This window comes from Leclercia adecarboxylata, assembly GCF_035787115.1.
Taxonomy (GTDB): domain Bacteria; phylum Pseudomonadota; class Gammaproteobacteria; order Enterobacterales; family Enterobacteriaceae; genus Enterobacter; species Enterobacter adecarboxylatus_E.
The window spans coordinates 57,672-114,178 of sequence record NZ_JALKTL010000007.1; the positions used below are offsets into that span (position 1 = coordinate 57,672).

Annotated in this window: 58 protein-coding genes (2 of these 58 cut by a window edge); 34 read left to right on the forward strand and 24 right to left on the reverse strand. The window is 54.8% G+C overall.

Annotation, left to right across the window (positions count from 1 at the left end):
• The 4 genes from selA to MXM41_RS19080 all read right to left on the reverse strand — a co-directional run.
• Nucleotides 1-503: the beginning of an L-seryl-tRNA(Sec) selenium transferase gene (selA, locus tag MXM41_RS19065; protein WP_325933710.1), read on the reverse strand. Its footprint begins 883 nt before the window's first position; the window shows 503 of its 1,386 coding nt (coding positions 1-503); it begins with the start codon at nt 501-503; its stop codon lies beyond the left edge, outside the window.
• Nucleotides 504-607: 104 nt separating this feature from the next.
• The gene (locus MXM41_RS19070) at nt 608-1,216 is read right to left on the reverse strand and encodes a glutathione S-transferase (protein WP_325933711.1); all 609 of its coding nucleotides are present in this window, start codon (nt 1,214-1,216) and stop codon (nt 608-610) included.
• Nucleotides 1,217-1,309: 93 nt separating this feature from the next.
• On the reverse strand, nt 1,310-2,446 hold the full coding sequence (locus tag MXM41_RS19075; RefSeq protein ID WP_325933712.1) for an HlyD family secretion protein: 1,137 nt from the start codon (nt 2,444-2,446) through the stop codon (nt 1,310-1,312).
• Nucleotides 2,447-2,448: 2 nt separating this feature from the next.
• Nucleotides 2,449-2,805 (reverse strand): DUF3302 domain-containing protein, encoded by a 357-nt coding sequence (locus MXM41_RS19080; RefSeq protein WP_325933713.1) that lies wholly within the window; start codon nt 2,803-2,805, stop codon nt 2,449-2,451.
• Between the two features lie 654 nt (nt 2,806-3,459).
• Here MXM41_RS19080 and MXM41_RS19085 point away from each other — a divergent pair.
• The 14 genes from MXM41_RS19085 (at nt 3,460) to trmL (ending at nt 17,471) form a co-directional block, all read left to right on the forward strand.
• Nucleotides 3,460-5,367, forward strand: a complete 1,908-nt coding sequence (locus MXM41_RS19085) for a PTS mannitol transporter subunit IICBA (protein ID WP_325933714.1) — start codon at nt 3,460-3,462, stop codon at nt 5,365-5,367.
• A 105-nt stretch (nt 5,368-5,472) separates the two neighbouring features.
• A complete protein-coding gene (gene mtlD, locus MXM41_RS19090; RefSeq protein WP_325933715.1) occupies nt 5,473-6,621 on the forward strand; it encodes a mannitol-1-phosphate 5-dehydrogenase in 1,149 nt (382 codons plus the stop codon).
• Nucleotides 6,618-7,208 (forward strand): mannitol operon repressor MtlR, encoded by a 591-nt coding sequence (gene mtlR / locus MXM41_RS19095; RefSeq protein ID WP_325933716.1) that lies wholly within the window; start codon nt 6,618-6,620, stop codon nt 7,206-7,208. Before mtlD ends, mtlR begins: the two co-directional genes overlap by 4 nt.
• 59 nt (nt 7,209-7,267) lie before the next feature.
• A complete protein-coding gene (locus tag MXM41_RS19100; protein WP_325933717.1) occupies nt 7,268-7,630 on the forward strand; it encodes a YibL family ribosome-associated protein in 363 nt (120 codons plus the stop codon).
• A gap of 488 nt (nt 7,631-8,118) precedes the next feature.
• Nucleotides 8,119-9,807, forward strand: a complete 1,689-nt coding sequence (locus MXM41_RS19105; RefSeq protein ID WP_325933718.1) for a DUF2235 domain-containing protein — start codon at nt 8,119-8,121, stop codon at nt 9,805-9,807.
• A gap of 10 nt (nt 9,808-9,817) precedes the next feature.
• Complete coding sequence (locus MXM41_RS19110; RefSeq protein WP_325933720.1) at nt 9,818-10,504, forward strand: DUF2931 family protein; 687 nt, start codon at nt 9,818-9,820, stop codon at nt 10,502-10,504.
• A 103-nt stretch (nt 10,505-10,607) separates the two neighbouring features.
• Complete coding sequence (locus tag MXM41_RS19115; RefSeq protein WP_325933721.1) at nt 10,608-11,294, forward strand: DUF2931 family protein; 687 nt, start codon at nt 10,608-10,610, stop codon at nt 11,292-11,294.
• Between the two features lie 103 nt (nt 11,295-11,397).
• The gene (locus MXM41_RS19120) at nt 11,398-12,099 is read left to right on the forward strand and encodes a DUF2931 family protein (RefSeq protein WP_325933724.1); all 702 of its coding nucleotides are present in this window, start codon (nt 11,398-11,400) and stop codon (nt 12,097-12,099) included.
• Entirely contained in the window at nt 12,086-12,259 is a 174-nt protein-coding gene (locus tag MXM41_RS19125; protein WP_325933727.1) for a hypothetical protein, read from the forward strand. The genes MXM41_RS19120 and MXM41_RS19125 overlap by 14 nt, the downstream gene beginning before the upstream one ends.
• A 10-nt stretch (nt 12,260-12,269) precedes the next feature.
• Nucleotides 12,270-12,956 carry a DUF2931 family protein gene (locus MXM41_RS19130; RefSeq protein WP_325933728.1) on the forward strand — a complete coding sequence of 229 codons (687 nt, stop codon included), beginning with the start codon at nt 12,270-12,272 and terminating at the stop codon, nt 12,954-12,956.
• 346 nt (nt 12,957-13,302) lie between these two features.
• Nucleotides 13,303-14,958, forward strand: coding sequence for an L-lactate permease (lldP, locus tag MXM41_RS19135; protein ID WP_325933730.1), 1,656 nt, complete (start codon nt 13,303-13,305; stop codon nt 14,956-14,958).
• Nucleotides 14,955-15,728, forward strand: coding sequence for a transcriptional regulator LldR (gene lldR / locus MXM41_RS19140; protein WP_325933732.1), 774 nt, complete (start codon nt 14,955-14,957; stop codon nt 15,726-15,728). Before lldP ends, lldR begins: the two co-directional genes overlap by 4 nt.
• Nucleotides 15,725-16,912, forward strand: coding sequence for an FMN-dependent L-lactate dehydrogenase LldD (gene lldD, locus MXM41_RS19145; protein ID WP_325933734.1), 1,188 nt, complete (start codon nt 15,725-15,727; stop codon nt 16,910-16,912). The genes lldR and lldD overlap by 4 nt, the downstream gene beginning before the upstream one ends.
• Before the next feature lie 85 nt (nt 16,913-16,997).
• On the forward strand, nt 16,998-17,471 hold the full coding sequence (gene trmL, locus MXM41_RS19150) for a tRNA (uridine(34)/cytosine(34)/5-carboxymethylaminomethyluridine(34)-2'-O)-methyltransferase TrmL (protein WP_325933736.1): 474 nt from the start codon (nt 16,998-17,000) through the stop codon (nt 17,469-17,471).
• Here trmL and cysE read toward each other — a convergent pair.
• The 5 genes from cysE to MXM41_RS19175 form a co-directional block, all read right to left on the reverse strand.
• Nucleotides 17,468-18,289, reverse strand: coding sequence for a serine O-acetyltransferase (gene cysE / locus MXM41_RS19155; RefSeq protein ID WP_039030144.1), 822 nt, complete (start codon nt 18,287-18,289; stop codon nt 17,468-17,470). The genes trmL and cysE overlap by 4 nt on opposite strands.
• Nucleotides 18,290-18,367: 78 nt before the next feature.
• Complete coding sequence (gene gpsA, locus MXM41_RS19160) at nt 18,368-19,387, reverse strand: NAD(P)H-dependent glycerol-3-phosphate dehydrogenase (RefSeq protein WP_325933737.1); 1,020 nt, start codon at nt 19,385-19,387, stop codon at nt 18,368-18,370.
• The gene (secB, locus tag MXM41_RS19165; protein WP_039030146.1) at nt 19,387-19,854 is read right to left on the reverse strand and encodes a protein-export chaperone SecB; all 468 of its coding nucleotides are present in this window, start codon (nt 19,852-19,854) and stop codon (nt 19,387-19,389) included. Before secB ends, gpsA begins: the two co-directional genes overlap by 1 nt.
• 32 nt (nt 19,855-19,886) lie before the next feature.
• Complete coding sequence (grxC, locus tag MXM41_RS19170) at nt 19,887-20,138, reverse strand: glutaredoxin 3 (protein ID WP_103177738.1); 252 nt, start codon at nt 20,136-20,138, stop codon at nt 19,887-19,889.
• Between the two features lie 14 nt (nt 20,139-20,152).
• Nucleotides 20,153-20,584: a rhodanese-like domain-containing protein gene (locus MXM41_RS19175; RefSeq protein WP_325933738.1), complete on the reverse strand. Its 432-nt coding sequence runs from the start codon at nt 20,582-20,584 to the stop codon at nt 20,153-20,155.
• Between the two features lie 248 nt (nt 20,585-20,832).
• On the opposite strand from MXM41_RS19175, the gene gpmM reads away from it, so the two are divergent.
• The 3 genes from gpmM to MXM41_RS19190 are packed head-to-tail and all read left to right on the forward strand — an operon-like array spanning nt 20,833 to nt 24,621.
• Nucleotides 20,833-22,380: a 2,3-bisphosphoglycerate-independent phosphoglycerate mutase gene (gene gpmM / locus MXM41_RS19180; protein ID WP_325933739.1), complete on the forward strand. Its 1,548-nt coding sequence runs from the start codon at nt 20,833-20,835 to the stop codon at nt 22,378-22,380.
• Between the two features lie 33 nt (nt 22,381-22,413).
• Nucleotides 22,414-23,673, forward strand: a complete 1,260-nt coding sequence (envC, locus tag MXM41_RS19185) for a murein hydrolase activator EnvC (RefSeq protein ID WP_325933918.1) — start codon at nt 22,414-22,416, stop codon at nt 23,671-23,673.
• A gap of 3 nt (nt 23,674-23,676) precedes the next feature.
• Nucleotides 23,677-24,621: a divergent polysaccharide deacetylase family protein gene (locus tag MXM41_RS19190; protein WP_325933741.1), complete on the forward strand. Its 945-nt coding sequence runs from the start codon at nt 23,677-23,679 to the stop codon at nt 24,619-24,621.
• Between the two features lie 23 nt (nt 24,622-24,644).
• Here MXM41_RS19190 and MXM41_RS19195 read toward each other — a convergent pair whose 3' ends face one another.
• The 3 genes from MXM41_RS19195 to kbl all read right to left on the reverse strand — a co-directional run bounded on the left by MXM41_RS19195 (nt 24,645) and on the right by kbl (nt 27,818).
• Nucleotides 24,645-25,448: a glycosyltransferase family 2 protein gene (locus MXM41_RS19195; protein ID WP_325933742.1), complete on the reverse strand. Its 804-nt coding sequence runs from the start codon at nt 25,446-25,448 to the stop codon at nt 24,645-24,647.
• Between the two features lie 138 nt (nt 25,449-25,586).
• Complete coding sequence (tdh, locus tag MXM41_RS19200) at nt 25,587-26,612, reverse strand: L-threonine 3-dehydrogenase (RefSeq protein ID WP_325933743.1); 1,026 nt, start codon at nt 26,610-26,612, stop codon at nt 25,587-25,589.
• Between the two features lie 9 nt (nt 26,613-26,621).
• A complete protein-coding gene (gene kbl / locus MXM41_RS19205) occupies nt 26,622-27,818 on the reverse strand; it encodes a glycine C-acetyltransferase (RefSeq protein WP_325933744.1) in 1,197 nt (398 codons plus the stop codon).
• A 215-nt stretch (nt 27,819-28,033) separates the two neighbouring features.
• Here kbl and rfaD point away from each other — a divergent pair, with 215 nt between their 5' ends.
• The 5 genes from rfaD (at nt 28,034) to MXM41_RS19230 (ending at nt 33,329) form a co-directional block, all read left to right on the forward strand.
• Entirely contained in the window at nt 28,034-29,014 is a 981-nt protein-coding gene (rfaD, locus tag MXM41_RS19210; protein ID WP_325933745.1) for an ADP-glyceromanno-heptose 6-epimerase, read from the forward strand.
• A 79-nt stretch (nt 29,015-29,093) separates the two neighbouring features.
• Nucleotides 29,094-30,140 carry an ADP-heptose--LPS heptosyltransferase RfaF gene (rfaF, locus tag MXM41_RS19215; RefSeq protein WP_325933747.1) on the forward strand — a complete coding sequence of 349 codons (1,047 nt, stop codon included), beginning with the start codon at nt 29,094-29,096 and terminating at the stop codon, nt 30,138-30,140.
• Between the two features lie 3 nt (nt 30,141-30,143).
• Nucleotides 30,144-31,127 (forward strand): lipopolysaccharide heptosyltransferase RfaC, encoded by a 984-nt coding sequence (gene rfaC, locus MXM41_RS19220; protein WP_325933749.1) that lies wholly within the window; start codon nt 30,144-30,146, stop codon nt 31,125-31,127.
• Complete coding sequence (gene rfaQ, locus MXM41_RS19225; RefSeq protein ID WP_325933751.1) at nt 31,120-32,223, forward strand: putative lipopolysaccharide heptosyltransferase III; 1,104 nt, start codon at nt 31,120-31,122, stop codon at nt 32,221-32,223. The genes rfaC and rfaQ overlap by 8 nt, the downstream gene beginning before the upstream one ends.
• Entirely contained in the window at nt 32,220-33,329 is a 1,110-nt protein-coding gene (locus tag MXM41_RS19230; RefSeq protein WP_325933752.1) for a glycosyltransferase family 4 protein, read from the forward strand. Before rfaQ ends, MXM41_RS19230 begins: the two co-directional genes overlap by 4 nt.
• Here the strand turns inward: MXM41_RS19230 and MXM41_RS19235 are convergent.
• Nucleotides 33,308-34,411 carry a glycosyltransferase family 4 protein gene (locus MXM41_RS19235; RefSeq protein ID WP_325933753.1) on the reverse strand — a complete coding sequence of 368 codons (1,104 nt, stop codon included), beginning with the start codon at nt 34,409-34,411 and terminating at the stop codon, nt 33,308-33,310. The two genes, MXM41_RS19230 and MXM41_RS19235, sit on opposite strands and share 22 nt — an antisense overlap.
• Before the next feature lie 255 nt (nt 34,412-34,666).
• On the opposite strand from MXM41_RS19235, the gene MXM41_RS19240 reads away from it, so the two are divergent.
• The 7 genes from MXM41_RS19240 to coaD all read left to right on the forward strand — a co-directional run bounded on the left by MXM41_RS19240 (nt 34,667) and on the right by coaD (nt 42,462).
• Entirely contained in the window at nt 34,667-36,037 is a 1,371-nt protein-coding gene (locus MXM41_RS19240; RefSeq protein ID WP_325933754.1) for an O-antigen ligase family protein, read from the forward strand.
• Nucleotides 36,038-36,163: 126 nt separating this feature from the next.
• Nucleotides 36,164-37,147, forward strand: coding sequence for a glycosyltransferase (locus MXM41_RS19245; RefSeq protein ID WP_325933755.1), 984 nt, complete (start codon nt 36,164-36,166; stop codon nt 37,145-37,147).
• A gap of 8 nt (nt 37,148-37,155) precedes the next feature.
• Nucleotides 37,156-38,127, forward strand: a complete 972-nt coding sequence (locus MXM41_RS19250; protein WP_325933756.1) for a glycosyltransferase family 1 protein — start codon at nt 37,156-37,158, stop codon at nt 38,125-38,127.
• Between the two features lie 18 nt (nt 38,128-38,145).
• Nucleotides 38,146-39,780 (forward strand): sulfatase-like hydrolase/transferase, encoded by a 1,635-nt coding sequence (locus MXM41_RS19255; RefSeq protein WP_325933757.1) that lies wholly within the window; start codon nt 38,146-38,148, stop codon nt 39,778-39,780.
• 154 nt (nt 39,781-39,934) lie between these two features.
• Nucleotides 39,935-41,209 carry a lipid IV(A) 3-deoxy-D-manno-octulosonic acid transferase gene (gene waaA, locus MXM41_RS19260; RefSeq protein WP_325933758.1) on the forward strand — a complete coding sequence of 425 codons (1,275 nt, stop codon included), beginning with the start codon at nt 39,935-39,937 and terminating at the stop codon, nt 41,207-41,209.
• Nucleotides 41,209-41,979 carry a glycosyltransferase family 2 protein gene (locus MXM41_RS19265; protein WP_325933759.1) on the forward strand — a complete coding sequence of 257 codons (771 nt, stop codon included), beginning with the start codon at nt 41,209-41,211 and terminating at the stop codon, nt 41,977-41,979. Before waaA ends, MXM41_RS19265 begins: the two co-directional genes overlap by 1 nt.
• A 3-nt stretch (nt 41,980-41,982) precedes the next feature.
• Entirely contained in the window at nt 41,983-42,462 is a 480-nt protein-coding gene (gene coaD, locus MXM41_RS19270) for a pantetheine-phosphate adenylyltransferase (RefSeq protein WP_325933760.1), read from the forward strand.
• 46 nt (nt 42,463-42,508) lie between these two features.
• Here coaD and mutM read toward each other — a convergent pair whose 3' ends face one another.
• The 4 genes from mutM to radC form a co-directional block, all read right to left on the reverse strand.
• Entirely contained in the window at nt 42,509-43,318 is an 810-nt protein-coding gene (gene mutM, locus MXM41_RS19275; protein ID WP_325933761.1) for a bifunctional DNA-formamidopyrimidine glycosylase/DNA-(apurinic or apyrimidinic site) lyase, read from the reverse strand.
• A 72-nt stretch (nt 43,319-43,390) separates the two neighbouring features.
• Nucleotides 43,391-43,558 carry a 50S ribosomal protein L33 gene (rpmG, locus tag MXM41_RS19280; RefSeq protein WP_013094893.1) on the reverse strand — a complete coding sequence of 56 codons (168 nt, stop codon included), beginning with the start codon at nt 43,556-43,558 and terminating at the stop codon, nt 43,391-43,393.
• 22 nt (nt 43,559-43,580) lie between these two features.
• Nucleotides 43,581-43,817 carry a 50S ribosomal protein L28 gene (gene rpmB / locus MXM41_RS19285; RefSeq protein ID WP_002436699.1) on the reverse strand — a complete coding sequence of 79 codons (237 nt, stop codon included), beginning with the start codon at nt 43,815-43,817 and terminating at the stop codon, nt 43,581-43,583.
• A gap of 218 nt (nt 43,818-44,035) precedes the next feature.
• Complete coding sequence (radC, locus tag MXM41_RS19290) at nt 44,036-44,701, reverse strand: RadC family protein (RefSeq protein ID WP_325933763.1); 666 nt, start codon at nt 44,699-44,701, stop codon at nt 44,036-44,038.
• A 174-nt stretch (nt 44,702-44,875) separates the two neighbouring features.
• On the opposite strand from radC, the gene coaBC reads away from it, so the two are divergent.
• From coaBC to slmA, 3 genes are all read left to right on the forward strand, one after another.
• Nucleotides 44,876-46,087 carry a bifunctional phosphopantothenoylcysteine decarboxylase/phosphopantothenate--cysteine ligase CoaBC gene (coaBC, locus tag MXM41_RS19295; protein WP_325933919.1) on the forward strand — a complete coding sequence of 404 codons (1,212 nt, stop codon included), beginning with the start codon at nt 44,876-44,878 and terminating at the stop codon, nt 46,085-46,087.
• Nucleotides 46,065-46,523 (forward strand): dUTP diphosphatase, encoded by a 459-nt coding sequence (dut, locus tag MXM41_RS19300; protein ID WP_325933764.1) that lies wholly within the window; start codon nt 46,065-46,067, stop codon nt 46,521-46,523. The genes coaBC and dut overlap by 23 nt, the downstream gene beginning before the upstream one ends.
• A gap of 116 nt (nt 46,524-46,639) precedes the next feature.
• The gene (slmA, locus tag MXM41_RS19305; protein ID WP_325933765.1) at nt 46,640-47,236 is read left to right on the forward strand and encodes a nucleoid occlusion factor SlmA; all 597 of its coding nucleotides are present in this window, start codon (nt 46,640-46,642) and stop codon (nt 47,234-47,236) included.
• Between the two features lie 50 nt (nt 47,237-47,286).
• Here the strand turns inward: slmA and pyrE are convergent, their stop codons facing one another.
• The 6 genes from pyrE to MXM41_RS19335 all read right to left on the reverse strand — a co-directional run bounded on the left by pyrE (nt 47,287) and on the right by MXM41_RS19335 (nt 53,604).
• The gene (gene pyrE / locus MXM41_RS19310; protein WP_325933766.1) at nt 47,287-47,928 is read right to left on the reverse strand and encodes an orotate phosphoribosyltransferase; all 642 of its coding nucleotides are present in this window, start codon (nt 47,926-47,928) and stop codon (nt 47,287-47,289) included.
• A 71-nt stretch (nt 47,929-47,999) separates the two neighbouring features.
• Nucleotides 48,000-48,716, reverse strand: coding sequence for a ribonuclease PH (rph, locus tag MXM41_RS19315; protein WP_325933767.1), 717 nt, complete (start codon nt 48,714-48,716; stop codon nt 48,000-48,002).
• 95 nt (nt 48,717-48,811) lie between these two features.
• Nucleotides 48,812-49,951, reverse strand: a complete 1,140-nt coding sequence (locus tag MXM41_RS19320) for an ABC transporter permease (protein ID WP_325933768.1) — start codon at nt 49,949-49,951, stop codon at nt 48,812-48,814.
• On the reverse strand, nt 49,938-50,855 hold the full coding sequence (locus MXM41_RS19325) for an ABC transporter ATP-binding protein (RefSeq protein WP_325933770.1): 918 nt from the start codon (nt 50,853-50,855) through the stop codon (nt 49,938-49,940). The genes MXM41_RS19320 and MXM41_RS19325 overlap by 14 nt, the downstream gene beginning before the upstream one ends.
• On the reverse strand, nt 50,848-51,813 hold the full coding sequence (locus MXM41_RS19330) for an HlyD family secretion protein (RefSeq protein WP_325933771.1): 966 nt from the start codon (nt 51,811-51,813) through the stop codon (nt 50,848-50,850). Before MXM41_RS19330 ends, MXM41_RS19325 begins: the two co-directional genes overlap by 8 nt.
• Before the next feature lie 90 nt (nt 51,814-51,903).
• Nucleotides 51,904-53,604, reverse strand: coding sequence for a lysophospholipid acyltransferase family protein (locus MXM41_RS19335; protein ID WP_325933772.1), 1,701 nt, complete (start codon nt 53,602-53,604; stop codon nt 51,904-51,906).
• 510 nt (nt 53,605-54,114) lie between these two features.
• On the opposite strand from MXM41_RS19335, the gene MXM41_RS19340 reads away from it, so the two are divergent.
• Together MXM41_RS19340 and MXM41_RS19345 are read left to right on the forward strand one after the other, a co-directional pair.
• Nucleotides 54,115-54,978, forward strand: a complete 864-nt coding sequence (locus MXM41_RS19340) for a YicC/YloC family endoribonuclease (RefSeq protein ID WP_325933774.1) — start codon at nt 54,115-54,117, stop codon at nt 54,976-54,978.
• A gap of 200 nt (nt 54,979-55,178) precedes the next feature.
• The gene (locus MXM41_RS19345) at nt 55,179-55,796 is read left to right on the forward strand and encodes a trimeric intracellular cation channel family protein (protein WP_325933775.1); all 618 of its coding nucleotides are present in this window, start codon (nt 55,179-55,181) and stop codon (nt 55,794-55,796) included.
• Here the strand turns inward: MXM41_RS19345 and ligB are convergent.
• Nucleotides 55,793-56,507, reverse strand: the final stretch of a protein-coding gene (gene ligB, locus MXM41_RS19350) for an NAD-dependent DNA ligase LigB (protein ID WP_325933776.1). Its footprint extends 956 nt past the window's final position; the window shows 715 of its 1,671 coding nt (coding positions 957-1,671); the start codon falls outside the window, past its right edge; it ends in the stop codon at nt 55,793-55,795. The genes MXM41_RS19345 and ligB overlap by 4 nt on opposite strands.

A 56,507-nucleotide genomic window follows, 5' to 3' on the forward strand; every position in this document is an offset into this window, starting at 1 on the left:
TCTTTGCCGCTCGCCGTTGCGGCCAGCATCAGCAGCACCGCCGCGGCGTTGTTATTTACAATACAGGCGTCTTCCGCCCCGGTAAGCTGGCAGAGCAATGCCGCCAGCGCCCGGTCGCGATGACCACGTCCGGCGCCGTCGAGATCGTACTCCAGAGTCACCGGCACCTGCATCGCCTGGGTGACGGCGGCAACCGCCTCCTCGGCCAGCAGCGCGCGCCCCAGATTAGTATGCAGCACCGTGCCCGTCAGGTTCAGTACCTGCCGCAGCCCCTGAGCTTCATCCTGCGCCAGCCGCTTTTCAGTCTCCTGCGCCCAGTCGTCACACCACGCCGGCAGGCGATTGTCGGCGCGGATCCCGGCGCGGGCTTCGTCCTGTAACAGGCGTAAGGTATCCACGGTTCGGCTGTGACCAAACCGGGCAATAACGGGGGTAAGACGGGCATCGCGAAGCAGACGATCGGTCGCGGGAAGTTGGCTGTAGAGAGCGTGCTGAGTAGTCATGAATGCGCCTGACGGTTAGGTATCTTCCCCCCTCCCGACGGGAGAGGGAGTCAATGTCAGGCGCGATTGTACCGCGTCCGGCAAGGAAGTGTTACCGGGCTGCATCAAGCCTTTGGCGGTTCGGTACGGGCAAAACTTTCACGCTGAAAGAGGGTTTCCGCCAGCTTAACCAGCAGCGGGCGATCGACACACCAGCCCGGCGATACGCGGCGGAAATTGAGGTAGCCGATGGCGCAGGCAATGGCGATGGTCGCCAGGTTGACGCTGTCGGTGGCGATTTTTCCCTCGCGGATCATCTGCTCACAATGATCGAGACTGCGAACGATTTTCTCGCGCTGGCGCAGCAGCTCCGTCTCAGACTGCTGCGCCGCCGGGCGGGCCTGTTCACGCACGGAGGCCAGCGCCGCATCCATGATCCCGTCTGCCAGCGCCTCGATTTGCCGGATAGCCAGCGCGGCTTTGGGGTCACGGGGGAGCATCGCCGGGGCAATATCCAGCAGTTCGATATAGCTGGCAATGACAGGGGAGTCGAACCAGTGCTCACCGTCATCGGTTACCAGCGCCGGGACTTTACCCAGGGGGTTGTACTGCGCGACACCGCTTTCGGCCTGATAGGGCTGTTCATTAATAAATTCAAAAGTGATGCCTTTCTCCAGCAGGAGAATGGAGATTTTACGCACGAAGGGACTGGTATAACTGCCGATGAGTTTCATTGCCTGCTCCTTTTCCGCCAACAAAAGGATAAGTATGGCTCAGGCAAAGAAAAAAAGGCAGATACGCGGATCGCATACCTGCCTTTAAAGGGATTAATGGTCGAGATAGAGATAGTGCATCCAGCTGGTCATCCGCAGCAGGACCTTACGCATCACGGAGACGTGCGAGAAGTGATCGGAGTACACCGCCACCTGGGCGTAGATGCCGTCAGGCAGGGCGTCCACATCAGCGTTCGGCTCCAGTTCGATGGTGCCAATCACGCCATCGGTACCGGGAACCACCGTCAGTGCCTGCAGCACCCCCTGCGCCTGGTAAGAGCCGCCCGGCACCACCGGCAGAATGCTGGTGAGCTTGCCGGAGAAGACCTGCCCCGGCAGGGCATTGAACACCACTTCGGCTTCGTCGCCTGGCTTCAGGCGCAGTAACGAGTTCTGGCGAAACTGCGCCACAATCTGCCGTTTCTGCTCAGGGATAAACACCATCACCGGACGCAGCGGCAGAGATGCGGCATAAGTACCTGGACGAATCAGCACCTGGGTGATGTAACCGTTGCTCGGCGCCCGGATTATGGTCTGGTCCAGGTTGTAGGTGGCTTCGGCCAGCTGGGCACGCAGGGAGGCAATCTGCGACTGTTCGCCGTTAGACATGCTCTCTAACTGGCTCTGGATCTGCACTTGTTCCGCCACCGACGCTTTCACCATGGCGTCCTGCGCCAGGTAGTTTTGCCGCGCGTTGTCGATATCGCTTTCAGAGAACGGATTCACCTTCGCCCGGCTGCCTTTCACATACCGCTGATAGTCTTTCAACAGACGATCGCGTTCGGCGGAGACGCGGGTGGTATTTGATTCGGCTTCCGAAAGCTGGGCTTTCAGTACTTCAATATTGTGTGTTGCCGTTACCAGGTCTGCCTGCAGACGATCGACGCGCGCTTTATACCTGCCCGGATCGATTTTAAATAACACTTCGCCTTTTTTAATGAGCTGGTTATTTTTATCCGTGACTTCCGTTACCACGCCCGTTACCTGGGGCGTAATCGGAATAGAGATAACCGCTTTCTGCGCCGTAAACGTATAAGGGTGGTTGTAGTTCATTAATAAAATGAGTCCGGCAACAATAAACACGCCACCCAGGGTCGCGGTCGCCAGCGTCCACTGATTTACCGGGATACGGAATATTTTAAAAATGGCCCATGCAAACGCAACATAGGTCAAGATGATCAACAGATCCATAATTAGTGCTCCGGCGTATTCTTATCAGCAGTGGGCGGCACTGCGGCCAGTTTTTGTTCCAGCTCGGCTACGCGCTTCGCCAGCGCATCCACGTCGGGATTGCATTCTGACGGCTGAATGTGGTTCTGCATCCCCCAGCCACGCTCTGGCTGATAAAGCGTTGCCCAAATCCACAGAAACGGCCAGATGGCATGAAGCGTAAACAGGCTAATCCACCCCGCCGTATGGATCGCATCGGCATGAGGATGGTTGCGCTTTTTGGCTATATTATAAGGAATGTCATGGATGGCGATGATTCCATAAAAAAGAACCAGGAAGACAAAAATCAACACACCCAGTGCAAAATAGTTAAGAAACATATTTGCCTCATTAAAAACGTAAACTCATTAAAACAATTAAATGGTAAGCAACCAAATTAATTCTTTGTTAAGTACATGGGCTGTACTTATTATTAAGAGTTGGGGAGTATGATTTTTTAATATATCTCCGTGCAAGTTTAGAAGCGTGACAAAATATATCCTGAATAATAATAGACTTAAGTTTACAGTATCAGCTAACTCTAGCTTAGAACTTTTCGCCCTACCACATTCCTGAACCGTTTTTTTAGCTATAAGTGTTGTTGACTTACATCCTGGCGTCGAATGGCACAGCAGATGTTGCATTCGATCACATCCAGAGAATTCCGCATAAAAATATTTTGTGGATTTGATCACACTCCAGAAACAAACCCGCGACCATAAAATGTGATTTATTTCACATTTATGTGCCTGCACTGTCGCTTTTGCGCGCATTGTACTTTTTTTACACGTCAATTTTGTGACCTTGATCACCTCATTTCTTACCACACCCCCTACATTTACGTGATTCAGATCACATAAATTTTGCCTGTCTGGACAGTTAAATCATTAAGTGCCAAATTTCACGTCATCAGAACAGTGCCTGGCTACCTCTGCCGCCGCATTCACAACAAACCTCGGGCCGAAGGCCTGCGTAAACAGAAGAAGGGGTGTTTTATGTCATCCGATTTCAAGATCAAAGTACAAAGCTTTGGTCGTTTCCTGAGTAACATGGTGATGCCAAATATCGGCGCGTTTATCGCGTGGGGTATCATCACTGCGTTATTTATTCCGACAGGGTGGTTGCCTAACGAAACGCTGGCGAAACTTGTTGGCCCAATGATTACCTATCTGCTGCCGCTGCTCATCGGTTATACCGGTGGTCGTCTGGTGGGCGGTGACCGTGGCGGCGTGGTCGGTGCGATCACCACCATGGGCGTTATCGTGGGTGCGGATATGCCGATGTTCCTCGGCGCGATGATTGCAGGTCCACTGGGCGGCTGGGCGATCAAGCGTTTTGACGTCTGGGTTGATGGTAAAATCAAATCCGGCTTCGAAATGCTGGTGAACAACTTCTCCGCCGGCATCATCGGTATGATCCTGGCGATTCTGGCGTTCCTCGGCATTGGCCCGGCAGTTGAAGTGCTCTCCAAACTGCTGGCAGCGGGCGTGAACTTCATGGTTGCCCACGACATGCTGCCGCTGGCGTCTATCTTTGTTGAACCGGCGAAAATCCTGTTCCTGAACAACGCCATCAACCACGGTATCTTCTCACCGCTGGGCATTCAGCAGTCTCACGACCTCGGCAAGTCTATCTTCTTCCTGATTGAAGCGAACCCGGGTCCGGGTATGGGCGTCCTGCTGGCATACATTTTCTTCGGTCGCGGTAGCGCGAAACAGTCTGCGGGCGGTGCGGCAATCATCCACTTCCTGGGCGGTATCCACGAAATTTACTTCCCGTACGTGCTGATGAACCCACGTCTGATCCTCGCCGTTATCCTCGGCGGTATGACTGGCGTATTCACCCTGAGCGTGCTGAACGGTGGTCTGGTCTCTCCTGCCTCTCCGGGTTCTATCCTGGCGGTACTGGCGATGACCCCGAAAGGCGCTTACTTCGCCAACCTCGCGGCAATCTTCGCGGCAATGGCGGTCTCCTTCGTAGTCTCCGCTATCCTGCTGAAAACCAGCAAAGTGAAAGAAGAAGACGATATCGAAGCGGCAACCCGTCGTATGCAGGACATGAAAGCCCAGTCTAAAGGCGCAACTCCGCTGGCTGCGGGCGATGTCTCCAACGATCTGAGCCACGTGCGTAAAATCATCGTTGCCTGCGACGCCGGTATGGGTTCCAGCGCCATGGGTGCAGGGGTTCTGCGTAAGAAAGTGGCGGATGCCGGTCTGTCTCAGATCTCCGTTACCAACAGCGCGATTAACAGCCTGCCGCCGGATGTTGACCTGGTCATCACCCACCGCGACCTGACCGAGCGTGCGATGCGCCAGGTACCGCAGGCGCAGCATATTTCGCTGACTAACTTCCTCGACAGCGGCCTGTACACCAGCCTGACCGAACGTCTGGTGGCGGCGCAACGTCACGAAGATAACGAAGTTAAAGTGCGTTCCAGCCTGCAGGACAGCTTTGACGAGAGCAACAGCCACCTGTTTAAACTGGGCGCGGAGAACATCTTCCTCGGCCGTACCGCGAGCAATAAAGAAGAAGCGATTCGCTTTGCCGGTGAGCAGCTGGTGAAAGGCGGCTACGTTCAGCCGGAATACGTTGATGCGATGCTGGAACGCGAAAAACTGACCCCAACCTACCTGGGCGAATCCATTGCGGTGCCGCACGGTACGGTTGAAGCGAAAGATCGCGTCCTGAAAACCGGCGTGGTGTTCTGTCAGTACCCGGCAGGCGTACGTTTCGGCGAAGAAGAAGATGACATCGCCCGTCTGGTGATTGGTATCGCGGCCCGTAACAACGAGCATATTCAGGTGATTACCAGCCTGACCAATGCTCTGGACGATGAGACGGTTATTGAACGTCTGGCTAACACCACCAGTGTCGAAGAAGTCCTGGCGCTGCTGAACAAGTAAGTTCTCTTCCCTCTCCCCAACGGGGAGAGGGCTAGGGTGAGGGGAAGTTTGCGAGGTTCCTCACCCCAGCCCTCTCGGGTAAAAACATTGATGAAGGTTAATACTATGAAAGCATTACATTTTGGCGCAGGTAACATCGGTCGTGGCTTTATCGGCAAACTGCTGGCTGACGCGGGCATTACGCTGACATTCGCCGATGTAAATCAGACGGTACTTGATGCCCTGAATGCACGTCATAGCTATCAGGTGCATGTGGTGGGTGAAAACGAGCAGGTTGACACCGTGACCGGCGTAAACGCGGTCAGCAGCATTGGCGATGAGGTTATCGATCTGATTGCCAGCGTTGACCTGGTAACGACCGCCGTGGGTCCGGTGGTGCTGGAGCGTATCGCACCGGCAGTGGCGAAAGGTCTGGCGAAACGTAAGGCCCAGGGCAACAATGCCCCGCTTAATATCATCGCCTGTGAAAACATGGTGCGTGGCACCACCCAGCTGAAAGGCCATGTTATGGCTGCGGTAGCCGATGAAGATAAAGCCTGGGTTGAAGAGCACGTAGGCTTTGTCGATTCCGCCGTGGATCGTATCGTGCCACCATCAGCGTCCGCCACTCACGATCCGCTGGAAGTGACCGTAGAGACCTTCAGTGAATGGATCGTCGACAAAACCCAGTTCAAAGGCCCACTGCCTGACATTGCGGGAATGGAATTAACGGATAACCTGATGGCATTTGTCGAGCGTAAGCTCTTCACGCTGAACACCGGGCATGCTATAACCGCCTACCTCGGTAAACTAGCGGGTCATCAGACCATTCGTGACGCGATCCTCGATGAGAACGTCCGCGCCGTGGTAAAAGGTGCAATGGACGAGAGCGGCGCGGTACTGATTAAACGCTACGGTTTTGATGCCGGGAAGCATGCGGCATATATTCAGAAAATCCTCGGTCGTTTTGAAAACCCGTATCTGAAAGATGACGTTGAGCGCGTCGGCCGTCAGCCGCTGCGCAAACTGAGTGCGGGCGATCGCCTGATCAAGCCGCTGCTCGGCACCCTGGAATATGGCCTGCCGCACACCAGTCTGGTCAAAGGTATTGCCGCCGCGATGCACTACCGCAGCGACGAAGATCCGCAGGCGCAGGAGCTGGCGCAGCTGATTGACGAGAAAGGTCCACAGGCCGCGCTGGCGCAGGTATCCGGTCTGGATGCCAACAGCGACGTGGTTGTGGAGGCGGTTTCCGACTATAACGCAACCAAATGATGCAGGAACTGGCGCAGGTCATCCTGCGCCCGGAATATAGATTGTCAGATATGCAGGCAATAATGGAACAAACCCAGGCCTTTGAAAACCGTGTGCTGGAGCGTCTGAATGCTGGCAAAACCGTTCGAAGTTTCCTGATATCCGCCGTCGAGTTGTTAACCGAGGCGGTGAATATCCTGGTGCTTCAGGTGTTTCGCAAAGACGACTACGCGGTGAAATACGCAGTTGAACCGTTACTCGACGGTGACGGCCCGTTGGGCGATTTATCCGTGCGTCTGAAACTGATCTATGGCCTGGGCGTCATCAGCCGTCACGAGTATGAAGATGCCGAGCTGCTGATGGCGTTGCGCGAGGAGCTCAATCACGACGGCAACGAATATTCGTTTACCGACGACGAGATCCTCGGCCCGCTGGGCGAGCTGCACTGCGTCACCGCCCTGCCCCCGGCGCCGCATTTTGATACCAGCGATCCTGAGCTGTACGCCATGCAGAAACAGCGTTACCAGCAAATTGTTCGCTCCACTATGGTACTCTCCCTGACCGAGCTGATTTCCCGAATCAGCTTAAAAAAAGCGTTTCAGAAGTAAGCCTGCGCACATTCGTGTATCCTTTGTCGTAATTCCCCCTGTTTTTAGAGCCATTTGTTATGAAAGAAGTCGAAAAGAGTGAAATTAAACGTCTGAGCGATCGTCTGGACCTGATCCGCCACCAGCAGGCCAGCCTCTCTCTGGTTGATGCCGCGGAGAAGTACGCCGAACTGGAAAAAGAGAAAGCGACGCTGGAAACCGAGATCGAGCGCCTGCGCAGCGTGCACGGCCAGAAGCTGAGTAAAGAGGCGCAGAAGCTGGCAAAACTGCCGTTCCGTCGCGCCATTACCAAAAAAGAGCAGGCCGACATGGGCAAGCTCAAGAAGAGCGTGCGCGGCCTGGTAGTTGTCCATCCGATGACCGAGCTGGGCCGTGAAATGGGTCTGAAAGAGATGACCGGTTTCAGCAAGACTGAGTTCTGATCTTTTGCCGGGTGGCGCGATGCTTACCCGGCATGCCTTCTTTCTAAAACATCTCCATCCTCATTGGCATGGTGAGAGTGAAATCTCATAATGCGGTGCTTTCCTTTTACGCTTAGTCGTACATCTGTTCCAAAAAAATCATAAAACACCCTATTTATCCGGCTTTCATTTGACAGTGATATTGCCATCACCCATTTACTATTGGCCGAAGATTTGGGCACAGCGAGAGTATACAAAGACAGGTGCTACGGAGTTTGCCACCACATCCAAAAGCCGAATTAAATTCCCTGGCCGTCTGTAAGCGGTCGAGATATAACCGCCATGTCCGACAGTACTTACAGCCCTTCCCTGGATCTGCTGAAGAAGACTGATGCAGCGCCCTTACTTTCTGAACACCAGAGACGACATTTTACAACCGAGATAGAGCATTAATTTTGGTTAAGGTATGATGAAAAACCAAATAACCACACAGAATAAATGGACTTATTATGGTTTCAGGTAAAACGGATCCACCGGAAGATAAGGGATATTACCGATATGAAATTATCGGAGATACCACCCATAAGACCAGCATTCATTGCAGCTTTAAAACCGTCCAGTGCCGGCGGGTGCCAGTCAGGGGAATCACACTGACCGTGGGGGTGTTCTTTGACGGCACGGGTAATAACCGGACAAATTCAGACGATTTGCGGCTGGCATATGCCCATTGCGCCGGTCTGGTCGGCGAGGAGCGAGCCAGGGCGTGCGCGAAGTATGAAGAGCATGCCAGAGCGGGGCTGGGTAACGCCAGTTGGCAGGGCGGGATAACTAATATTTCGCGGCTGTTTGATCTTTATCAGCCAAGTGATGAACTCAACGACAACGAGACAGAGGCGCAGGTGAAAGCCTACGTCAGCGGCATCGGGACGGCGGACGGAGAGAGTGATTCTATGTTGGGTCAAGCGCTGGGTAGTAGCCTTATCCGGCAGTTTCAAGGAGTGGTGACGAAGACCGATGAGGCGCTGGACAAGATCAGCGCAGAGCTTACCCGCTTTATCAAACTTAACCGTGACAAAATGGCGATCGCGAAAGTGCAGTTTGACGTATTCGGATTCAGCCGCGGGGCGGCGGCGGAGCGGCACTTTGCCAACCGGATAATGGACCAGGACGCGGCGATAGCGGCAGCGATAGAGAACGGACTGGATATGGCGGGGCATCATGGAAAACCTGCGGGTGAGGTGCGTTTTCTGGGGCTGTTTGACACGGTGGCAGCCATCGGGAGTCTGCTGAACTTCTACGGCATTAACGGGCGCAGCAACCCAGGGGTGAACCTTGAGCTGCGTCCCTCAGTGGCGCAAAAGGTGTTTCAGATAAGCGCGATGCACGAGTGCCGGTATAACTTCAGCCTGAACAGCATCGCAGGGATGTGGCCGGAGCTGGCGCTGCCGGGAGCGCACTCGGACATTGGCGGGGGCTACAACGCGGGGGAGGATGAAATATCCCTGCTGACGATGCCGGACTTTGAAGTGATACCGGAGGGCGCGGACGAGACGCAGACTGCGGTGTACCGTCAGACGGAGAAGATGCGTCAGGCGTTGTATTCGCTGCCGGCGCTGAAGTACCTGATGCCGCACGGTGTGGTGGAGACGAAAATGATTTCGTGGCCGTTAGTTAACCGGAACAAAGCGCGGGCGTTTATTTTTGAGAAGAAAGTCGGCGCGGCGGTGTTCATGACGCGTAAAGCGGTGCCGAACGACTGGGAAAAGGTGTGCATGCGGGTGATGCTCGATGCGGCACAAGACGCCGGGGTTATCTTTGCCCCGATACTCAGCAGTAACAAAGAGTTGACGCTGCCATCAGAACTGCTTCCCTTGTGTGCTAAAGCGATAGCGCAGGGACGCGCGGTCCGGCACGGCGCCAAGCCGGAGGGCTTTACGGCGGAGGAGATGCGGACTATCGGGCGTTATCTGCACTGTTCGGCGAACTGGAACATCGACTCTGACCTGAGCCTGTGGGTGAGTCCGTCATCAGGTGAGGTTTTCCTGCGAAACCACTATGCGCCGACGGATGAACGCTCCTTCGTGTGGCCGATGGCACCGGGCAAAGGATGGGTGCGGACGGTGTGGCGGATGGACGACCAGCAGCAGTGGGAAGACCAGGCGCGGGCGAACGCTGACGCGCTGGACGGACTTTTCTGAGGAGGCAGGGATGAGACGATTACCGCTAATGGTGGCTGTGCTGGGCGTCATGCTTCTTGCAGGCTGCCATGATCACAGGGCAGGCGTGAAGACGCTGCAGGGAGACGGCGTGGAGCAGTGGGGGAAGAAGCTGCCTTACGATAACTGGAATTTCAGTTTTATATACCCGAAAAATCTGCCAGCACTCGTGACGATGGTGTACCTGGAAGACGGGGATATCCGGGAGAGTATTTTCCGCCGGTTAGATCCTATGGACATCAGTGATCTGAGTGTCGGGAGTTGGCATGATTTGATGGGGGGATATGGCGGGTACTTTAACCGGGGGAAAGCGCTGCCGGTCAGGATGACAGTATGCTGGGACTCGGTTATCGACAAAAAAGCGTATGAAACGGAGATCTGGTTCAGTCAGGCGACGTGGCAGCAGATGACTACGGCATATCCTGATCCCTATCATCCGGGTAAACCTTACTACCGGAACCGAATGGCGGTTGGTCTGGCTCCTGGCGGTACTGTAAGGGTCTGGCTTGAGGATAACGGAAATCCATCCGTACTCCAGCATCCCGCCCGGCAACTCACCCTGACGGGGGATGATATGCTGATATGCAAAGGGGTAACGAAACATCCTAACGGGTATGTTTATTACGGAAAGACACCTGAGTTCATTAAAGGGAAAAACTATCCATATGGTAGCTGGTAGGGGAACGTCGTCCGGCGGGCAGCGGAGCCAGAGGGCTTTATTTGGGAAGGCCGGGCGCGGGCGACTGCGGACGCGCTGGACGGACTTTTCTGAGGAGGCAGGGATGAGACGATTACCGCTGATGGTGACCGTGCTGGGTTTCATAATTATTTCCGGCTGCCACGACCGCCGGGCAGGCGTGAAGTCGCTGCTGGGAGACGGCATGGAGCAGTGGGGGCAGAAACTGCCTTACGATCGCTGGCAGTTTAATTTTTTCTATCCCGTCAACCTGCCCGCGCTGGTAACGATGGTGTATCTGGAGGACGGGGATATCCGCGAAAGTATCTTCCGGCGACTGGACCCGACCGAACCCAGCCAGGGCAGTGTAGGAACATGGAGCCAGCGCGTGGGCGGATTCTCGGCAAATTTTAATATCGGCAAGGCGCTACCAGTCAGGATGACCGTATGCTGGGACTCAGTTATCGATAAAAAGGCGTATGAAACGGAGATCTGGTTCAGCCGGGAGACCTGGCAGCAGATGCTCGCGACCTATCCTGATACCTACCGCCCGGGAAAAACGTATTACCGAAACAAAATGATAATAGGTCTGGCCCCGGAAGGAAAAGTCAGAGTATGGCTGAAGGACAACCGGAATCCTGCTGTGCTTCAGCATCCCGCCCGGCAATTTACCCTGACAGGGGATGATATGCTGATATGTAAAGGGGTGACGAAACATCCTAACGGGTATGTTTATTACGGAAAGACACCTGAGTTCATTAAAGGGAAAAACTATCCATATGGTAGCTGGTAGAGGAACGCCGTCCGGCGGGCAGCGGAGCCAGAGGGCTTTATTTGGGAAGGCCGGGTGCGGGCGACTGCGGACGCGCTGGACGGACTTTTCTGAGGAGGCAGGGATGAGACGATTACCGCTGATGGTGACCGTGCTGGGTTTCATAATTATTTCCGGCTGCCACGACCGCCGGGCAGGCGTGAAGTCGCTGCTGGGAGACGGCGTGGAGCAATGGGGCCAGAAACTGCCTTACGATCGCTGGCAGTTTAATTTTTTCTATCCCGTCAACCTGCCCGCGCTGGTGACGATGGTGTATCTGGAGGACGGGGATATCCGCGAAAGTATCTTCCGGCGACTGGACCCGACCGAACCCAGCCAGAGCAGCGTAGGAACATGGAGCCCGCGCGTGGGCGGATTCTCGGCAAATTTTAATATCGGTAAGGCGCTACCGGTACGTATGACCGTTTGCTGGGATTCGATTATTGATAAAAAGGCCTATGAGACGGAGATCTGGTTCAGCCGGGAGACGTGGCAGCAGATGCTCGCTGCCTATCCTGATACCTATAAGCCGGGAAAGACGTATTACCGGGATAATATGATTATCGGGCTGGCTCCGGGTGGAACCGTGCGAGTCTGGCTTGAAGATAACGGCGATCCTGTTGTACTCCAGCATCCTGCCCGGCAGTTCACCCTGACAGGGGATGATATGCTGATATGCAAAAATGTTCCCAACCGGATTGATTTCAATTACATCGAGGTTAATGGTTACGATCCCTTCATCCGAAATTTTATTGAGGGGAAGCACTATCCATATGGTAACTGGTAGGGGTTACGACGTCCGGCGGACCACGGAGCCAGAGAGCTTCATTAAATCTAACAACTATGCGCCGACGGATGAACGCTCCTTCATATGGTGGATAAACGACCAGCAGCAGTGGGAAGAGCGGGCGCGGGCGACTGCCGACGCGCTGGACGGACTTTTCTGAGGAGGCAGGGATGAGACGATTACCGCTGATGGTGACCGTGCTGGGTTTCATAATTATTTCCGGCTGCCACGACCGCCGGGCAGGCGTAAAGTCGCTGCTGGGAGACGGCGTGGAACAGTGGGGGCAGAAACTGCCTTATGATCGCTGGCAGTTTAATTTTTTCTATCCCGTCAACCTGCCCGCGCTGGTAACGATGGTGTATCTGGAGGACGGGGATATCCGCGAAAGTATCTTCCGGCGACTGGACCCGACCGAACCCAGCCAGGGCAGTGTAGGAACATGGAGCCAGCGCGTGGGCGGATTCTCGGCAAATTTTAATATCGGCAAGGCGCTACCAGTCAGGATGACCGTATGCTGGGACTCAGTTATCGATAAAAAGGCGTATGAAACGGAGATCTGGTTCAGCCGGGAGACGTGGCAGCAGATGCTCGCTGCCTATCCTGATACCTATAAGCCGGGAAAGACGTATTACCGGGATAATATGATTATCGGGCTGGCTCCGGGTGGAACCGTGCGAGTCTGGCTTGAAGATAACGGCGATCCTGTTGTACTCCAGCATCCTGCCCGGCAGTTCACCCTGACAGGGGATGATATGCTGATATGCAAAGGGGTGACGAAACATCCTAACGGGTATGTTTATTACGGAAAGACACCTGAGTTCATTAAAGGGAAAAAATATCCATATGGTAACTGGTAGTTATAACGATCGGTAAAAGCAAAAGGATCTTCTTAAGATCCTTTTGAGCATTAATCTGTATGTAACAGGAGACGAAATTCACTATTTTTCTAAGTGCCGCATTTAAAGCTATGCTTTCAGGAGCGTCCAGATTGGCCCTACCAATTCCCCAACCAACCCTTCTCTGGTTCACACTTCCATAATCTTCACTTACAAAATCATTGCCGACCAATAACATTTGGTTAACCATTTGTTGTCATTAACCCTACATCACACTATTGGCAGGACCACTTTTACACATACTGTGACGCAGAGATGAGCACAGACTCACCGCCTCGCAGCAGGTGTGGTCCTCGGGAGACCTGCAATGAGCCTCTGGCAACAAAACTACGATCCGGCTGGAAACATCTGGCTGTCGAGCCTGATAGCTTCGCTACCTATTCTGTTTTTCTTCTTCGCGCTAATTAAGCTCAAGCTGAAAGGGTATCTTGCGGCAACCTACACCGTTGCCATCGCCCTGCTGGTGGCGCTGTTCTTCTACAAAATGCCGGTCGATCGCGCGCTGGCCTCGGTGGTGTATGGCTTCTTCTACGGTCTGTGGCCGATAGCCTGGATCATCATTGCGGCGGTCTTTGTCTATAAAATCTCGGTGAAAACCGGACAGTTCGACATTATCCGCTCGTCCATCCTCTCCATTACTCCGGACCAGCGCCTGCAGATGCTGATCGTCGGCTTCTCCTTCGGCGCGTTCCTTGAAGGTGCGGCCGGGTTTGGTGCGCCGGTGGCGATCACCGCCGCCCTGCTGGTGGGGCTGGGCTTTAACCCGCTGTACGCTGCCGGTCTGTGTTTGATCGTCAACACCGCGCCGGTGGCCTTTGGCGCGATGGGGATCCCGATTCTGGTAGCCGGGCAGGTGACCGGGCTGGACAGCTTTGAGATTGGTCAGATGGTGGGCCGTCAGCTGCCGTTCCTGACCATTATCGTGCTGTTCTGGATCATGGCGATTATGGACGGCTGGCGCGGCATTAAAGAGACCTGGCCTGCGGTGATGGTCGCAGGTGGCTCGTTCGCCATTGCCCAGTATCTCAGCTCCAACTTCCTCGGGCCGGAACTGCCGGACATCATCTCGTCGCTGGTGTCGCTGGTCTGCCTGACGCTGTTCCTGAAACGCTGGAAGCCGGTACGCATCTTCCGCTTTGCCGATATGGGTGCCTCGCAGGTCGATCAGACCCTGGCCCGCACCGGCTATACGCCCGGGCAGATTGTCCGCGCCTGGTCTCCGTTCCTGTTCCTGACCGCGACCGTGACGCTGTGGAGTATCCCGCCGTTTAAAGCCCTGTTTGCCCCGAACGGCGCGCTGTACGACATGGTGGTGAATATCTCCGTGCCGTTCCTCGACAAGATGGTCGCCCGTATGCCGCCGGTGGTGCACGACGCCACGCCGTATGCGGCAGTGTTCAAATTCGACTGGTTCTCCGCCACCGGCACGGCCATCCTGTTTGCCGCGATCCTTTCCGTGGTGTGGCTGCGCATGAAGCCAGCTGCCGCAGTGCAGACCTTTGCGGCTACCCTTAAAGAGCTGATGCTGCCGATCTACTCCATCGGCATGGTGCTGGCGTTCGCGTTTATCTCGAACTACTCCGGCCTGTCATCAACGCTGGCGCTGGCGCTGGCCCATACCGGTTCCGCATTCACCTTCTTCTCGCCGTTCCTCGGCTGGCTGGGGGTATTCCTGACCGGGTCAGATACGTCGTCTAACGCCCTGTTCGCTGCCCTGCAGGCAACGGCCGCGCAGCAGATTGGCGTGTCGGATGTGCTGCTGGTGGCAGCCAACACTACCGGCGGTGTGACCGGGAAGATGATCTCGCCGCAGTCCATCGCCATTGCCTGTGCAGCGGTGGGGCTGGTGGGTAAAGAGTCCGATCTGTTCCGCTTTACCGTGAAACACAGCCTGATATTTACCTGCATGGTCGGGGTCATCACCACCCTGCAGGCCTATGTCTTAACCTGGATGATCCCATGATAGTGATGCCCAGACGCCTGTCCGACGAGATTGCTACTCGCGTACGGGCGCTGATTGAAGAGATGCAGCTGGAAGCGGGCATGAAGTTGCCCGCCGAGCGTCAGCTGGCCGCCCGGCTTGGCGTGTCGCGCAACTCGCTGCGCGAAGCCCTGGCGACCCTGGTCAGCGAAGGGGTGCTGGTAAGCCGTCGCGGCGGCGGCACCTTTGTGCGCTGGCAGCACGATGACTGGTCCGGGCAGAACATTGTTCAGCCGTTGAAAACCCTGATGGAGAACGACCCGGACTACAGCTTTGATATCCTCGAAGCCCGCCACGCCATCGAGACCAGCACCGCCTGGCATGCGGCGATGCGGGCAACCGAAGCGGATAAAGAGAAGCTCAAAGCCTGCTTCGAGGCGACGCAAAGCAGTGACCCGGATATCGCCTCGCAGGCAGACGTGCGTTTTCATCTGGCCATCGCCGAGGCCTCGCACAACGTCGTGCTACTCCAGACCATGCGCGGCTTCTTCGACCTGCTGCAATCCTCCGTTAAGCAGAGTCGCCAGCGTATGTATCTGGTCCCTCCCGTTTTTGTCCGGCTGACCGAGCAGCACGAGGCGGTTCTCAACGCCATTCTTGCCGGTGATGCTGAAGCCGCACGCGCCGCGATGATGGCGCATCTGGGCTTCGTCCACACCACCATTAAACAATTCGATGAAGATCAGGCCCGACAGGCGCGTATTACCCGTCTGCCTGGCGACAACGCTATTTCCAGGGAGAACAACTCATGATCATTTCCGCAGCCAGTGATTATCGCGCCGCCGCCCAGCGCATTCTGCCGCCGTTCCTGTTTCACTATATTGATGGCGGCGCCTATTCCGAATATACCCTGCGCCGCAACGTGGAAGATCTGTCGGAAGTGGCCCTGCGTCAGCGCGTGCTGAAGAATATGTCTGACCTGAGCCTTGAGACAAAACTGTTCAACGAAACTCTCTCTATGCCGGTCGCTCTCGCGCCGGTCGGGCTGTGCGGCATGTATGCCCGCCGGGGTGAAGTGCAGGCCGCGGCGGCAGCGGATGCAAAAGGCATTCCTTTTACCCTCTCTACCGTCTCGGTCTGTCCGATTGAAGAGGTGGCGCCCACCATCAAGCGCCCGATGTGGTTCCAGCTGTATGTCCTGCGCGACCGCGGCTTTATGCGCAATGCACTGGAGCGGGCGAAGGCGGCAGGCTGCTCCACGCTGGTCTTTACCGTCGATATGCCGACCCCCGGCGCGCGCTATCGCGATGCCCATTCCGGAATGAGCGGCGCGAATGCCGCGATGCGCCGCTACTGGCAGGCGGTAACCCATCCGCAGTGGGCATGGGATGTGGGAATCAATGGTCGCCCGCACGATCTGGGTAATATCTCCACCTATCTGGGTAAACCGACGGGGCTGGAAGATTACATCGGCTGGCTGGCGAATAACTTTGACCCGTCAATCTCGTGGAAAGACCTGGAGTGGATCCGTGAATTCTGGGATGGCCCGATGGTGATCAAGGGGATCCTCGATCCGGAAGATGCCCGCGATGCGGTGCGCTTTGGCGCAGACGGAATCGTGGTGTCGAACCACGGTGGTCGTCAGCTCGACGGCGTGCTCTCCTCCGCCCGCGCCCTGCCCGCCATTGCCGATGCGGTAAAAGGCGATATCGCCATTCTGGCAGACTCGGGGATCCGCAACGGACTGGATGTGGTGCGCATGATTGCCCTCGGCGCCGACAGCGTGCTGCTGGGCCGGGCGTATCTGTACGCGCTGGCGACCCACGGCCAGGCGGGGGTGGCAAATCTGCTTAACCTGATCGAGAAAGAGATGAAGGTGGCGATGACGCTGACCGGCGCGAAAACTATCCCGGACATCAGCAAGGAGATGCTGGTACAGGAGTTGAGTAAGCTCCCTGCCGGGCTGGCACCGCTGGCGCAGGGGAATGCGGCTTAGATGGGTGCGGTCTGATCCCCTTACCCTGACCCTCTCCCCAAAGGGGAGAGGGAATGATATTCTGCCCCGCAATCAAGGGGGCAGCATGCTTAACATCGTTTTATTCGAACCAGAAATTCCGCCTAACACCGGCAACATCATCCGTCTTTGCGCTAACACCGGTTTTCGCCTGCACATCATCGAGCCGATGGGTTTTACGTGGGATGACAAGCGCCTGCGCCGCGCCGGGCTTGATTACCATGAATTTACTGCCGTGGTTCGCCATAAAGATCAGGCCGCATTTATGGAAACGGAAAAGCCGGAACGGATCTTTGCCCTCACCACGAAAGGCACGCCTGCCCACAGCGCGGTGAGCTATCAGGCGGGGGATTATCTGCTGTTTGGCCCGGAAACGCGCGGCCTGCCGGCCACTATTCTCGATGCCCTGCCCGCTGAACAAAAAATCCGTATTCCCATGATGCCGGACAGCCGCAGCATGAACCTGTCGAACGCGGTGTCGGTAGTGGTGTATGAAGCCTGGCGCCAGCTGGGGTATGCAGGCGCCGTTCTCAGAAGTTAAATCCCGTCGCCATACTCAAAGGTATGGTGGATGCCGTTGAAGAACTGATCCATATCCATCGCGGGCTTATCGCTGTCCGGTTTGCCGACGATACGCGCCGGTACGCCAGCCGCGGTGGTATGCGGGGGAACGGGTTGCAGCACCACTGAACCAGCGCCAATCTTCGCGCCGCGTCCCACCTCGATATTGCCGAGGATTTTTGCTCCTGCGCCAATCATCACCCCTTCACGGATTTTCGGGTGACGGTCGCCGCTGGTTTTCCCGGTCCCGCCCAGGGTAACGGACTGCAGGATAGAGACATCGTTTTCAATTACCGCCGTTTCACCCACGACAATACCGGTCGCGTGGTCGAGCATGATGCCACGGCCAATCTTCGCCGCCGGGTGAATATCGACCTGGAAGGTCACAGAGACCTGGTTCTGCAGGAAGATCGCCAGCGCGCGGCGGCCTTCGTTCCACAGCCAGTGGCCGATACGGTAAGACTGCAGAGCGTGGAAACCTTTCAGATAGAGCAGCGGCGTGGAGTATTTATCCACCGCCGGGTCGCGATTACGTACCGCCTGAATATCGCAGGCGGCGGAGGCGATCATCTCCGGGTCGGCCGCATAGGCCTCTTCCACCACTTCGCGAATGGCGATAGCCGGCATGATCGGCGAAGCCAGCTTGTTAGCGAGCATATAGCTCAGGGCGCTGCCGAGATTTTCGTGCTTGAGTAGCGTCGCGTGGTAGAAGCTGGCGAGCATTGGCTCACAGTCAGCCAGAGCCCGGGCTTCGGCTTTAATATTGTTCCAGACGATATCCAGTTCTTCACACGGCATTGCTTACTCCAGACGTAATGATAATGACCGGCCAGTCTTTGCCAGCCGGGTCATTCAGGTGACAACGCTTTCCTGCGGTTAACTGCTGCTACGCTCGTCCTTGCGTGCACGACCTAACAGGGTCAATGCTGCCTCGCGCGCATTTTTTCCGCAATACAATACCTGATAAATTTCCTCGGTTATTGGCATTTCGACACCAAAACGGTGTGCCAGCTCGCGGACTTCTTTGGTATTGCGGTAGCCTTCCACCACCTGGCCGATCTTCTCCTGTGCGCCGATCACATCCATGCCCTGGCCGAGCATCATGCCGAAACGACGGTTACGGGACTGGTTGTCGGTACAGGTGAGCACCAGATCGCCTAATCCTGCCATCCCCATAAAGGTGGCCGGATCGGCGCCGAGCGCTGCGCCAAGGCGGGACATTTCCGTTAACCCGCGGGTGATCAGGGCGGTACGCGCGTTCGCCCCAAAGCCGATGCCGTCGGACATGCCCGCGCCAATAGCGATCACGTTCTTCACCGCGCCGCCCAGCTGGACGCCGATAAAATCGGGGTTGCTGTAAACGCGGAAGCTTTTACCGCAGTGCAGCAGCTGCTGGAGATCGTCAGCGAAGGTCTCATCGGTCGAGGCCAGCGAGATGGCCGTTGGCAGCCCTGCCGCCAGCTCTTTCGCAAAGGTCGGGCCGGAGATCACCGCCAGCGGAATGTCATCTCCCAGCGCTTCGCGGGCGACATCCTGCAACAGGCGTCCGGTTTCGGCTTCCAGTCCTTTTGTCGCCCATACCACGCGCGCATCTTCACGCATCAGCGGTTTAATCTGACGCAGTACTTCACCAAAAACATGGCTGGGCACCACGATCAGAATATTGCGGCTGGCAGCAAGCGCAGTCGCAAGGTCGCTTTCAGGATGCAGTGAGTCAGGGAAAGGGACATCGGGGAGAAACGCGACGTTACAGCGATCGGCTTCTAACGTTGCGATATGTTCGGGATTGTGGCCCCAGAGAATCACTTCGTGACCATTTCTTGCCAGGGTGATGGCAAGAGCGGTGCCGTAAGAGCCGGCACCGATCACAGTCATTGACGCATTGACAGTACTCATCAGGCATCCTGATGTTGGTCAGTACCTTCGCCAGCTTGCTGCTGCAGATAGTTCATAAACAGCGCATCGAAGTTCACCGGCGCAAGGTTCAGTTGCGGGAACGTACCACGGGAAACCAGGCTGGTGATGCATTCACGGGCATACGGGAACAGGATGTTCGGGCAGTATGCGCCCAGGCAATGCGCCATCTGGTTACCTTCGATGCCGCCGATGGAGAAGATACCGCCCTGCTGTACTTCGCACAGGAATGCAGTTTCTTCGCCCAGAGAGGCGGTGACGGTAACACGCAGCACGACTTCATACACATCTTCCGCCAGCTGGGTGGAAGCGGTATCCAGATCAAGTTTAACCTCTGGCTGCCAGTCTTTCTGGAAAACGTGCGGCGCATTAGGTGCTTCGTAGGAGACATCTTTGGTGTAGATGCGCTGGATCTGGAAAGTCATTTCGGTATTGTTTTGTTCTGACATGGAAAAACCCTTTTTAATTGTCCTAAAACGCCTTAGCGCAGCAGGGGATCAAGTCCACCACGCGCATCGAGCGCATACAAGTCATCACAGCCACCAATGTGCTGCGCATCGATAAAAATCTGCGGAACCGTCGTACGGCCACTACGTTTAATCATCTCTTCACGCTTTGCAGCGTCGCCATCGATAGGCAGTTCCTGAAAGGTAACGCCTTTGCTGTCCAGCAGCGCTTTCGCACGATGGCAGAACGGACAGGTCGCTTTGGTGTAGATCTCGATATTGGCCATGTTCAGACTCCTGTTTACTTACCGCGAACCAGAGGCAGATTCTCGCCGCTCCAGCCAGAGATACCGTCCTTCAGGACAGTGACTTTCTCAAAGCCAGCTTTGACGAGCGCATTAGCGGGCTCGTTAGCCTGCATCCCGGTGCCGTCAACGACAATAACGGGTTTGTCTTTATGCTTTTCCAGTTCGCCAAGGTTATTGGCTTTGATTTCGGTCGGCAGCAGGTTAATTGCCCCTGCAATATGGCCTTTACGGAAATCATCACGCTGGCGCAGATCGACAACCACCGCCTCTTCTTTATTGATGAGACGCGTTGCTTCGCCGCGGTTAATTACCTTCACTTTAGAAGTGAGGCCTTTGAAAGTGGTGAAAAGTACTGCTGCCAGTAGACCAATCCACGCGATACAAAGTATGGGGTGGCGGCTGACAAATTGCATAATTTCTTGCATGGGGGGTAACGACTCCCGACTGAGTGAATAAAAAACCAGGACAGGAGTATACCTGTGCGTTGTGGCAAATACAGCCAGCGACCATAAGCTAATCCATTTTCTGCGTGCTGCCACGAAAAAAAAGACCAAAATTGACCTAACCTTAGCCTTACCCCCGCGGTTTCTTTGATCTTCTGCGGCTATTTGATCGATTCAGCTGTAGTAAAATTACGCAAATTTTTTGTCTTTTGAGCAAAGAGGTTGTCGCAATGTCGGTTTCTAAAAAACCTATGGTACTGATGATTCTGGACGGCTATGGCTATCGCGAAGATCAGCAGGATAACGCCATTTTCAACGCTAAAACCCCGGTCATGGACGCGCTGTGGGCAAAACGCCCGCACACGCTGATTGATGCGTCCGGCCTGGAAGTGGGTCTGCCAGACCGTCAGATGGGCAACTCCGAAGTTGGACACGTCAACCTGGGTGCGGGACGTATTGTTTATCAGGATCTGACCCGTCTGGATGTTGAAATTAAAGAACGCACCTTCTTTGCTAACCCGATACTGACTGGCGCGGTTGAAAAAGCGGCAGCAGCGGGCAAAGCCGTGCATATTATGGGACTGCTCTCTGCGGGCGGCGTGCACAGCCACGAAGATCACATCATGGCGATGGTAGAGCTGGCAGCCGAAAAAGGCGCAGACAAAATCTATCTGCATGCCTTCCTGGATGGCCGCGACACCCCACCACGCAGCGCCGAATCCTCCCTGAAAGCCTTTGAAGACAAGTTTGCCGCCCTGGGCAAAGGCCGCGTGGCGTCTATTATTGGTCGCTACTACGCCATGGACCGCGACAACCGCTGGGATCGCGTCGAACACGCTTACAACCTGCTGGTCGAAGCCAAAGGCGAATTCCAGGCCGACACCGCTGTTGCCGCACTGGCAGCCGCTTACGCCCGTGATGAAAACGACGAATTCGTGAAAGCGACCGTGATCCGCGCCGAGGACCAGGCCGATGCCGCAATGGAAGATGGCGATGCGCTGATTTTCATGAACTTCCGCGCTGACCGTGCCCGCGAAATTACCCGCGCCTTCGTTAATGCTGACTTTGACGGCTTCGCCCGCAGGAAAGAAGTGAAGCTGGGCGACTTCGTGATGCTGACCGAATACGCTGCCGACATCAAAGCGCCGTGCGCCTATCCGCCGTCTTCCCTGGCGAACACCTTCGGCGAGTGGATGGCGAAGCACGACAAGACCCAGCTGCGCATCTCCGAAACCGAGAAATACGCCCACGTCACCTTCTTCTTTAACGGCGGCGTTGAAGAGTCCTTCAAAGGGGAAGATCGCATTCTGATTAACTCCCCGAAAGTGGCGACCTACGATCTGCAACCAGAGATGAGCTCTGCCGAGCTGACCGAGAAGCTGATCGCCGCTATCGAAAGCGGCAAATACGACACCATCATCTGTAACTACCCGAACGGCGACATGGTTGGCCATACCGGGGTGATGGAAGCGGCGATCAAAGCCATTGAGGCGCTGGATGTGTGCATCGAGCAGGTGACAAAAGCGGTGGAAGCGGCGGGTGGCCAGATGCTGATCACTGCCGACCACGGTAACGCCGAGCAGATGCGCGATCCGGCCACCGGCCAGGCGCACACCGCGCATACGAACCTGCCGGTTCCGCTGATTTATATCGGCGATAAATCGGTTAAATCCGTCGATGGCGGTAAGCTTTCGGACATCGCACCGACCATGCTGTCCCTGATGGGCATGGAAATCCCGCAAGAGATGACTGGCAAGCCGCTGTTCATCGTGGAATAATCCCTCCCCATGAGGGGAAAGGCGATTGTTTCAATCACATGGGTCGTGAAGCCGTTACGGTTATCAGTCAGGCCTTTACTGTACGCCAGCGCACTCAGCGCTGGCGTATTGTTGTGCGCCGCATCCGCACAGGCGGACGAGCGCGATCAGCTTAAAACCATTCAGGCCGATATCGCGGCCAAAGAGCGGGCAGTTCGCCAGCAACAGCAGCAGCGCGCCTCGCTGCTCGCTCAACTCAAAAAGCAGGAAGAGGCCATCTCCGCCGCTGCGCGTCAGCTACGTGAAACCCAGAACACCCTCGCCCAGTTGAATAAACAGATAGACGAGATGAATGCGTCTATCGCTAAACTTGAGCGCCAGCGTGCCGCTCAGGAGCGCAACCTTGCGGCGCAGTTAGACGCGGCCTTTCGCCAGGGGGAACACACCGGCGTTCAGCTGATCCTCAGCGGCGAAGAGAGCCAGCGCGGCCAGCGCCTTCAGGCCTATTTCGGTTATCTCAACCAGTCCCGCCAGGAGACCATCGCCCAGCTGAAGCAGACGCGCGAAGAGGTCACCACGCAAAAAGCGGAGCTGGAAGAGAAACAGAGCCAGCAGCAGACCCTGCTCTACGATCAGCAGGCGCAACAGGCCAAACTGGAGCAGGCGCGCAACGAGCGTAAGAAAACCCTTGCCGGTCTCGAATCTTCCATTCAGGAAGGCCAGAGCCAGCTAAGTGAAATGCGCGCTAACGAATCGAAACTGCGCAACAGCATCGCCCGCGCGGCAGCGGCCGCGAAAGCACGTGCCGAAAAAGAGGCCCGCGAAGCGCAGGCCGTACGTAACAAACAGCAGGAAGCGTCCCGCAAAGGCACCACCTATAAACCGACCGAAAACGAGCGCTCGCTGATGTCCCGCACCGGCGGTCTCGGCTCACCGCGTGGCCAGGCCTACTGGCCCGTTCGCGGCTCAATTCTGCATCGCTATGGCGAACAGCTGCAGGGTGAGCTACGTTGGAAGGGGATTGTGATCGGCGCATCGGAAGGCAGCGAAGTCAAAGCGATCGCCGATGGCCGGGTGATCCTCGCCGACTGGCTGCAGGGCTACGGGCTGGTGGTGGTGGTTGAGCACGGTAAAGGCGATATGAGCCTCTACGGCTACAATCAGAGCGCGCTGGTCAGCGTGGGCACCCAGGTGCGAGCCGGTCAGGCAATCGCCCTTGTGGGCAGCAGTGGCGGTCAGGGCCGCCCGTCACTCTATTTCGAAATTCGTCGCCAGGGTCAGGCGGTCAATCCACAGCCGTGGTTGGGAAGATAAGTTTTGCTTCAATTTCGTCGTATGGTTCTCCCCCTCGTCAGCGCACTGGCGCTGGCGATGCCGGTTTACGCAGGTAAACTCGCTATCGTTATCGATGACTTCGGTTATCGTCCACACACAGAAAATCAGGTCCTGGCGATGCCATCCGCCATCTCCGTCGCCGTTCTGCCGAACGCGCCTCATGCGCATGAAATGGCCACTAAAGCCCATAACAGCGGGCACGAAGTGTTGATCCATCTGCCGATGGCGCCGCTCAGCAAACAGCCCCTGGAAAAGGACACGCTGCGCCCGGAGATGACCAGCGACGAGATCGAGCGCATCATCCGCGAGGCTTACAACAAAGTGCCTTACGCCGTAGGGCTGAATAACCACATGGGCAGCGCCATGACCTCCAGCCTGTTTGGCATGCAGAAGGTGATGCAGTCCCTGGCGCGCTATAACCTCTACTTCCTGGACAGCATGACCATCGGCAACAGCCAGGCGATGCGCGCCGCACAGGGAACGGGCGTGAAGGTGATTAAGCGCAAAGTGTTCCTCGACGACACGCAAAACGAAGCCGATATCCGCTTCCAGTTTAATCGCGCCGTACAGGTGGCCCGTCGCTCAGGTTCTGCGATCGCCATTGGTCACCCTCATCCTTCCACCGTTCGCGTGTTACAGCAGATGCTGCCCAACCTGCCTGCAGATATCACCCTCGTGCCCGCGAGCAGCCTGCTCAATGAGCCGCAGGTGGATACATCCCGGCCGGTCAGCACACCGCCCGGCGGTACTGCGCCAGGCACAAAACCGCGTAATCCCTTCCGTGGCGTGACGCTTTGCGCGCCTAAGCAGCCGCCAGAGCCGGTCTATGTCACCCGCTATTTCTCGGTCATTGGCGAAAGCATCAGCCAGAGTACGCTGGTGAAGTATGTTCAGCTGCAGTGGCAGGGCTGGGGCAGGAAAAGCTAAATCCCGCCCTGAAGCGAGATGGCTTACTCAATGACGTGAGAGTCCGTGTGTTTGTTTTTGCCCGCGGACGCTTTTTGCTCCTTATGCTGATACCAGGCTTTGAAGTATTTCAGAAAGCTGTAAAAGGTGGCGTAAAGACCGGTCACCACGCCCACTCTCCCCTGCCGCCACGCGCCGCTAAACAGATACCATTTGAAGAACGCGCCGATAGCGCTGATCACACCACGTCCAATCGACGGCCTGACGGGCTGATATTTCACCAGGCGGCTGGTGTAGCTGTTGAGCTTGTTGAATACCTCATGCAGCGAATAGAAGGTGTCATGCCGCACACGGCCCGGGATTTTCACCGACTGGATCGTCCCTTCCACTTTGTCATCCACCGGGCGCTGATTAAAGCGCGCCTGGGTCCGGTTAAACAGCCGCACCGGGAAATCAGGCGAAGAGACGGGATAAAGGGTACGCACCTCTTCCCCCAGTACATGCCAGTACCGGGAGATGCGCCATGCCAGCTGTGGGTGAGGTTCATCACCCGCCTTCAGGCGCAGGATAAAATCCACAGTTTCCGCATCCAGAATTTCATCACTGTCCATGCATAACACCCAGTCATTGCTCGCCAGATCGATGGCGTGATTCATCTGCACGCCATGCATGGCATAAGGGTGGTGGTGGGTGGTAATACCGTACTCCTGGCAAATGGCTAACGTGGCGTCGTGACTGCCAGAGTCGAGAACGATGAGCTCATCGGCGACAATGGTTAAAGGATGCAGCACTTCACGCAGCAGCCGCGCTGAGTTACAGGTCAATAAACAAACGGTGAGCTTGAACATAGGCGCTGTAAAGTTAAGTAAAACTCAGCAAACTCTATAAGCGCAGGGTGAAAAAAGCGAAGAAAAGTTGGTGGCAATCCGTTTGTGGACTTAAAAACGTGAGGCCAGCGAAAAAAAGCGCCCGCAGGCGCTTTTTATTTATTCCCAGCTCAGGATCACTTTCCCGGACTGGCCTGAACGCATCGCGTCAAAGCCCTGCTGGAACTCATCGATGGAGAAGCGATGGGTGATGAGCGGTGAGAGATCCAGACCGGACTGGATCAGCGCCGCCATTTTGTACCAGGTCTCGAACATCTCACGGCCATAAATGCCCTTGATGAACAGCCCCTTAAAGATGACTTTGTTCCAGTCGATGGACATATCCGATGGCGGAATACCCAGCATCGCAATACGTCCGCCGTGGTTCATGGTGTCGAGCATGGTACGGAACGCCGGTGGTGCGCCGGACATCTCCAGACCCACGTCAAAGCCCTCGGTCATGCCCAGCTCTTCCATAACGTCGCTCAGGCTCTCTTTCGAGACATCCACCGCACGGGTCACACCCATTTTGCGTGCCAGGGACAGACGGTATTCGTTCACATCGGTGATCACCACGTTACGGGCGCCGACGTGCTTCGCTACGGCCGCCGCCATGATGCCGATTGGGCCCGCACCGGAAACCAGCACGTCTTCGCCCACCAGGTCGAACGACAGCGCGGTATGCACCGCATTACCGAACGGGTCAAAGATGGAGGCCAGATCGTCTGAGATGTTATCGGGGATTTTGAAGGCGTTGAACGCCGGGATCACCAGGTATTCTGCGAAGCAGCCCGGACGGTTTACGCCCACACCGACGGTGTTGCGGCACAGATGCGTGCGCCCGCCGCGGCAGTTACGGCAGTGTCCGCAGGTGATATGGCCTTCACCGGAGACGCGATCGCCAATTTTAAAGCCCTTCACTTCCTGGCCAATGCCAACCACTTCGCCGACATATTCGTGGCCCACAACCATCGGTACCGGAATGGTTTTTTGCGACCACTGGTCCCAGTTGTAGATATGCACGTCAGTGCCGCAGATGGCAGTTTTACGGATTTTAATCAGCAGATCGTTATGACCGACTTCCGGCTCCGGTACGTCGGTCATCCAGATGCCTTCTTCCGCTTTCAGTTTGGATAACGCTTTCATCATTCGTCCTCAGGCAATCACGCCCAGTTGTTTGCCGATGCGGGTAAAGGCTTCCACCGCACGCTCAATTTGTTCAGGGGAATGCGCCGCGGACATCTGGGTGCGGATACGCGCCTGACCTTTTGGCACCACCGGGAAGAAGAAACCGGTGACGTAAATCCCCTCTTTCTGCAGCTCGCGGGCGAAGTTCTGCGCCACGACGGCATCGCCCAGCATCACCGGGATAATGGCGTGATCGGCACCGGCCAGCGTAAAGCCTGCAGCGGTCATTTTTTCGCGGAACAGACGGGCGTTGGCCCACAGCTTGTCGCGCAGATCGGCACCGGATTCCACCATCTCCAGCACTTTAATGGAGGCGGAAACAATGGCCGGGGCCAGCGAGTTAGAGAACAGGTACGGACGGGAACGCTGACGCAGCCACTCCACCACCTCTTTACGCGCGGCGGTGTAGCCGCCAGACGCGCCGCCGAGCGCTTTACCCAGCGTACCGGTGATGATGTCCACGCGGCCCATCACGTCGCAATATTCGTGGGAGCCACGACCGTTTTCGCCAACAAAGCCGACCGCGTGTGAGTCATCGACCATCACCAGCGCATCGTATTTGTCCGCCAGGTCGCAGACGCCCTTCAGGTTGGCGATCACGCCGTCCATAGAGAACACGCCGTCGGTGGCGATCAGCACGTGACGCGCGCCGGCTTCACGAGCCTCTTTCAGACGGGCCTCCAGCTCAACCATATCGTTGTTGGCGTAGCGGAAGCGCTTCGCTTTACACAGACGCACGCCGTCGATGATCGACGCGTGGTTCAGGGCATCGGAAATAATGGCGTCTTCCGCGCCGAGCAGGGTCTCAAACAGACCGCCGTTGGCGTCAAAACAGGAAGAGTACAGAATAGCGTCTTCCATACCGAGGAACGCGGCCAGCTTGCTCTCCAGCGCCTTATGGCTGTCCTGGGTGCCGCAGATGAAACGCACGGAAGCCATGCCAAAACCGTGGGTGTCCATGCCCGCTTTCGCCGCGGCAATCAGCTCAGGGTGATTCGCAAGACCCAGATAGTTGTTGGCGCAGAAGTTGATCACATGGCTGCCGTCGGCAACGGTGATATCCGCCTGCTGAGCGGAGGTAATGATTCGCTCTTCTTTGAACAACCCTTCCGCCCGCGCGGTTTCCAGGTCACTGTTTAACTGTTTGTAAAAATCACCACGCATTGCAATTCTCCAGACTCGGCAAATTTCGGCACATATTACCCAAAGCTATACCCCGATACGAGATGACGCTTTAAGAGTTATCGTTTTTGCAGCATAAATCACGTGTACCCCTGCGCTAAGTCGGTGAATGGCTGAAGGGTGGTCATACTAATGATATGATATGAATATTAGTGCCCGGGATTGTCCCCGGGCTCCACACTTCAAAGGTTACAGTTATGATCATCGTTACCGGCGGCGCGGGCTTTATCGGCAGCAATATTATTAAGGCCCTCAATGACAAAGGCATCACCGACATTCTGGTGGTGGACAACCTGAAAGACGGCACCAAGTTCGTTAACCTGGTGGATCTGAACATTGCCGACTACATGGATAAAGAAGACTTTCTGATCCAGATTATGGCGGGCGAAGAGTTCGGCGATATCGACGCAATCTTCCATGAAGGTGCTTGCTCCTCCACCACCGAGTGGGACGGCAAGTACATGATGGACAACAACTATCAGTACTCCAAAGAGCTGCTGCACTACTGCCTGGAGCGCGAAATCCCGTTCCTGTATGCCTCTTCCGCGGCAACCTACGGCGGTCGCACGTCAGACTTTATTGAATCCCGTGAATATGAGCAGCCGCTGAATGTCTACGGCTATTCCAAGTTCCTGTTTGACGAATATGTGCGTCAGGTGTTGCCAGAAGCTAACTCCCAGATTGTCGGCTTCCGCTACTTCAACGTCTACGGTCCGCGCGAAGGCCACAAAGGCAGCATGGCGAGCGTGGCCTTCCACCTCAATACGCAGTTGAACAACGGCGAAAGCCCGAAACTGTTCGAAGGCAGCGACGGCTTCAAGCGTGACTTCGTCTACGTGGGCGACGTCGCAGCGGTTAACCTGTGGTTCTGGGAAAACGGCGTCTCCGGCATCTTCAACCTGGGTACCGGTCGCGCAGAATCCTTCCAGGCGGTGGCTGACGCAGCGCTGGCGTACCACCAGAAAGGCAGCCTCGAGTACATCCCGTTCCCGGAAAAACTGAAAGGCCGCTACCAGGCGTTTACCCAGGCGGATCTGACCAACCTGCGCGCCGCGGGCTATGACAAGCCGTTCAAGACCGTTGCCGAAGGGGTGACGGAGTATATGGCCTGGCTGAACCGCGACAACGATACAAATTCACAAAATCATTCGAGCGGTATCAAGGCGGCAACTAAGTGAATCTCCGGGAGCTTACAAAAGTAAGTGACCGGAGTGAACGCAGGCAGCCAACGCAGAGACAGCTTGAAGGATGAAGTGAATGAAAATACTGGTGATCGGCCCGTCCTGGGTGGGCGACATGATGATGTCGCAAAGTCTCTATCGCACGCTCAAGGCGCGCTATCCCCAGGCGATAATTGACGTGATGGCACCCGCGTGGTGTCGTCCGCTATTATCGCGGATGCCGGAAGTGAACGAAGCGATCCCGATGCCGCTCGGCCACGGGGCGCTGGAAATTGGCGAACGCCGCAAGCTCGGTCACGGCCTGCGCGATAAGCGCTACGACCGCGCGTATGTGCTGCCTAACTCCTTCAAATCTGCGCTGGTTCCCTTCTTTGCAGGCGTGCCGCACCGCACCGGCTGGCGCGGCGAGATGCGCTACGGCCTGCTGAACGACGCGCGGATCCTGGATAAAGAGGCCTGGCCGCTGATGGTGGAGCGCTATGTGGCGCTGGCCTACGACAAAGGCGTGATGCGCAGCGCGAAGGATCTGCCGCAGCCGCTGCTGTGGCCCCAGCTACAGGTTAACGAGGGTGAAAAATCCCACACCTGTAACGCCTTCGGTCTGTCAGCCGATCGTCCGATGATTGGTTTCTGCCCTGGTGCGGAGTTCGGTCCGGCGAAACGCTGGCCGCACTATCACTATGCGGAGCTGGCGAAGCAGCTGATCGACGAAGGCTATCAGATTGTGCTGTTCGGCTCGGCGAAAGATCATGAGGCGGGCAATGAGATTCTCGCCGCGCTGAGCATCGAGCAGCAGGCCTGGTGCCGTAACCTGGCCGGGGAAACCCAGCTGGAGCAGGCGGTCATTCTGCTGGCGGCCTGTAAGGCGGTAGTCACCAATGACTCCGGCCTGATGCACGTTGCTGCGGCGCTGAACCGCCCGCTGGTGGCGTTGTATGGCCCGAGCAGCCCGGACTTCACGCCGCCGCTGTCGCATAAAGCGCGCGTGATCCGTCTGATCACCGGCTATCATAAAATTCGTAAAGGTGATGCCGCCGAAGGCTATCACCAGAGCCTGATCGACATTACTCCGCAGCGTGTCCTCGACGAGCTCAACGAGCTGTTGCTGAGCGAAGAAGGATAACGGATGCGGGTACTGATCGTTAAAACCTCTTCCATGGGTGATGTACTGCACACCCTGCCCGCGCTCACCGACGCCATGCAGGCTATTCCGGGTATCCGTTTTGACTGGGTAGTGGAAGAAGGCTTCGCGCAGATCCCTACCTGGCATGAGGCTGTAGACCGCGTAATCCCGGTGGCGATCCGTCGCTGGCGTAAAGCCTGGTTCTCGGCGCCGATTAAGGCCGAGCGTAAGGCCTTTCGCGACGCGTTACAGGCTCAGCGTTACGACGCCATTATCGATGCCCAGGGGCTGGTAAAAAGCGCAGCGCTGGTCACCCGGCTGGCTCAGGGTGTGAAGCACGGTATGGACTGGCAGAGCGCCCGCGAACCGCTGGCCAGCCTGTTCTACAATCGTCGTCACGCTATCGCTAAACAGCAGCACGCGGTGGAGCGTACCCGCGAACTGTTCGCCAAAAGCCTGGGCTATGCGAAACCGCAAGTGCAGGGAGATTACGCCATTTCGCAGCATTTCCTGCACGGTGCAAAGCCACACGCGCCTTATCTTATCTTCCTGCACGCCACGACCCGCGATGACAAGCACTGGCCCGAAGCGCACTGGCGCGAGCTGATCGGCCTGCTGAGCGATACGGGCCTGCGCATCAGGCTGCCGTGGGGCGCTCCGCACGAAGAGGCGCGGGCGAAGCGTCTGGCGGAAGGTTTTACCTACGTGGACGTACTGCCCCGTATGAAGCTGGATGGCGTGGCGCAGGAGCTGGCAGGAGCAACGGCAGTGGTGTCAGTAGACACGGGACTCAGCCACCTGACGGCGGCGCTGGATCGTCCTAATATTACGCTTTACGGCCCGACGGACCCGGGTCTGATTGGCGGCTACGGCAAAAATCAATATATCTGCCGCCCGGAACATTCATCGCAGCTGAACGACCTTTCCGCCACTGCGGTTTTTGCGCAATTAGAGCCTTTGCTGGCAGCAGAGAGAGCCTATGTCTGATTTTTTCTCAGCGGAGCGCCCACCGAAGCGCGTGCTGATCGTGAAGCTGCGCCACCACGGTGACGTTCTGCTGACCTCACCGGTCTTTACGGTGTTGAAAACCAACTATCCCAACGTCGAAGTGGATGCCCTGGTGTACGACGATACTCAGGCGATGCTCACCAGCCATCCTTTTATCGACCAGGTGCATACCATCGGGCGTAACTGGCGTAAAAAGGGTTGGTTCGCGCAGTTCCGTCTGTATCGTGCGTTACTGAACACCCTGAAGGCGCGGCAGTATGACGTGCTGATCAACCTGACCGAACACTGGCACGGCGCGCGTCTGGCACGTCGCCTGAAGCCGCGCGTCTCCGTCGGCTTTAAGCCTGATAAACGGGGCGGGCTGGCGCGTCGCCGCTGGGTAAAATCCTTCACCACTCTCTACCCGGCGATCCAGGATAACAGCCGCCATATGGTGGAGGTGAATCTGGATGCGCTGCGGCGGATCGGTATCCACCCGCAGACGGATGCCGACAAGCACACCCTGTTTGTGCCGGGTGACGCGGCAGAAGCGTCGATTGCAGAGAAACTGGCCGGTTTCGGGCTAAGCAGTGGCTCTTACATTCTGGTACACCCCACGTCGCGCTGGATGTTTAAGGCCTGGGATATCAAAAAGCTGGCGACGACCATTGATAATCTGGCGGCCCGCGGCCTGCCGATCATCCTCTCCGCCGCGCCGTCAAAAGAAGAGTCCGACTATATGGATGCGCTGCGCGCTGCGCTCACCCAGCCGGTGTTTGACTTAAGCGGCCAGTTAAACCTGAAAGAGCTGGGTGCGCTGATGAAGCATGCCCGCGTCTATTTTGGCGTCGACTCGATGCCCATGCACCTTGCCAGCGCTGTCGGTACGCCGACCGTCGCCATCTTCGGCCCGACCGGGGCGATCAAATGGGCGCCGTGGGGCGTGAACTACCGCGTCATCACCGCCGGATTTACCTGCCAGCCCTGTGGTAAAGCGGGCTGCGGCGACAGCGGCGTCTCCGACTGTATTACGGCGATCACCCCGCAAATGGTGCTGAGCGCCATTGATACCCTGCTACTGGAAACCCCGGTATGAAGCTGGCTATTGTTCGACAAACCTATAACCCCAACGGCGGCGCGGAGCGCTTCGTCTCCCGCGCGTTGAACGTGCTGGCGCAGGATACGTCGCTGGACGTCACGCTGATCGCCCGCCAGTGGGAGGACGCCGCAGGCTGGAAAACGTTGACGGTGAATCCCGCCTTCCGTAACCGTCTTGACCGGGAGTCGGGGTTTGCCGCTGCCGCAGCGGCGCAGTTCGCGCAGTTCGATATTGTGCAAAGTCATGAGCGTATTCCGGGGGCAACCCTCTTCCGCGCCGGTGACGGCGTACACGCGACCTGGCTTGAGCAGTACAACCGCATCCAGTCGCCGCTGGCGCGCTGGGCGCAGTCTCTGAGCCGCTATCACCGCTATATCTTGCGAGCGGAAGCGCAGATGTTTACCCATCCCGCGCTGCGCAACGTAATCTGCAACTCCAGGATGGTACGGGACGATATCGCCCGCCGCTTTGGCCTGGCGGATGACAAGCTGACGGTAATCTACAACGGCGTAGATACGTCCCACTTCAGCCCGGCGGTGCGCACTCAATCCCAGCGTGATGCGCTGGGTATCCCGCAGAACGCGCCGGTTCTGGCCTATGTGGGCTCCGGCTTTAGCCGTAAAGGGGTGGCGACGGCGCTGCGGGCCATTGTGCCGCATCCTGAAGTCTGGTTGCTGGTTGCCGGTCGCGACAAGCACGCCCGCAAATTTGAAAAACTGGCGCAGACGCTTGGCGTGGCATCCCGGGTGCGTTTTCTCGGGCCGGTTGCCGACGTGCGCCAGGTCTACGGCACCGCCGATGCGCTGATCCTGCCGACGCTCTACGATCCCTTCCCCAACGTCTGCGTTGAAGCGCTGGCCTGTGGCCTGCCGCTGCTCACCAGTCATGGCTGCGGCGCGGCAGAGTGGATTGAAGAGGGGGTAAACGGCTGGGTTCGCGACGCGCTCGACAGCGATGGCTATCAGCAGGCGATCGGCCTCTGGCTTGAAGGTCGCAGACAGGGCACTGATTACTCAGCCGCGGCACGCGCCACTGCTGAGCCTTATACCCTGGAGCGAATGGCGAAGGAGCTACAGGCGCTCTACCGCGACCTGCTGCGCTGAGCCGCGACGGAAAAGACGTTCTCCATCGACTCAAGCATGCATTCCCGGGTGAAATGGCTGCAGAGGTAATCGTAACCATGCTGCGCCAGCGTTTCGCGAAGCAAAGCATCGTCATACAGTTGCACTATCGCCTCGCGCAGCGCCATTTCGTCGCGCTGCGCAATCAAAATCCCGGTCTGGCCGTTGATGATGGCATCGGCCGTGCCACCCGCGTCGGTGGCAATGGTGGCAACGCGCGAGGCCAGCGATTGCAGCACCCCCTGCGGGACACCTTCCATATCGTGCGACGGGCTGAGCGCAACATCAAACGCCGGAAACCAGCGTTCAGGATCGCTGCGATGCCCCGCCATCACTACACGCGCCTGTAATCCCAGGGCGACAATCTCCTGCTCCAGCGTCGCCTTATGCGGCCCTTCTCCCACTATCGCCAGTTTGATATGCGAATTATCAATGGCAGCCAGGGCGCGTAAAAGCACGCTATGGCCTTTGTTTGGCCGCAGGTGTGATACCACCCCCAGCCAGAAATCGTCCTGCGACAGTCCGCAGTGCGCGCGGGCCTGCTGTTTGTCCGCCGGATGGAAACGCTGCGTATCCACGCCGCTGGGTACGGAGGTGCTCTGAGCCATCGGTACGCCGATATCGGCCATCTGCTGGCGCAGCGCCTCCCCGGTGGTCACAATGTGCGAACAGGCTTTACGAAACAGCCAGCGGGTGGTCCAGTTATTGCGCGGCACGCCGGAGGCATGGCGGGTCCGCACCAGCGGCACCGGATGCGAGAGGGTAAGATTGGCCAGTGCCACCAGCCAGGTATCGGCAGAATTGTGACTGTTTATGACATCAACAGACTGGCGGTGCTCTTTCAGCCAGCCGCGCAGCTGCTGCAGGTTTTGAAGGTTCTTGCGCCTTAACGGCATGGTCACCACCGTTAAGCCGGCATCGCGTGCCAGGCCGTGCAGCGGCGCACTCTCCGGACAAAGTATGGTCACCTGATGGCCGCGCTGAATCATCCCTAAGGACTCATTAATGATGCGTAACGGCTGACCGCCCTTACCCCCATCTGCTTCAGTGTGAACAATATGCATACTTTTCCTGATTAATGTGCATTAGCTGGCATAACAACAAATTATATACGTTACCGACCCGGTAATACATAAAGTCCTGACCCCGGAAAGCGCGTTATGGATTATTCTTGCTTACAAACATTGTCCTTCTGTAGGTCAGGTATTTGTGATAGTTTTCTCTGGCTTTTTATTTCCCACTGAAAAACCGTGGAAATCGCTCACTGCATTGTTAACCAGCCGGTCAAGTACCGAAAATCCTTAACCAGCCCAAAATATATGACAAATACTCGTAACATTCTGACAGGTCTGTTAGTCCTTGCTGTACTGGCTTTATGTTTTGTCTGGCCTATTCCCAACGATCAGCTGCCGTTTCACCGTAATGGCTTGATTTATCCCATTGTTGCTGTCGCTCTTGGCCTGTTTTTTAGTAATAGCACCATCAGACAAAGGCTGGATTTAAGCAAAATTAAGTTCGTTCTTATTGCGGTATGGGCGTTAACTTTCTTTATTGTGATTAATGGTCTTTTTGTCGCGCCAGACATAAAAGAGATGTTTTCCGCCTGGAGCGGTCAATGGTTACGCCCGGTATTACTGTTCTGTGCAGGCCTGATATTATTACCGGCTATCCAAAGGACATACCCCTCCATAACCGCCGCCCGCTTCTTTACGCTGGTGGTCCTCTTTTTCTGGGGCGTGGTCTGCGTCCATTTGCTGGATTCAATATGGCTTTACTGGCGCGACGGCTATATACACTGGGGCGAAACACGGATCGTCTATAACCGCACCCGTATGAGTTTCCAGATTAATATGATCACCGGCTTTATCCTTGCTGAGTTACTGGCGCGTGGTCTGTTAAAACAACGCTTCCTGCGCCTGAAAACGCCGGTTCTGGCAATTATACTATTAACCAATCTGCTGTGTACTGCGCTGGTAGATACCCGTTGGGGCACTATTGGCCTGGTCGGCAGTTTGTTCTCAACATTTGTTCTTCTGAGCATGCATAACATGCGTCGCAGCCGGGTCATCGTTACCGGCGGCATTCTTGTCGGTATTATTGTTGCTTCAGCACTGCTCGGTTACGCCTCCTGGAAAACCGATCCTCGCTGGCAAAATCTTGAAAGTGACGCTATTGCGGGCTGGAATGCTCCTTTCACCAGCTTTTGCTATAACAAAACAGACGGTGCGGTGCCCATTAACAGTCTGGGCGTGCCGATGAACCACTCTAATGGCTGTCGGGCCAGCTTCTTCCACCAGGGCTGGATGCTGATTGCTGAACACCCGGCAGGCGTAGGGGCAAAAAAAGAGGCCTTTCGCTATGTGCTGCGTCGTGACGCCCTGGATAACCGCATCAATATTCCCCACAGCCACTATGGCCTGATCGAATTTGGTATTCAGAACGGTGTGATTGGTATCGCGGGCTGGCTGATTCTGCTGGTGGGCTGCTGGTACATCGGCTGGCGGGATTTCCGTCACGGCAACATGATGGTAGGGATGTTCCTGCTGCTCTTCACTATCGGCTTCTTCTGCCGAACCATGGTCGATCATAACCTTAAAGATCACTATCTGGAGCAGTATATGTTTCTGACCGGCCTGCTAATTGGCATGTGTGCGCTACGCCCTGCGCCGGTCGAAAAGTTAACATCCTGACAAACCCGTCCACGCCTGTGGTGTTTAACACCCAGGCGTGGAACGCTTTAGCCTGTCGGCTGTCGAAATGCCGTTGAATGTTATGGTTATACCCCTTTAATTGCTGCGTATTTTTACGGAGAAAGCATGTCTGAAACGCCTCAATTAAGCCTCATCGTTGCCGTTTATAATGGCGAGAAATTCCTGAGCGCTTTTTTTGACAGCATTAAACAGCAGAATTTATCGAGTCTGGAACTCATTATTGTTAATGACGGCTCGACGGATCGCTCAGCTGAAATTATTTCCCGCTATGCCGACGAATTTACGCATTTTCAGGTTATCGACCAGCCTAACGGCGGCGTATCCGCCGCACGCAATACCGGTCTGGCTGTGGCAACCGGCGAGTACGTTGCGTTCCCGGATATTGATGACGTGATTTACCCTGGCATGTATCCGCGCCTGCTGGATATCGCCTTTGCGGGCCAGCTGGATGTCGCAACCTGCAACGGTACCTATATTTATGACGACGGCCGCCCGTCGAAAAAGATTTTTCCGTCCGATAAACTGGCCTCCACTGGCGTGCTCGATGGCCCCGAATGGCTGCAGATGGCGCTGACCTCGCGCAAATTCCTGCATGTCACCTGGCTGAATATTTATCGTCACGCCTTTATCAAAGCACAGGGTTTCACTTTCGAACATGGTCTGCGACATCAGGATATTCCCTGGACGACAGAAGTGCTGCTGACCGCGAAACGCGTGCAATACATTGACGAAGTCTATTACGACTATCTGATCCACTCTGCATCGGTATCCCACACGCCTGGCACCGACGACACGCGTATGCGTTCATCACGTCACTATATGAAGATCCTTGAAATGCTGGACGCCATCAATAAGCGCTATCCGGAGCAGGTGAAGCGTGTCCCGGCCTGTCAATGGCAAATTGCCAAAGAGGGTCTGGGTATTTTGCACAGCATTAACAACATCGAAGACAGCGCAAAAAAACGCGAAATTACCCAGGAACTGTTCGATCGCGGCATCTGGTCGATGATCTGGCAAAATGCGCGCGGTTTGCGTCAACGCTGGCGCCTGGGACGTCGTTACTTCCGCCTTAAAAAAATCATCGGCTAACGAATATTATGAGCAAACTTAAATTACACGCAGTCTCCCGCGCTGATTTCATCGCTAAAAACTATGCTGATTTCCAGACGCTGCTGGATAACCGTGTGAATCCGGACACCATTCCGGAGCGTTTTTACTGTGGCGGGCGCGGCGGCTGGACCTTCCAGACCACCCTGGCGCTGAAACACTATTACGGCGACGATATTGAGTGTTCTTTTGGCTCAGAGTGTCGTCCTGATGCCATTAACCTGATGCATAACGATGATTTTGGATCGCGCGTCAAACCCTGGCGTGGCGTGACCGTTGTTGCGCGTGCCGATCGCCCACCGGTCATTGGCGCCGACGTGGTGGTGGATCAGAACCCGGAAGCCGGCAACCGCAGCAATGGCGTCTTTGTTCCCTACTGGCCGCAGCCGGGGGTCAAACCACGCGAACGTACCGATGAAACCGTCAAAACCGTTGCCTTTTTTGGCCGCGTTGACAGCTTTCCGGAGGCGTTTCGCAGCGACGCGTTTAAGCAGCGGCTTGCCGAACAGGGCATTGACCTGCGTATCTCCTTCGATAACTGGACCAACTATCAGGACGTCGACGTCTGTATCAGTTTCCGTAAATCTCACGACCACAAGCTGGCGCGCAAACCTGCCAGCAAGCTGATTAACAACTGGCTCGGCAAAACTGTGATGATCTGCGACGACGAACCCTCTTACCGCGCGATCCGTGAAAGCGAGCTCGATTATCTGATCGCAAAAACGCCTGATGAAGCCTTCGATGCCATTATGCGGCTGAAAAATTCCCCTGACCTGTATCGTCAGATGCGTGAACAGGGTGATAAACGTTTGCAGGTTTACTCCCGCGAAGCGGTCGCCGCGCGCTGGTTCAGCCTGTTTGAGGATATCTGGCGTAAAGGACTGCATAAACGCCCTACTCTGGTTCGTGCATTGCGCTTTGGTTTCGGTAAAGCCATACGTCCGCTGACTAAAAAGTTTTGAGTTACATTGAGTCCGTCCATGTTTAAAAGATCCTCACAATCGTCATTCACATCACGCGGGAATATCCTGCGTACCCTGATGTTAACGCTGGTTTTCCTGGTGCTATTTTCACTCAGTGAAATCATCATCCTGCTGAAAGATCATGTCTACCAGCCGAAATCCAGCGACATGTCGCTGTATCTGATTATCTCCCTGCTGGCGGCCGTCAGTGCCCGTTACTTCCTGACCCGGCTGCTGCTGGCCGTCACCTTTATCGTCCAGGTATCGGAAGCGGTCTATTACCAGTTCTACGGTCAGTTTTACGGGCCGAGTGAAGTGTGGCTGGCCTTCGTCGAAACCAAAGATATCGCCAGCGGCATTACGGACAGCCTCGGATCGCTTGGGATCTACTTTGTGATTATGGCCGTCGCGGTGCTCTTTGCGCTGGTCTTTACTCGCCGCCTCGCACCGCAATGGCACAAGTGGATAGCGATGCCGTGTCTGTTGGCTATCATGGTGATGTTTGTCGGCCAGTTCTATAAAGCCATCGACGGGCAGATGTATAAATTCAACCCGGACCTGCGCCACTCTTTACTGCGTAACGGGCTGTCGGCCATGAGCTTTAGCGCCATCCGCCTGATTCCGGAAGCCATTTCCGGCGAGAACCAGAGCGTCACACACTATCAGCCATATAAAGTCACCCCAGTTGAGGGAACTCAGGCCGGAAAATACTCCATCATTCTGGCGATTGGTGAGAGCCTGAATCCGCACCATGTCAGCGCACTGGGCTATGAACGCGACACCACCCCGGAGCTGAAAGCGCTGATGCAGCAGTATCAGGGTACCGGTCGTCTGATCGTCTCGAACGCGGTTTCCACGCGCGTGGCAATCCCAATGCTGGTGAATAACCTGCGTGAGCCGGACAACTACGGCGCCTATAAGACGAAGTCGACCAACATTTTCACCAATGCGAAAAAGCAGGGCTACCAGACGGCGTTTATCTCCGCCCAAGGCCTGGAAGGACTAAGCAACTGGATTGGCATCCACGATATCGACCTGTGGGAAGATACGCAGATCCGCCCGGCACCGGACGTAGGTGCCGATGTGGTACTGACCCCCTCGGTTGAGCAGGCTAAGCTGGACTGGAACAAATCTTTCCTGATGGTGCTGAACAGCCGTGCGCCGCACATTCCTTACGAGCGCAACATTCCGCAGGGCTTTGCCAAATTCTCTACTCCACGCCTGAGCGATGACGTGGCGCAGAAGAAAAATGAGTACGATGATGCCGTACGCCTGTACGACAAAGAGCTGGCTTCAGCGATCCGTACCGCCATGGCGAAATCAAAATTACCGGTCCTGGTATTTATTACCTCGGATCACGGCGAGCGCGTGGGTGATGGCGGTCTGTTCGGTCACTCCATCGTCGAGATGCCGATTGCTCAGGTGCCGTTCCTCTACTTCAGTAACGATCCGGCGTACGCGATGAGCACCATCAGCCCGCAGATGCCGCTCAACCATTACCAGATGGCGACCCTCATCAACAAGATGCTGGGGTATGAGGTCAGTAACCCGAACCAGAAAGATGACAGCTACTTCATCACCGGAGGTGATATTCGGGGTCTGTCGCAGCGGGTCACGTACCACCTGAACGAACTGCCGGAAGCGGAACGTTAAGCAGAAATAATTAAACGGGCAGCTAATGCCCGTTTTTTTATCTGTGAACGCACGTAACGCAGGCAAATGGCTGAGCAAAAGCGCCAAAGGGATAGCTTTAACCGGTCTAAATGCTTAGAATTTGCCCGCCGAAACTGAAAAAACGGATAATCGCTTGGAATTGTTGTATACCGCTCTGCTCTATATTATTCAGCCACTGGTGTGGCTACGACTGCTGCTACGTAGCCGTAAAGCGCCTGCCTACCGCAAACGCTGGGCTGAACGCTATGGTTATTGCCGCAACAAAGTTGCGCCGGACGGTATCCTGCTCCACTCCGTTTCGGTGGGTGAAACGCTGGCCGCTATTCCGCTGGTCCGCGCCCTGCGCCACCGTTATCCGTCGTTACCGATTACCGTCACTACCATGACGCCAACCGGTTCCGAACGCGCCATGTCCGCTTTTGGCAAAGACGTGCATCACGTCTATCTGCCGTATGATTTACCCTGTGCCATGAACCGTTTCCTTAATACCGTGCGCCCTAAGCTGGTGATTGTGATGGAAACCGAACTGTGGCCGAACATGATTTCAGCCCTGCATGCCCGCAAAATCCCCCTGGTGGTTGCCAATGCCCGTCTGTCGGAACGCTCCGCCAAGGGGTACGGCAAGCTGGGTAACTTTATGCGCCGCCTGCTGAGTAAAATCACCCTTATTGCGGCACAAAATGAAGAAGATGGCGCGCGATTCCTGTCGCTGGGCCTGAAGCGTAACCAGCTGGCGGTCACCGGCAGCCTGAAGTTTGATATTTCTGTTACGCCGGAGCTGGCTGCCCGGGCAGTGACCCTGCGTCGCCAGTGGGCGCCGCGCCGCAAAGTCTGGATCGCCACCAGCACCCACGACGGCGAAGAAGAGATTATTCTGCAGGCGCACCGCCAGCTTCTTGAAAGCTTCCCGGACCTGCTGCTGATCCTGGTGCCACGTCATCCTGAACGCTTTAAAGACGCCCGCGAGATGGTGCAAAAAGGCGGTTTTAGCTTCACGATGCGCAGCAGCGGTGAAATCCCGTCCGCCAGTACCCAGGTGGTAATTGGCGATACCATGGGCGAGCTGATGCTGCTGTACGGTATTGCCGACCTGGCCTTCGTTGGCGGTAGCCTGGTGGAGCGTGGCGGACATAACCCGCTGGAGCCCGCCGCACACGCCATTCCTGTGCTGATGGGGCCGCATACTTTCAACTTCAAGGATATTTGCGCCAAGCTGCAGCAGGCTGAAGGGCTGATTACCGTCACCGATGCGAACTCGATAGTGAAGGAAGTATCCACCCTGCTGACCGACGAAGATTATCGTCTGTGGTATGGCCGCCACGCCGTTGAAGTGCTGCATCAGAATCAGGGGGCGCTGACCCGCCTGCTGCAACTTCTGCAACCTTATCTGCCCGTACGGAGCCATTGATGTCTGCGCGCCTGTCGGTGGTCATGATTGCCAAAAACGCCGCTGACCTGTTGCCGGATTGTCTCGCTTCCGTTGCATGGGCCGATGAGCTGATCCTGCTGGATTCCGGCAGTACCGACGACACGGTTATCGTTGCCCGCGCGGTCGGTGTACAGGTCCATATCGATACCGACTGGCAGGGTTATGGCATCCAGCGCCAGCGGGCGCAGCAGTTCGCCACCGGTGATTATGTCCTGATGATTGATACCGATGAGCGCGTCACCCCTGAGCTTCAACAGGCCATCCAGCGCGTACTGGCTGCCCCACAGCCCGATGCCGTTTACAGCATTGCCCGCCGGAACTATTTCCTTGGCCGCTTTATGCGCCACAGCGGCTGGTACCCCGATCGCGTGATGCGCCTTTATCCGCGTACGCGCTATCAGTACAACGATAACCAGGTTCATGAATCCCTGGCCTGCGACAATGCGCCCGTGATTGCCCTCGACGGCGATCTCCTGCATCTGACCTGCCGCGATTTCGCCAGCTTTCAGCGCAAACAGCTTAATTACGCCACGGCCTGGGCCCGGGAACGTCATCAGCGCGGCAAAAAGACCTCGCTGTTCGGTATTTTCAGCCACACCATTGGAGCGTTCCTGAAGACGCTGGTGCTGCGTGGTGGTGTGCTGGATGGTAAACAGGGCTGGTTACTGGCGGTGGTTAACGCCCAGTATACTTTTAATAAATACACCGAGCTGTGGGCGCTGAACCGCGGCTACTCAGAGAAAGCGTGAGCCATGAGCACAAAAGCGATTTATCCGGGTACCTTTGATCCTGTCACCAACGGTCATATTGATATCGTCACGCGTGCAGCAAGCATGTTTGATACGGTGATTCTGGCGATTGCCGCCAGCCCCAGCAAAAAACCTCTGTTTGACCTAGATGAGCGGGTTGCACTGGCAAAAGCCGCAACAGCACACCTGCCCAATGTGGAAGTAGTAGGCTTTAGCGATCTGATGGCGAATTTTGCCCGCACCCAGCAGGCCAATATCTTAATTCGTGGCCTGCGAGCGGTGGCCGATTTTGAATACGAGATGCAGCTGGCGCACATGAACCGCCATCTGATGCCTGAACTGGAAAGCGTCTTCCTGATGCCGTCCAAAGAGTGGTCGTTTATCTCCTCTTCACTGGTGAAAGAGGTGGCGCGCCACGCGGGTGATGTTACCCACTTCCTGCCTGCCAACGTTCATCAGGCGCTGATGGGCAAGCTAAAGTAGTTCCTGCCTTCTTACCGGGCGGCGCTGCGCATGCCCGGCCTATGTATTACTTCTGGCACTGACGACAATAGAAGGTCGCGCGCTGGGCGTGCTTCGTGGCCACAATTGGCGTACCACAGACCCGGCACGGCTCGTCTTTACGGCCATAGACCTGCAGCTCCTGGGCAAAGTAGCCCGGCTTACCGTCGCTTTGCAGGAAGTCCTTCAGAGTGGTTCCCCCCTGCTCAATCGAACGCAGCAGCACCGCTTTGATCACCCGAACCAGTATTTCGCACTCCTGGGCAGAAAGCGATGAGGCTAACCGATCGGGATGGATCCCGGCGGCAAACAGCGATTCGCTGGCGTAGATATTGCCCACGCCGACCACCAGCTTGTTATCCATCAGCCAGGGTTTAACAGGCGTTTTCTTCTTCGCGCACTTCGCCTTCAGGTACTCCGCGTTAAACGCGTCCGAGAGCGGCTCCGGCCCCAGGTGCGCCAGCACGTTATGCCCTTCAAGCTCTCTGGTCCACAGCCACGCACCGAAACGACGCGGATCGGTATAGCGCAGCACTTTGCCGTTGCTCATCACTAGGTCGACATGGTCGTGCTTTTCAGCGGGCAGCTCTTCACTGAGGATGCGCAGGCTGCCAGACATCCCCAGGTGGATGATAATCCAGCCGTCGGGCAACTCCAGCAGCAGATACTTCGCACGGCGCTGTACGCTGAGAACGGGTTTATCACTAAGGGCGTGGATCTCATCAGAGACTGGCCAGCGGAGACGACCGTTGCGTACAACAGCATGAAGAATGGTCGCACCGACCAGATGGGGCTCGATGCCACGGCGGCTTGTCTCTACCTCAGGTAATTCAGGCATGCTTCCTCCGTTGAGATGCAAAATGCAAAAAACCCCGCAGAGGCGGGGTTTTTCAATACAAGGAATCTAAAATTATTTGATTTTAGCTTCTTTGTACATTACGTGCTGGCGTACAACTGGATCGAATTTTTTCAGTTCCAGTTTTTCCGGCTTAGTACGTTTGTTCTTCGTGGTGGTGTAGAAGTGACCTGTACCAGCAGAAGAAACCAGCTTGATTTTCTCGCGAATACCTTTAGCCATGATTTATTTCCTCTTTAAGTACTTAGTACTTTTCGCCACGGGCACGCAGTTCGGACAGAACTGTATCGATGCCTTTCTTATCAATAACACGCATACCTTTAGCAGATACACGCAGGGTGACAAAACGCTTCTCGCTCTCAACCCAGAAACGGTGAGAGTGCAGGTTCGGCAGGAAACGGCGTTTAGTCGCGTTCAGTGCGTGGGAACGGTTGTTACCGGTCACCGGACGCTTGCCAGTAACTTGGCAGACTCGGGACATGTCTATTCTCCAAAAATCAAATTAGCTCGAGCTTCGTATGGGGTATCGGCGCCTCGTCAGGCTTTACAGCCCAGTCATCGCGTAGTTCTTAGTGAACCATCGATTGCCAGGCCCAATTGCCAAACCCGAGATTCTCAAAGGTGGCGTAGTATACGCTGACTCGAGGATGTGCTCAAGTCCCGAACAGACAAAGATCCCGATGGATCGCGAGAAATGGCTTAAATCCACCCACGTTCAGCAAACGAAACGTACTCTCCGCGGCCAATGACCAGATGATCAAGAACACGAATGTCCATGAATTGACAGCATTTGATGATGCGTGCAGTCACATCTCTGTCGGCTTTGCTCGGTTCGGCGCGCCCTGAGGGATGATTATGCGCGAGGATCACGCCCGCAGCATTCACTTTTATCGCTTCGCGCACAATTTCTCGTGGATGTATCTCAACATGACTCAGGGTCCCCGAAAATAACCGGCTGTGGCTCACTACCCGGTTCTGGTTATCAAGGAAGATAACCATAAAGATCTCGCGCTCCTCTTCCGCCAGCTGGCTATGCACAAACTCCCGGGTCATCTGCGGATCTTTTAGCGGGTTGATGCCCCGTATCCCCGAGCAGTAGTAGCGGCGGGCGAGCTCCGCTATCCCCTTCAACTGGGCAAATTTCGCAAGACCAATCCCCTCGACCCGCCTGAAATCCTTCATCTCTGCGGATAACAAACCGTGTAGCGAACCGAAATGCTGTAATAGATCTCTGGCAAGCGCGAACACGTTTTTACTCCGCGTCCCGGTACGCAGAAACAGCGCCAGCAGCTCTTCGTCCGTCAGCAGCGTCGCGCCATCGCGTAGCATTTTTTCCCGCGGCAACAACGGGGCTGATCTCTCCATACTCTCTCCTTTTCCCTGGCCGCAGTATGCTGCCACAGACCCCGGTGCCTCACGATGACGGATTGCTGGACTTGCGTAACGCCTCGCAAAGTGGCGGATGGACAATGTCACGATGCTTTTCGGATTGTGATAAAATGTTCGCCTCTCAGGTGAACCCTACAGGAAAGAATCATGATGAGCCTGGCCGGTAAAAAAATCGTTCTTGGCGTAAGCGGCGGCATTGCAGCCTATAAAACGCCGGAACTGGTGCGCCGTTTACGCGAGCGTGGGGCGGACGTTCGGGTAGCAATAACCGAAGGGGGCAAAGCGTTCATTACGCCGATGAGCCTGCAGGCTGTTTCAGGCTATCCGGTGTCGGACAGCCTGCTCGATCCGGCGGCTGAGGCCGCAATGGGCCATATCGAGCTGGGTAAATGGGCCGATTTAGTCATCCTCGCCCCGGCCACTGCCGATCTCATCGCCCGCGTTGCCGCTGGTATGGCTAACGACCTGGTGTCAACTATCTGCCTCGCCACACCGGCACCGGTTGCCGTGGTGCCTGCCATGAACCAGCAGATGTACCGCAACGCGGCAACGCAGCATAATCTGGCGACCCTCGCCTCTCGCGGGCTGCTGATTTGGGGGCCGGACAGCGGCAGCCAGGCCTGTGGCGATATCGGCCCGGGCCGTATGCTGGATCCGCTCGCGATTGTGGATCTGGCCGCCAACCATTTTTCACCTGTCAACGATCTGCAACATCTGAGCATCATGATTACCGCGGGTCCGACGCGTGAACCGCTGGATCCGGTGCGCTATATCACTAACCAGAGCTCCGGCAAGATGGGCTTTTCGATTGCCGCCGCTGCCGCACTGCGCGGGGCGAAGGTCACGCTGGTGAGCGGCCCTGTTTCGCTGCCGACGCCGCCGGGTGTACGGCGTATCGACGTTACGACCGCGCTGGAAATGGAAGCCGCAGTCCAGGCCCATGCACAGCAGCAGCAGATTTTTATCGGCTGTGCTGCCGTGGCGGACTACCGCGCGGCGGCCGTAGCAGACGAGAAAATTAAGAAGCAAGGCGATGAAATCACAATAAAAATGGTAAAAAACCCCGATGTCGTTGCTGGCGTCGCCGCACTAAAAGATCGTCGACCTTACGTCGTTGGGTTTGCCGCTGAAACGAATAATGTGGAAGAATATGCCCGGCAAAAACGTACCCGCAAAAACCTCGATTTGATTTGCGCGAACGACGTATCGCTGGCCTCACAAGGATTCAACAGCGACAGCAACGCATTGCACCTATTCTGGCAGGATGGAGATAAAGTCTTACCGCTTGAGCGCAAGGAACTCCTGGGCCAACAATTACTGGACGAGATCGTTACCCGTTATGATGAAAAAAATCGACGTTAAGATTCTGGACCCGCGTGTTGGTCAGCAATTCCCGCTGCCGACCTATGCCACTTCCGGCTCTGCCGGTCTTGACCTGCGTGCCTGCCTCGACGACGCCGTAGAGCTGGCACCCGGCGCCACCACGCTGCTGCCGACCGGCCTGGCTATCCATATTGCCGATGCTTCTCTGGCAGCGGTGATCCTGCCGCGTTCCGGCCTGGGCCATAAGCATGGTATCGTGCTGGGCAATCTGGTGGGGCTCATCGATTCCGACTATCAGGGTCAACTGATGGTCTCCGTCTGGAACCGTGGTCAGGACAACTTCACCATTCAGCCCGGCGAGCGTGTCGCTCAGATGGTGTTCGTCCCGGTGGTACAGGCTGAATTTAATCTGGTAGAAGACTTCGACGCGACCGATCGCGGTGAAGGCGGCTTCGGCCATTCCGGGCGTAAATAAACCCGGCTATACGCATCCCACAACGCATAACGTAATAACAAACCGCAAACCTCTGTTTGCGGTCGTTGTGTGGATGTCAGCCTGACAATTGATTATTTTCAGGGGTATTTTGCAACATGGCAGAAAAACAAACAGCGAAAAGGAATCGTCGCGAAGAAATACTTCAATCTCTGGCTCTGATGCTTGAATCCAGCGATGGCAGTCAACGCATCACCACCGCAAAACTGGCTGCCTCTGTCGGCGTGTCAGAAGCGGCACTGTACCGTCATTTTCCCAGCAAAACGCGGATGTTCGACAGCCTGATCGAGTTTATCGAAGATAGCCTGATCACGCGTATCAACCTGATTCTGAAGGATGAAAAAGACACTACCGCACGGCTGCGTCTGATTGTCCTGTTGATCCTCGGTTTTGGCGAGCGCAATCCGGGCTTGACTCGTATTCTGACCGGCCACGCGCTGATGTTTGAACAGGACAGATTACAGGGGCGTATTAATCAGCTTTTCGAACGTATTGAAGCGCAACTGCGCCAGGTATTACGTGAAAAGAAAATGCGTGAAGGCGAGGGTTACAGTACCGATGAAACTCTGCTTGCCGGGCAAGTGCTCGCCTTTTGTGAAGGGATGCTTTCTCGCTTTGTGCGCAGTGAATTCAAATATCGTCCGACGGATGATTTCGACGCCCGCTGGCCGTTAGTCGCTGCGCAATTGCAATAGCAAAACAGCGTTACAGGCCCGGTAAGCGCAACGCCACCGGGCAAGTTGTTTTACACGCCAAATTCTTCCCGGTATGCGCGAACTGCCGCCAGGCTGTCTGCCATTTCAGGTTTCTCTTCCAGATAGGCGATTAGATCTTTCAGGGTGATGATTGACGTCACTTTGCAGCTGTAGTCGCGCTCCACTTCCTGGATAGCGGAGATGTCACCACGTCCGCGCTCCTGGCGATCCAGCGAGATCAGCACGCCCGCAAGCGTCGCCTTGTTCGCCTGGATGATCTCCATGGATTCACGGATAGCGGTGCCTGCGGTGATGACATCATCCACCAACATTACACGGCCCTGCAGCGCGCTGCCTACCAGATTACCGCCTTCACCGTGGGTTTTAGCCTCTTTACGGTTAAAGCAGTACGGTACGTCGCGGTCGTGATGTTCCGCCAGCGCCACGGCGGTGGTGGTCGCAATCGGGATACCCTTATACGCCGGGCCAAACAGCAGGTCGAACTCAATGTTGGAATCCACCAGCGCTTCGGCATAGAAACGGCCTAACAGTGCCAGATCGCGCCCGGTATTAAACAGCCCGGCGTTAAAGAAATAGGGACTCTTGCGCCCGGATTTCAGCGTAAATTCGCCAAACTTAAGTACCTGCTTGCTAAGCGCAAACTCAATAAACTGGCGCTGATATGGTTTCATGGATTCGCTCCTCATCTTACTTTTACTTTTCTACAGACAAAAAAAAGGCGACTCATCAGTCGCCTTAAAAATCAATTTTCTAACGCCGCCTTCTGCGTCGTTACGATAGATTCGATTCCCTCTCGGGCTAATGCCAACAGAGAGAGCAACTCTTCATGGGTGAATGGCTCGCCTTCTGCAGTACCCTGAACCTCGATGATACGACCATCTTCGGTCATCACCACGTTCATGTCGGTTTCTGCCGCGGAGTCTTCAACGTACTCCAGATCGCACAACGCTTCGCCAGCCACGATGCCCACAGATACCGCCGCAACCATTCCTTTCAGCGGGTTGGTTTTCAGTTTACCGGCAGCCACCAGTTTATTCAGCGCATCGGCCAACGCCACGCAGGCGCCAGTGATAGAAGCGGTACGGGTGCCGCCATCGGCCTGAATTACGTCGCAGTCCAGCGTTATGGTGAATTCACCCAGCGTTTTCAGATCAACAGCAGCGCGCAGCGCACGGGCAATTAAACGCTGGATCTCCATGGTACGCCCACCCTGCTTACCCTTCGCCGCTTCGCGGGCGTTACGGGTATGAGTGGCGCGTGGCAGCATGCCGTATTCGGCAGTGATCCAGCCCTGACCCTGGCCTTTCAGGAAGCGCGGCACGCCCTCTTCGATAGAGGCGGTGCACAGCACTTTGGTGTCACCAAATTCAACCAGCACGGAGCCTTCAGCGTGTTTTGTATAGTTACGGGTCAGGGTGACGGGGCGCACCTGATTAGCGCTACGGCCTGCTGGACGCATAGTAAGATCTCCGGCTTAAAACGAATGTGAGGGCGCATTATACGAATTTCATGGCTAAAAGCCTATGCCAACCCCTGCCGGGCTCACACATAATGTCAGTCCAGCGTTTTACGGTAGGATTTCAAGCCCACGGCAATCACAACCACCGCCAGGCCGAGCAGCGGCAAAAGATCGGGTAGTAATGCCGCCGCAGAATATCCTTTCAGCATGATGCCCTTAATCAGCCTGATGAAATAGGTCAGTGGTAAACAGGAGCCAATAGCTTTCGCCCAATCTGGCATGCTAATAAAGGGGCTGATAAAGCCGGAAAGCATGATCGAAGGGATAAAGTAAAATGACGACATCTGCAGCGCCTGCAACTGGTTTTGCGCCAGGCCAGAGATACCAATGCCAATTGAAAGGCAAAGAAAAACATAAATCAGCAGAACCAGAAACAGCAGAAAAACGCTGCCGTGCAGGGGAATATTGAACAACAGAACGGCGGCGATCAGTATTAACGTCGCCTGAAAGAGGCCAATGATAACAAACGGCGTTATTTTCCCAACAATCACCTCCAGCCCGGACAAAGGAGAGACCAGTAAATTTTCTAACGCGCCGTTTTCCCGTTCACGAGTGATAGACAGAGCGGTCATCAGGATCAATGTCGTGCTGAGTATCGACCCCATAATGCCGGGAATGGTATTAAACTGGGTGATCCCTTCCGGGTTAAACATGCGATGTATCACCAGGTCGAAATCATCCTCCTGTTGCGCGACGCGCATTCCCCCCGGCAAATCTTGCCTGAACGCCGATTTCGCAACCTGCACCAGCGCGCTAAGCGCATTTCCTGTGGTCATCGGATCGATGGCGTCTCCCTGAATTAACAGTTGAGGCTTATCGCCACGTAGCATTTTGCGGGTAAACCCCTCTGGAATAGTCACAATAAACGTGACGTCGCCCCTGACAAATGCTTTTTGAGCAGCCTCTTCAGAATCGACAGGTATCATCGAAAAGTAGCCGGTATTTTGCGCGCTCGTCACAAAAATCTGGCTCATGCGTTCGGTATCGTAATTTAATAATGCAGTAGGCAAATTATGGGGATCCATATTTATTGCATAGCCAAGAATGATAAGCTGAAATATAGGCGTAAGGATCACCATGCCGATACTGACTTTATCACGACGTAACTCGTGAATTTCCTTGATAACCACGCCAATCCAGCGGATTAAGGAGAAGTTTATATTAATTTTTTTCACAATCACTTTTCATTAAATAGGTAAAGGCATCTTCCAGATTGGTATCAACCTGGCAGAACTCATAACCCTTTTGGGTAAATGCAAAAAGCGTGGCTTTTAACTTCGCCTCATCTCGGGAGGTTATATAAAGCTGATTACCAAAAATAACGGTTTGCTCAATCTCCGGTAAACGCTGTAGCTGACTTTCAAGTGCCGTCAATCCGGCACCGCTGGTTCTTACTGTAATAAGATTCTGCGCCGCGATAATCGATGCAATCGTCCCATTCGCCAGTAGCCGACCATAAGAGAGATAGGCAACTTTATGGCAGCGCTCAGCCTCATCCATATAATGCGTGCTGACCAGTATTGATATTCCTCTGTCAGATAACTGATGCAGCATTTGCCAGAATTCACGTCGCGCCTTGGGATCCACGCCAGCGGTAGGTTCATCCAGAAACAGTAAAACAGGTTCATGCAGCATACATGCCGCCAGGGCCATCCTCTGCTTCCAGCCGCCAGAAAGTACCTTCGCCATTTGATGCTGCCGGGAGGTGAGGCCTAACTCTGAAAGTGCGCGTTCTACCCGTGCTTTACGTTGGTCGAGGCTATAGAGCCGGGAGATAAAAAGTAAGTTTTCCCGGATGGTCAAATTCCCCCACATAGAGAAATACTGGGTCATGTAACCTATATTTCTTTTTATTTGTTCCCGCTGCGTAAAAATGTCCATCCCCAGACATGAGCCTTCTCCTGAATCTGGGGTGATCAAACCGCACATCATCCGGATAGAAGTCGTTTTTCCACTGCCGTTCGGGCCGAGAAATCCATAAATTTCGCCTTTCGCCACCTGAAGAGAAAAATCCTTTACGGCGTGATGCTCGCCAAAATACTTATTAAGGTTTTTTACATCAATACAAAGATTATTCATCCGGAATGATTTCCACATCAAACGGTTGGCCGATTTTCATATACGCAGCCTGCTCCCGGGCAGGAATAGCCTCCGCCATAAAAATTAGCTTCTCCCGGCGTTTCGTACTGTAAATAACGGGAGGCGTAAATTCTGCTTCAGGATTTATATAATTAATCATGCCAGGGATTGCCTCTGCACAGCCGTCGCATGATAACCTTACTTTAGTTCCGATTTTGAATTTACCGAGCAATGCTTCGGGTATAAAGAAGCGTACCTTAATGTTATCGGGAGGTAGCAGACTGATTATTGGGCTGCCCGCAGAAGGACGCTCCCCGGCTCGATAAATGATATCAAAGACCTTTGCGTTAACCGGAGAAACAATCGTAGTCTGCTGAACATCCCAGCGAGCTTTATCTCGTTCAAGCCTGGTGGCTTCTACCTGCGCGAGCTGTTTATTAATTTCATCCTGACGGGCAGGCAGTTGACGGGCTTTTAATTGATTAATGAGCTCTTCGACCTGCGCACCTTTTTGCGTTAATTCATCACTGATATCTTCCCATTCCGCTAGTGATATTGCTTGTCTGGCATAAAGATTACGGTAGCGTTCAAGCTGGCGCTTTACCTGCAATTCTGACGATCGTGCTTTTTTAATCTGAGCACGTATAACATCTAACTCTTCTGGCCGTTCACCTGAGGTTAAATTTCGCAGCAGAGCGTTTTCAGCAGAAAGCTTTTCCTCGGCCTGCAAGAGAATATTTTTGGCCTCAAAGGATTCAATCTTGACCAACTCCTGACCATCTTTAACTTCATCCCCCTTATTTACTAACAGCCGATCTATTTTGGCATTACCAGAATATGAGAGATATACAAATTCCCCATGTGAATAGCCGGATAAGATGTTGTCTGGTTTGTTATCACAGCCTGTTATTACCAGCACCGCTATCAGAGCTAAAAATGTCGTTTTTGGTTTTTGCATCAACACGCATCCATATGCATACAATACTTATACATCGCTGATTCCTGGAATGAATAATTCTCACTCCAGGGCCAGATAGCGATGTAAAAGCTAATCCTTTAAATAATGTTTGAAGTACATTTCATTTAATTTTTCAACAGTACTCAGATTTAACCCTGCTATTGAGTTAAAAGAGACATCTTTTGTAAAAGAAATGATAGACGATCCACCGGGAGAAAACCATTTAGCACACTGCTTAAACGGCCATGGTAATTCATAACCTTTGTCTCGCAGAAGTTGGTTGAGCACGATCCAGTCATGTCTGAAATCTTTCCCGGAAAAATGAGTTAAGTACTGTGAATCCTCTGCAGTAAATAATTTTACAGGAGTGCAAAACTTATTTTCGATGGAAAAATACATATTATAAAAACTTACGATCAGTTTCTGTACGTCTTCAGGGAAAGATCCCGGGATAGTCAAAACCCCCAATAAGTATTTATAGCCAGGATACCTTTTTACAAAATCGAATATGCCTCGCCATAAATAATCAAGCGCATTACTTTTTTGATAGGGTTTCTGAATAAATCCACGGCCAATTTCCACAGATTTTTCTAAACAGGGATACGCACTTTCGTGGTAGTTAAATAAGCTATTACTGTAAAGACCCGAGATCCCCTGGCGGGCTAATTGCTCACCAATGGGCATAACTCGATACGCGCCGAGAATTTCTGTCTCAGAAGGGTCCCATAAAATGATATGGTAATAGCTATCATCAAAAATATCATTATCCTTCTCTTTACCGGACCCCGATCCTATATCACGATAGCAACGTTCGCGCAGGCGCCCTAACTCATCAATAATGGGTGAGTCACCAGCAGTGTCGCGGCGATACATCACTAGCTTTTTACCATCACTAAACTGTCTTAGTACTTCGCACGCTTCTATCGCACTTATCAAACCACATTTGCTTTCGATATCTTCTTGTGGAGAGACAGTATCCAGAAGCACAGGCCCATTGTTACCTGTACTCTGAAGATGCATTAAGCACACGCTTGCTGCTGCAGAGAGATCTTTATTATATTTCTTAAAAGACATTAAGGAGATTTGTTGCCCTACTTTAATCTTCATGGTTTTACCACGATGACGCAGCGACTCCCGGATAATCATAAGGTTGGATAGCTGCCGCCAGATCGTTGCGGTAAAATAGTAGGTTTTACTGTTCGCCCCAGTAATATGAACAGGCACTAGCGCCGCATTATTACGGATAGCCAGCTGTAAAAAACCGGGATTCCATGCATGCTCCTGTAATCCAGAGAGTGACCAGTTGGCCAGCTTACCGGCAGGGCAGATAATTAATACACCACCATTTTTTAGATGATCGTTCATCTCCCTGAATTTTTTATGGCTCATCTTGCCGGCCATATTCTCAATACCAATCGTAAGCTCTGATACCTGAGGAAATATAATAGGTAAAATGTGGTTTGCAACTATCTTTATATCTTTCCGAACCCTTGAGACAGTATGTATTAAGGACAACCCATCCATAACAGTAGGATGATTTGAAACAACAACCGCAGCACCATGTCGCGGTATATTATTGAAATCGCAATTATCCGTTTCACATTTTAGTTTGAAAAACTCAATAACTGAACTAACCCACGCAATACCCTTTTTATTAAATAATTGATCATCATACATCAATCGGGTAAATATTTTATTTCCAAATGCGTTTCTGAACAACCAATTTTTCCAAAAAGAGAGTTTTGTATCAGGAAAGAATTCTCTGATGACTTTGTCAAAGATAACGTCCATATTAAAATCCTTTTTATAGAACTTTCTCTAACAGGACTATACTCGGTATCCTTCCGGCGAGCAATACCGCCAAACTTTAAAAAAACCAATGCAAAATAATCACATATAATTGAAATGATAGTATTCATAATAGAAATGAAACTAATGAAAAATTAATGGTTTTATATTGCTGTCTTACTCGAATATATACAAGTTGCTTAAAGATAAATCTCTATAACATTTCCCAAGATTATATCTCCTCTCAGGGTGAAAATATTAATTACGTCTTCAAATAGTAAAATATTTTACCTGGAAGTATCTGGGATGTTTATACAGATCAATTATTACATTTAAAAAATTAACAACCGTTGAAAGGCATCGCTTAAAACAATAAGTATCAGATTATTAAATACATTGTGGCAGGTCGACAGGAAAGAATTTGCATTCAACTATTTCACCACTATTCCTGTTAAGTCCCCGTCCGCATAGCTATAATCCTTTGCATTCATTATTACGAAAACAGGAACATCTATGATCCGCAGTATGACCGCCTACGCCCGCCGTGAAATCAAAGGTGCATGGGGTAGCGCCACGTGGGAAATGCGCTCGGTTAACCAACGCTATCTTGAAACCTATTTCCGTATGCCAGAACAGTTCCGCAGCCTTGAGCCTGTGGTACGTGAGCGTATCCGCGCTCGCCTGACCCGCGGAAAGATTGAATGCAACCTGCGTTTTGAGCCCGATGCGAGCGCGCAAGGGGAGCTGATCCTTAATGAGAAACTGGCTAAACAGCTGGTGAACGCCGCTAACTGGGTCAAAATGCAGAGCGACGAAGGCGAAATCAACCCGGTGGATATCCTGCGCTGGCCTGGCGTGATGGCCGCTGGCGAACAGGATCTGGACGCGATTGCAGCGGAACTTCTTACCGCTCTGGATAGCACGCTGGATGATTTTATCGTAGCCCGAGAAACCGAAGGCCAGGCGTTGAAAGCGCTTATTGAGCAACGTCTGGAAGGCGTGAGCGGCGAAGTGGTTAAAGTCCGTTCCCATATGCCGGAGATCCTGCAGTGGCAGCGTGAGCGTCTGGTCGCCAAACTGGAAGATGCCGAAGTTCAGCTGGAAAATAACCGCCTCGAGCAGGAACTGGTGCTGATGGCCCAGCGTATTGATGTGGCGGAAGAGCTGGACCGTCTGGAAGCGCACGTCAAAGAAACCTATAACATTCTGAAGAAGAAAGAAGCCGTGGGCCGCCGTCTCGACTTTATGATGCAGGAGTTCAACCGCGAGTCGAACACCCTGGCATCTAAGTCAATCAATGCCGAAGTGACCAACTCTGCGATTGAATTGAAGGTGTTGATCGAGCAGATGCGCGAGCAAATTCAGAATATCGAGTAATGCATTATCTGGCGTGGCGCTAAGGCCACGCCATCCTGAATAAATCTAATGTGAAAATTGTATCCATTAGCCCCTTACATCTCACTAAATAGCCTATTAGCCATTAGAAAACCTAAGGCAAAACACCTCACACAAGAAAATCTAAATCGTGAGCCACAGCACAAAACGTTACCCTGATGGCCTTAATTCTGGGGGGTAACATGCTGCTGCATATCCTGTATCTGATCGGTATCACCGCTGAAGCCATGACCGGCGCCCTGGCCGCCGGACGTCGTCGTATGGACACCTTCGGCGTTATCATTATTGCCACCGCCACGGCGTTGGGCGGAGGATCCGTGCGGGATATTCTGCTGGGTCATTATCCGCTCGGCTGGGTCCAACATCCTGAATATGTGATTATTGTCGCCGTCGCCGCCGTCCTGACGACCATTGCCGCCCCGGTTATGCCCCATCTGCGCCGTCTGTTCCTGGTGCTGGATGCCCTCGGCCTGATCGTATTTTCTATTATTGGCGCTCAGGTTGCGCTGGATATGGGGCAGGGCCCGGTTATCGCCACTATCGCGGCGGTGATCACCGGCGTGTTTGGCGGCGTACTGCGCGATATGTTCTGTAAACGCATTCCGCTGGTGTTTCAGAAAGAGCTTTATGCCGGGGTCTCCTTCGCGTCCGCCGTGCTGTATGTCGCGCTGCAGCACTACGTGAGCAATCAGGATGTGGTGATTATTTCCACCCTGTTATTTGGCTTTACCGCCCGCATGCTGGCGCTACGTTTAAAACTGGGGCTCCCTGTTTTTTACTATAACCACAGCAGCCACTAAAAACCCTGCACGTCCTGCTTACCCAGCCAGGCGGTCAGGGCGTTAACGGTGGGCTGGTGCACAAACTCAACCAGCCTGCGCGCCCTTTCCGGGCCGATGCCCGGCACCTGACGCCAGCGTAACGCGTCTCTGTTCAGCAACTGCTGCCACTGCCGATCGCTGAGCGCGCGCATGGCCATGCGCGGCAGAGGAACGCCCAGCGCATCCAGCCAGCGGGTAAAGGGTTGACGACGAGCCATATTGAATTGATGCCAGAGCCTGAGTCCGCGCTGCGCCGTTATTCCAGGGGTGCGCTGTAACTGTTCCTGAGTGAGCGCCAGCCATGAAAAGAGATGCGCAAAATGGTGCGCCTGATGCAGAGACTGCCAGCCTGCCTCACCCAATCCTGCGATATTTAACACCGATGACGAACTCAGCCACGCCAGCCGGGCCATAAACTGTTCATGACATTCCGGTGTGGCATAAAAACAGGTGAGCGGTGTGAATCGGGGTGCCGGCGGCACGGGTTTACGTCGGTCGCTTGCCCGCCAGACGACTTTATCCACGCGCGGGATCCCCTGCCCGGCCAGGCTGACCTGAATCTGATCTCCCGGCGCAATATCCAGTGCCTGCCATCGCCCCACCGTCCCCAGATTTACGCGCTGCACCCGTTTATCATCAAGCTGTACGGGTTCTAACGTGGCGACCACCGCAATTCTGCCGGTACGCCCG

Excerpts from the sequence above, each read along its gene's own strand:
- MXM41_RS19070 (WP_325933711.1), bottom strand. The coding sequence starts at position 1,216 with ATGAAACTCATCGGCAGTTATACCAGTCCCTTCGTGCGTAAAATCTCC.
- MXM41_RS19075 (WP_325933712.1), bottom strand. The coding sequence starts at position 2,446 with ATGGATCTGTTGATCATCTTGACCTATGTTGCGTTTGCATGGGCCATT.
- MXM41_RS19080 (WP_325933713.1), bottom strand. The coding sequence starts at position 2,805 with ATGTTTCTTAACTATTTTGCACTGGGTGTGTTGATTTTTGTCTTCCTG.
- MXM41_RS19085 (WP_325933714.1), top strand. The coding sequence starts at position 3,460 with ATGTCATCCGATTTCAAGATCAAAGTACAAAGCTTTGGTCGTTTCCTG.
- mtlD (WP_325933715.1), top strand. The coding sequence starts at position 5,473 with ATGAAAGCATTACATTTTGGCGCAGGTAACATCGGTCGTGGCTTTATC.
- mtlR (WP_325933716.1), top strand. The coding sequence starts at position 6,618 with ATGATGCAGGAACTGGCGCAGGTCATCCTGCGCCCGGAATATAGATTG.
- MXM41_RS19100 (WP_325933717.1), top strand. The coding sequence starts at position 7,268 with ATGAAAGAAGTCGAAAAGAGTGAAATTAAACGTCTGAGCGATCGTCTG.
- MXM41_RS19105 (WP_325933718.1), top strand. The coding sequence starts at position 8,119 with ATGGTTTCAGGTAAAACGGATCCACCGGAAGATAAGGGATATTACCGA.
- MXM41_RS19110 (WP_325933720.1), top strand. The coding sequence starts at position 9,818 with ATGAGACGATTACCGCTAATGGTGGCTGTGCTGGGCGTCATGCTTCTT.
- MXM41_RS19115 (WP_325933721.1), top strand. The coding sequence starts at position 10,608 with ATGAGACGATTACCGCTGATGGTGACCGTGCTGGGTTTCATAATTATT.
- MXM41_RS19120 (WP_325933724.1), top strand. The coding sequence starts at position 11,398 with ATGAGACGATTACCGCTGATGGTGACCGTGCTGGGTTTCATAATTATT.
- MXM41_RS19125 (WP_325933727.1), top strand. The coding sequence starts at position 12,086 with ATGGTAACTGGTAGGGGTTACGACGTCCGGCGGACCACGGAGCCAGAG.
- MXM41_RS19130 (WP_325933728.1), top strand. The coding sequence starts at position 12,270 with ATGAGACGATTACCGCTGATGGTGACCGTGCTGGGTTTCATAATTATT.
- lldP (WP_325933730.1), top strand. The coding sequence starts at position 13,303 with ATGAGCCTCTGGCAACAAAACTACGATCCGGCTGGAAACATCTGGCTG.
- lldR (WP_325933732.1), top strand. The coding sequence starts at position 14,955 with ATGATAGTGATGCCCAGACGCCTGTCCGACGAGATTGCTACTCGCGTA.
- lldD (WP_325933734.1), top strand. The coding sequence starts at position 15,725 with ATGATCATTTCCGCAGCCAGTGATTATCGCGCCGCCGCCCAGCGCATT.
- trmL (WP_325933736.1), top strand. The coding sequence starts at position 16,998 with ATGCTTAACATCGTTTTATTCGAACCAGAAATTCCGCCTAACACCGGC.
- cysE (WP_039030144.1), bottom strand. The coding sequence starts at position 18,289 with ATGCCGTGTGAAGAACTGGATATCGTCTGGAACAATATTAAAGCCGAA.
- gpsA (WP_325933737.1), bottom strand. The coding sequence starts at position 19,387 with ATGAGTACTGTCAATGCGTCAATGACTGTGATCGGTGCCGGCTCTTAC.
- secB (WP_039030146.1), bottom strand. The coding sequence starts at position 19,854 with ATGTCAGAACAAAACAATACCGAAATGACTTTCCAGATCCAGCGCATC.
- grxC (WP_103177738.1), bottom strand. The coding sequence starts at position 20,138 with ATGGCCAATATCGAGATCTACACCAAAGCGACCTGTCCGTTCTGCCAT.
- MXM41_RS19175 (WP_325933738.1), bottom strand. The coding sequence starts at position 20,584 with ATGCAAGAAATTATGCAATTTGTCAGCCGCCACCCCATACTTTGTATC.
- gpmM (WP_325933739.1), top strand. The coding sequence starts at position 20,833 with ATGTCGGTTTCTAAAAAACCTATGGTACTGATGATTCTGGACGGCTAT.
- MXM41_RS19195 (WP_325933742.1), bottom strand. The coding sequence starts at position 25,448 with ATGTTCAAGCTCACCGTTTGTTTATTGACCTGTAACTCAGCGCGGCTG.
- tdh (WP_325933743.1), bottom strand. The coding sequence starts at position 26,612 with ATGAAAGCGTTATCCAAACTGAAAGCGGAAGAAGGCATCTGGATGACC.
- kbl (WP_325933744.1), bottom strand. The coding sequence starts at position 27,818 with ATGCGTGGTGATTTTTACAAACAGTTAAACAGTGACCTGGAAACCGCG.
- rfaD (WP_325933745.1), top strand. The coding sequence starts at position 28,034 with ATGATCATCGTTACCGGCGGCGCGGGCTTTATCGGCAGCAATATTATT.
- rfaF (WP_325933747.1), top strand. The coding sequence starts at position 29,094 with ATGAAAATACTGGTGATCGGCCCGTCCTGGGTGGGCGACATGATGATG.
- rfaC (WP_325933749.1), top strand. The coding sequence starts at position 30,144 with ATGCGGGTACTGATCGTTAAAACCTCTTCCATGGGTGATGTACTGCAC.
- rfaQ (WP_325933751.1), top strand. The coding sequence starts at position 31,120 with ATGTCTGATTTTTTCTCAGCGGAGCGCCCACCGAAGCGCGTGCTGATC.
- MXM41_RS19230 (WP_325933752.1), top strand. The coding sequence starts at position 32,220 with ATGAAGCTGGCTATTGTTCGACAAACCTATAACCCCAACGGCGGCGCG.
- MXM41_RS19235 (WP_325933753.1), bottom strand. The coding sequence starts at position 34,411 with ATGCATATTGTTCACACTGAAGCAGATGGGGGTAAGGGCGGTCAGCCG.
- MXM41_RS19240 (WP_325933754.1), top strand. The coding sequence starts at position 34,667 with ATGACAAATACTCGTAACATTCTGACAGGTCTGTTAGTCCTTGCTGTA.
- MXM41_RS19245 (WP_325933755.1), top strand. The coding sequence starts at position 36,164 with ATGTCTGAAACGCCTCAATTAAGCCTCATCGTTGCCGTTTATAATGGC.
- MXM41_RS19250 (WP_325933756.1), top strand. The coding sequence starts at position 37,156 with ATGAGCAAACTTAAATTACACGCAGTCTCCCGCGCTGATTTCATCGCT.
- MXM41_RS19255 (WP_325933757.1), top strand. The coding sequence starts at position 38,146 with ATGTTTAAAAGATCCTCACAATCGTCATTCACATCACGCGGGAATATC.
- MXM41_RS19265 (WP_325933759.1), top strand. The coding sequence starts at position 41,209 with ATGTCTGCGCGCCTGTCGGTGGTCATGATTGCCAAAAACGCCGCTGAC.
- coaD (WP_325933760.1), top strand. The coding sequence starts at position 41,983 with ATGAGCACAAAAGCGATTTATCCGGGTACCTTTGATCCTGTCACCAAC.
- mutM (WP_325933761.1), bottom strand. The coding sequence starts at position 43,318 with ATGCCTGAATTACCTGAGGTAGAGACAAGCCGCCGTGGCATCGAGCCC.
- rpmG (WP_013094893.1), bottom strand. The coding sequence starts at position 43,558 with ATGGCTAAAGGTATTCGCGAGAAAATCAAGCTGGTTTCTTCTGCTGGT.
- rpmB (WP_002436699.1), bottom strand. The coding sequence starts at position 43,817 with ATGTCCCGAGTCTGCCAAGTTACTGGCAAGCGTCCGGTGACCGGTAAC.
- radC (WP_325933763.1), bottom strand. The coding sequence starts at position 44,701 with ATGGAGAGATCAGCCCCGTTGTTGCCGCGGGAAAAAATGCTACGCGAT.
- coaBC (WP_325933919.1), top strand. The coding sequence starts at position 44,876 with ATGAGCCTGGCCGGTAAAAAAATCGTTCTTGGCGTAAGCGGCGGCATT.
- dut (WP_325933764.1), top strand. The coding sequence starts at position 46,065 with ATGATGAAAAAAATCGACGTTAAGATTCTGGACCCGCGTGTTGGTCAG.
- slmA (WP_325933765.1), top strand. The coding sequence starts at position 46,640 with ATGGCAGAAAAACAAACAGCGAAAAGGAATCGTCGCGAAGAAATACTT.
- pyrE (WP_325933766.1), bottom strand. The coding sequence starts at position 47,928 with ATGAAACCATATCAGCGCCAGTTTATTGAGTTTGCGCTTAGCAAGCAG.
- rph (WP_325933767.1), bottom strand. The coding sequence starts at position 48,716 with ATGCGTCCAGCAGGCCGTAGCGCTAATCAGGTGCGCCCCGTCACCCTG.
- MXM41_RS19325 (WP_325933770.1), bottom strand. The coding sequence starts at position 50,855 with ATGAATAATCTTTGTATTGATGTAAAAAACCTTAATAAGTATTTTGGC.
- MXM41_RS19330 (WP_325933771.1), bottom strand. The coding sequence starts at position 51,813 with ATGCAAAAACCAAAAACGACATTTTTAGCTCTGATAGCGGTGCTGGTA.
- MXM41_RS19335 (WP_325933772.1), bottom strand. The coding sequence starts at position 53,604 with ATGGACGTTATCTTTGACAAAGTCATCAGAGAATTCTTTCCTGATACA.
- MXM41_RS19340 (WP_325933774.1), top strand. The coding sequence starts at position 54,115 with ATGATCCGCAGTATGACCGCCTACGCCCGCCGTGAAATCAAAGGTGCA.
- MXM41_RS19345 (WP_325933775.1), top strand. The coding sequence starts at position 55,179 with ATGCTGCTGCATATCCTGTATCTGATCGGTATCACCGCTGAAGCCATG.